Source organism: Calidifontibacillus erzurumensis (assembly GCF_013303125.1).
In the GTDB taxonomy this organism is placed as follows: domain Bacteria; phylum Bacillota; class Bacilli; order Bacillales; family Bacillaceae_J; genus Calidifontibacillus; species Calidifontibacillus erzurumensis.
Genome location: NZ_JABTTE010000019.1, coordinates 1 through 57,671, shown reverse-complemented (window position 1 = coordinate 57,671; position 57,671 = coordinate 1). Strand labels below are relative to the sequence as shown.

Annotated in this window: 52 protein-coding genes and 1 other RNA gene (1 of these 53 running past the window's edge); 39 read left to right on the top strand and 14 right to left on the bottom strand. The window is 35.2% G+C overall.

Features of this window, described 5'->3' with window-relative positions:
* The 3 genes in view from HR057_RS13005 to HR057_RS12995 are tightly spaced (each overlapping or abutting the next) and all read right to left on the bottom strand, a layout consistent with a single transcriptional unit that may run on beyond the window.
* On the bottom strand, positions 1–387 hold the 5' end (the start) of the coding sequence (locus tag HR057_RS13005) for a glycosyltransferase family 2 protein (RefSeq protein ID WP_173731878.1). Its footprint begins 477 nt before the window's first position; the window shows 387 of its 864 coding nt (coding positions 1–387); it begins with the start codon at positions 385–387; its stop codon lies off the left edge, out of view.
* Positions 368–1,030 (bottom strand): acetyltransferase, encoded by a 663-nt coding sequence (locus HR057_RS13000; protein ID WP_173731877.1) that lies wholly within the window; start codon positions 1,028–1,030, stop codon positions 368–370. The genes HR057_RS13005 and HR057_RS13000 overlap by 20 nt, the downstream gene beginning before the upstream one ends.
* Positions 1,027–2,145, bottom strand: a complete 1,119-nt coding sequence (locus HR057_RS12995) for a DegT/DnrJ/EryC1/StrS family aminotransferase (RefSeq protein ID WP_173731876.1) — start codon at positions 2,143–2,145, stop codon at positions 1,027–1,029. Before HR057_RS12995 ends, HR057_RS13000 begins: the two co-directional genes overlap by 4 nt.
* Positions 2,146–2,370: 225 nt before the next feature.
* Here HR057_RS12995 and HR057_RS12990 point away from each other — a divergent pair, with 225 nt between their 5' ends.
* Both HR057_RS12990 and HR057_RS12985 read left to right on the top strand, forming a co-directional pair.
* Positions 2,371–3,900, top strand: a complete 1,530-nt coding sequence (locus HR057_RS12990) for a glycosyltransferase (RefSeq protein WP_173731875.1) — start codon at positions 2,371–2,373, stop codon at positions 3,898–3,900.
* 184 nt (positions 3,901–4,084) lie between these two features.
* A complete protein-coding gene (locus HR057_RS12985; protein WP_173731874.1) occupies positions 4,085–4,726 on the top strand; it encodes a hypothetical protein in 642 nt (213 codons plus the stop codon).
* Positions 4,727–4,738: 12 nt separating this feature from the next.
* Here the strand turns inward: HR057_RS12985 and HR057_RS12980 are convergent, their stop codons facing one another.
* Entirely contained in the window at positions 4,739–4,972 is a 234-nt protein-coding gene (locus HR057_RS12980) for a hypothetical protein (protein ID WP_173731873.1), read from the bottom strand.
* Between the two features lie 173 nt (positions 4,973–5,145).
* Here HR057_RS12980 and HR057_RS12975 point away from each other — a divergent pair, with 173 nt between their 5' ends.
* The 7 genes from HR057_RS12975 to HR057_RS12945 all read left to right on the top strand — a co-directional run bounded on the left by HR057_RS12975 (position 5,146) and on the right by HR057_RS12945 (position 13,608).
* Positions 5,146–7,416, top strand: coding sequence for a DEAD/DEAH box helicase (locus HR057_RS12975; protein ID WP_173731872.1), 2,271 nt, complete (start codon positions 5,146–5,148; stop codon positions 7,414–7,416).
* Positions 7,417–7,487: 71 nt separating this feature from the next.
* Positions 7,488–8,762, top strand: coding sequence for a ribonuclease H-like domain-containing protein (locus tag HR057_RS12970; protein ID WP_173731871.1), 1,275 nt, complete (start codon positions 7,488–7,490; stop codon positions 8,760–8,762).
* A gap of 109 nt (positions 8,763–8,871) precedes the next feature.
* Positions 8,872–9,222 (top strand): CotD family spore coat protein, encoded by a 351-nt coding sequence (locus tag HR057_RS12965; protein WP_173731870.1) that lies wholly within the window; start codon positions 8,872–8,874, stop codon positions 9,220–9,222.
* Positions 9,223–9,423: 201 nt separating this feature from the next.
* Positions 9,424–9,738, top strand: coding sequence for a cell division regulator GpsB (gene gpsB / locus HR057_RS12960; RefSeq protein WP_173731869.1), 315 nt, complete (start codon positions 9,424–9,426; stop codon positions 9,736–9,738).
* A 179-nt stretch (positions 9,739–9,917) separates the two neighbouring features.
* On the top strand, positions 9,918–11,063 hold the full coding sequence (locus HR057_RS12955; protein WP_173731868.1) for a THUMP domain-containing class I SAM-dependent RNA methyltransferase: 1,146 nt from the start codon (positions 9,918–9,920) through the stop codon (positions 11,061–11,063).
* A 387-nt stretch (positions 11,064–11,450) separates the two neighbouring features.
* Positions 11,451–12,020 carry a VanZ family protein gene (locus tag HR057_RS12950; protein ID WP_173731867.1) on the top strand — a complete coding sequence of 190 codons (570 nt, stop codon included), beginning with the start codon at positions 11,451–11,453 and terminating at the stop codon, positions 12,018–12,020.
* A 61-nt stretch (positions 12,021–12,081) separates the two neighbouring features.
* Positions 12,082–13,608, top strand: coding sequence for a carboxypeptidase M32 (locus HR057_RS12945; RefSeq protein ID WP_173731894.1), 1,527 nt, complete (start codon positions 12,082–12,084; stop codon positions 13,606–13,608).
* A 96-nt stretch (positions 13,609–13,704) separates the two neighbouring features.
* Here HR057_RS12945 and HR057_RS12940 read toward each other — a convergent pair whose 3' ends face one another.
* From HR057_RS12940 to HR057_RS12930, 3 genes are read right to left on the bottom strand one after another with little or no spacing between them, the layout of a single operon-like run.
* Positions 13,705–15,360 (bottom strand): b(o/a)3-type cytochrome-c oxidase subunit 1, encoded by a 1,656-nt coding sequence (locus HR057_RS12940; RefSeq protein ID WP_173731866.1) that lies wholly within the window; start codon positions 15,358–15,360, stop codon positions 13,705–13,707.
* Entirely contained in the window at positions 15,360–15,839 is a 480-nt protein-coding gene (locus HR057_RS12935) for a cytochrome c oxidase subunit II (protein ID WP_173731865.1), read from the bottom strand. The genes HR057_RS12940 and HR057_RS12935 overlap by 1 nt, the downstream gene beginning before the upstream one ends.
* A gap of 31 nt (positions 15,840–15,870) precedes the next feature.
* The gene (locus HR057_RS12930; protein ID WP_173731864.1) at positions 15,871–16,014 is read right to left on the bottom strand and encodes a cytochrome c oxidase subunit 2A; all 144 of its coding nucleotides are present in this window, start codon (positions 16,012–16,014) and stop codon (positions 15,871–15,873) included.
* A gap of 336 nt (positions 16,015–16,350) precedes the next feature.
* On the opposite strand from HR057_RS12930, the gene HR057_RS12925 reads away from it, so the two are divergent.
* From HR057_RS12925 to ligD (HR057_RS17100), 4 genes are all read left to right on the top strand, one after another.
* Positions 16,351–16,932: a beta-class carbonic anhydrase gene (locus tag HR057_RS12925; protein WP_173731863.1), complete on the top strand. Its 582-nt coding sequence runs from the start codon at positions 16,351–16,353 to the stop codon at positions 16,930–16,932.
* A gap of 83 nt (positions 16,933–17,015) precedes the next feature.
* The gene (ku, locus tag HR057_RS12920; protein ID WP_173731862.1) at positions 17,016–17,882 is read left to right on the top strand and encodes a non-homologous end joining protein Ku; all 867 of its coding nucleotides are present in this window, start codon (positions 17,016–17,018) and stop codon (positions 17,880–17,882) included.
* A 10-nt stretch (positions 17,883–17,892) separates the two neighbouring features.
* A complete protein-coding gene (gene ligD / locus HR057_RS17105) occupies positions 17,893–18,864 on the top strand; it encodes a non-homologous end-joining DNA ligase (RefSeq protein WP_230474444.1) in 972 nt (323 codons plus the stop codon).
* Positions 18,831–19,760, top strand: coding sequence for a non-homologous end-joining DNA ligase (gene ligD, locus HR057_RS17100; RefSeq protein ID WP_230474443.1), 930 nt, complete (start codon positions 18,831–18,833; stop codon positions 19,758–19,760). Before ligD (HR057_RS17105) ends, ligD (HR057_RS17100) begins: the two co-directional genes overlap by 34 nt.
* A gap of 27 nt (positions 19,761–19,787) precedes the next feature.
* Here the strand turns inward: ligD (HR057_RS17100) and HR057_RS12910 are convergent, their stop codons facing one another.
* Positions 19,788–20,234 carry a chemotaxis protein CheX gene (locus HR057_RS12910; protein WP_329955883.1) on the bottom strand — a complete coding sequence of 149 codons (447 nt, stop codon included), beginning with the start codon at positions 20,232–20,234 and terminating at the stop codon, positions 19,788–19,790.
* A 328-nt stretch (positions 20,235–20,562) separates the two neighbouring features.
* Between HR057_RS12910 and HR057_RS12905 the strand changes: the two genes are divergently transcribed.
* The 4 genes from HR057_RS12905 (at position 20,563) to HR057_RS12890 (ending at position 27,186) form a co-directional block, all read left to right on the top strand.
* Positions 20,563–21,648, top strand: a complete 1,086-nt coding sequence (locus tag HR057_RS12905) for a type III polyketide synthase (RefSeq protein WP_173731861.1) — start codon at positions 20,563–20,565, stop codon at positions 21,646–21,648.
* A 10-nt stretch (positions 21,649–21,658) separates the two neighbouring features.
* Positions 21,659–22,219 carry an isoprenylcysteine carboxyl methyltransferase family protein gene (locus HR057_RS12900; protein ID WP_173731860.1) on the top strand — a complete coding sequence of 187 codons (561 nt, stop codon included), beginning with the start codon at positions 21,659–21,661 and terminating at the stop codon, positions 22,217–22,219.
* A gap of 541 nt (positions 22,220–22,760) precedes the next feature.
* Positions 22,761–26,507: a dynamin family protein gene (locus HR057_RS12895; RefSeq protein ID WP_173731859.1), complete on the top strand. Its 3,747-nt coding sequence runs from the start codon at positions 22,761–22,763 to the stop codon at positions 26,505–26,507.
* The gene (locus HR057_RS12890; protein ID WP_173731858.1) at positions 26,449–27,186 is read left to right on the top strand and encodes a CBS domain-containing protein; all 738 of its coding nucleotides are present in this window, start codon (positions 26,449–26,451) and stop codon (positions 27,184–27,186) included. The genes HR057_RS12895 and HR057_RS12890 overlap by 59 nt, the downstream gene beginning before the upstream one ends.
* 75 nt (positions 27,187–27,261) lie before the next feature.
* Here the strand turns inward: HR057_RS12890 and HR057_RS12885 are convergent, their stop codons facing one another.
* Positions 27,262–28,137: an NAD(P)-dependent oxidoreductase gene (locus HR057_RS12885; protein ID WP_173731857.1), complete on the bottom strand. Its 876-nt coding sequence runs from the start codon at positions 28,135–28,137 to the stop codon at positions 27,262–27,264.
* 468 nt (positions 28,138–28,605) lie between these two features.
* Here HR057_RS12885 and HR057_RS12880 point away from each other — a divergent pair, with 468 nt between their 5' ends.
* From HR057_RS12880 to ssrS, 5 genes are all read left to right on the top strand, one after another.
* Positions 28,606–28,866, top strand: a complete 261-nt coding sequence (locus tag HR057_RS12880; RefSeq protein WP_173731856.1) for a YpbS family protein — start codon at positions 28,606–28,608, stop codon at positions 28,864–28,866.
* 15 nt (positions 28,867–28,881) lie between these two features.
* On the top strand, positions 28,882–29,733 hold the full coding sequence (locus tag HR057_RS12875; protein ID WP_173731855.1) for a sulfurtransferase: 852 nt from the start codon (positions 28,882–28,884) through the stop codon (positions 29,731–29,733).
* Positions 29,734–30,015: 282 nt separating this feature from the next.
* Positions 30,016–32,466: an S-layer homology domain-containing protein gene (locus tag HR057_RS12870; protein ID WP_173731854.1), complete on the top strand. Its 2,451-nt coding sequence runs from the start codon at positions 30,016–30,018 to the stop codon at positions 32,464–32,466.
* 153 nt (positions 32,467–32,619) lie between these two features.
* Positions 32,620–32,763: a hypothetical protein gene (locus HR057_RS12865; RefSeq protein WP_173731831.1), complete on the top strand. Its 144-nt coding sequence runs from the start codon at positions 32,620–32,622 to the stop codon at positions 32,761–32,763.
* 58 nt (positions 32,764–32,821) lie between these two features.
* A non-coding RNA gene (gene ssrS, locus HR057_RS12860) (6S RNA) lies at positions 32,822–33,011 on the top strand.
* A 42-nt stretch (positions 33,012–33,053) separates the two neighbouring features.
* On the opposite strand, the gene HR057_RS12855 is transcribed toward ssrS, so the two are convergent.
* On the bottom strand, positions 33,054–33,185 hold the full coding sequence (locus tag HR057_RS12855) for a small, acid-soluble spore protein L (protein WP_173731853.1): 132 nt from the start codon (positions 33,183–33,185) through the stop codon (positions 33,054–33,056).
* Between the two features lie 246 nt (positions 33,186–33,431).
* On the opposite strand from HR057_RS12855, the gene HR057_RS12850 reads away from it, so the two are divergent.
* The 10 genes from HR057_RS12850 to HR057_RS12805 all read left to right on the top strand — a co-directional run bounded on the left by HR057_RS12850 (position 33,432) and on the right by HR057_RS12805 (position 45,852).
* Positions 33,432–34,658 (top strand): sensor histidine kinase, encoded by a 1,227-nt coding sequence (locus HR057_RS12850; RefSeq protein WP_173731852.1) that lies wholly within the window; start codon positions 33,432–33,434, stop codon positions 34,656–34,658.
* 14 nt (positions 34,659–34,672) lie between these two features.
* Positions 34,673–35,332 (top strand): response regulator transcription factor, encoded by a 660-nt coding sequence (locus HR057_RS12845; protein WP_173731851.1) that lies wholly within the window; start codon positions 34,673–34,675, stop codon positions 35,330–35,332.
* Positions 35,333–35,382: 50 nt separating this feature from the next.
* Positions 35,383–36,258 carry a GAF domain-containing protein gene (locus tag HR057_RS12840; RefSeq protein WP_173731850.1) on the top strand — a complete coding sequence of 292 codons (876 nt, stop codon included), beginning with the start codon at positions 35,383–35,385 and terminating at the stop codon, positions 36,256–36,258.
* Positions 36,259–36,436: 178 nt separating this feature from the next.
* The gene (locus tag HR057_RS12835; protein ID WP_173731849.1) at positions 36,437–37,735 is read left to right on the top strand and encodes a NarK family nitrate/nitrite MFS transporter; all 1,299 of its coding nucleotides are present in this window, start codon (positions 36,437–36,439) and stop codon (positions 37,733–37,735) included.
* A gap of 35 nt (positions 37,736–37,770) precedes the next feature.
* A complete protein-coding gene (locus HR057_RS12830; RefSeq protein ID WP_173731848.1) occupies positions 37,771–39,003 on the top strand; it encodes a nitrate/nitrite transporter in 1,233 nt (410 codons plus the stop codon).
* A 27-nt stretch (positions 39,004–39,030) separates the two neighbouring features.
* On the top strand, positions 39,031–42,717 hold the full coding sequence (locus tag HR057_RS12825) for a nitrate reductase subunit alpha (RefSeq protein WP_173731847.1): 3,687 nt from the start codon (positions 39,031–39,033) through the stop codon (positions 42,715–42,717).
* Positions 42,707–44,212 (top strand): nitrate reductase subunit beta, encoded by a 1,506-nt coding sequence (gene narH, locus HR057_RS12820; RefSeq protein WP_173731846.1) that lies wholly within the window; start codon positions 42,707–42,709, stop codon positions 44,210–44,212. Before HR057_RS12825 ends, narH begins: the two co-directional genes overlap by 11 nt.
* A complete protein-coding gene (gene narJ, locus HR057_RS12815; RefSeq protein WP_173731845.1) occupies positions 44,181–44,735 on the top strand; it encodes a nitrate reductase molybdenum cofactor assembly chaperone in 555 nt (184 codons plus the stop codon). Before narH ends, narJ begins: the two co-directional genes overlap by 32 nt.
* An 18-nt stretch (positions 44,736–44,753) precedes the next feature.
* Positions 44,754–45,443 carry a respiratory nitrate reductase subunit gamma gene (gene narI, locus HR057_RS12810; RefSeq protein ID WP_173731844.1) on the top strand — a complete coding sequence of 230 codons (690 nt, stop codon included), beginning with the start codon at positions 44,754–44,756 and terminating at the stop codon, positions 45,441–45,443.
* Positions 45,444–45,582: 139 nt separating this feature from the next.
* The gene (locus HR057_RS12805; RefSeq protein ID WP_173731843.1) at positions 45,583–45,852 is read left to right on the top strand and encodes a DUF6123 family protein; all 270 of its coding nucleotides are present in this window, start codon (positions 45,583–45,585) and stop codon (positions 45,850–45,852) included.
* Positions 45,853–46,014: 162 nt separating this feature from the next.
* Here HR057_RS12805 and ilvB read toward each other — a convergent pair whose 3' ends face one another.
* Both ilvB and HR057_RS12795 read right to left on the bottom strand, forming a co-directional pair.
* On the bottom strand, positions 46,015–47,718 hold the full coding sequence (gene ilvB / locus HR057_RS12800; protein WP_173731842.1) for a biosynthetic-type acetolactate synthase large subunit: 1,704 nt from the start codon (positions 47,716–47,718) through the stop codon (positions 46,015–46,017).
* A 94-nt stretch (positions 47,719–47,812) separates the two neighbouring features.
* A complete protein-coding gene (locus HR057_RS12795) occupies positions 47,813–48,736 on the bottom strand; it encodes a DMT family transporter (RefSeq protein ID WP_173731841.1) in 924 nt (307 codons plus the stop codon).
* Between the two features lie 176 nt (positions 48,737–48,912).
* On the opposite strand from HR057_RS12795, the gene HR057_RS12790 reads away from it, so the two are divergent.
* Positions 48,913–49,578 (top strand): ribonuclease H family protein, encoded by a 666-nt coding sequence (locus HR057_RS12790; RefSeq protein ID WP_173731840.1) that lies wholly within the window; start codon positions 48,913–48,915, stop codon positions 49,576–49,578.
* Positions 49,579–49,601: 23 nt separating this feature from the next.
* Positions 49,602–49,781 carry a zinc-finger domain-containing protein gene (locus HR057_RS12785; RefSeq protein ID WP_173731839.1) on the top strand — a complete coding sequence of 60 codons (180 nt, stop codon included), beginning with the start codon at positions 49,602–49,604 and terminating at the stop codon, positions 49,779–49,781.
* A gap of 42 nt (positions 49,782–49,823) precedes the next feature.
* On the opposite strand, the gene HR057_RS12780 is transcribed toward HR057_RS12785, so the two are convergent.
* Complete coding sequence (locus HR057_RS12780; RefSeq protein ID WP_173731838.1) at positions 49,824–50,072, bottom strand: DUF2564 family protein; 249 nt, start codon at positions 50,070–50,072, stop codon at positions 49,824–49,826.
* Positions 50,073–50,278: 206 nt separating this feature from the next.
* The gene (gene cspD / locus HR057_RS12775) at positions 50,279–50,479 is read right to left on the bottom strand and encodes a cold-shock protein CspD (protein WP_173731837.1); all 201 of its coding nucleotides are present in this window, start codon (positions 50,477–50,479) and stop codon (positions 50,279–50,281) included.
* Positions 50,480–50,703: 224 nt separating this feature from the next.
* On the opposite strand from cspD, the gene HR057_RS12770 reads away from it, so the two are divergent.
* The 5 genes from HR057_RS12770 (at position 50,704) to HR057_RS12750 (ending at position 57,598) form a co-directional block, all read left to right on the top strand.
* Positions 50,704–53,007 carry a YcdB/YcdC domain-containing protein gene (locus HR057_RS12770; protein WP_173731836.1) on the top strand — a complete coding sequence of 768 codons (2,304 nt, stop codon included), beginning with the start codon at positions 50,704–50,706 and terminating at the stop codon, positions 53,005–53,007.
* A 107-nt stretch (positions 53,008–53,114) separates the two neighbouring features.
* A complete protein-coding gene (locus HR057_RS12765) occupies positions 53,115–55,292 on the top strand; it encodes a type IA DNA topoisomerase (RefSeq protein WP_173731835.1) in 2,178 nt (725 codons plus the stop codon).
* Positions 55,293–55,378: 86 nt separating this feature from the next.
* The gene (locus HR057_RS12760; RefSeq protein WP_173731834.1) at positions 55,379–55,843 is read left to right on the top strand and encodes a MarR family winged helix-turn-helix transcriptional regulator; all 465 of its coding nucleotides are present in this window, start codon (positions 55,379–55,381) and stop codon (positions 55,841–55,843) included.
* A 68-nt stretch (positions 55,844–55,911) separates the two neighbouring features.
* On the top strand, positions 55,912–56,613 hold the full coding sequence (locus HR057_RS12755) for a pirin family protein (RefSeq protein WP_173731833.1): 702 nt from the start codon (positions 55,912–55,914) through the stop codon (positions 56,611–56,613).
* Positions 56,614–57,001: 388 nt separating this feature from the next.
* Positions 57,002–57,598 (top strand): cell wall hydrolase, encoded by a 597-nt coding sequence (locus tag HR057_RS12750; protein ID WP_173731832.1) that lies wholly within the window; start codon positions 57,002–57,004, stop codon positions 57,596–57,598.
* Positions 57,599–57,671: the final 73 nt, after the last annotated feature.

The following is a 57,671-nucleotide window of genomic DNA, read 5'->3' as shown; positions in this document are numbered from 1 at the left end:
GTCTCCTTTTTCATTAATCGTTTGGCGATAAGATGTAACGAGGGTAATGTTGTCGAATTCATTAAAAAAATAAATCATTTTTTCGATTTTTTCTCTATGAAATAAGTCATCATCCATTAAGTAATTAATATATTCTCCTGTTGCCAAATTAAAGCATTTATGCCAGTTTTCAAGAAATAAGTTTCTTTCGTTTTTATAATATTTTATAAAACAATATTTTTCTAAATATGGAACAATCATTTCTTTTACTTCGTCATTTGTACTATCATCACAAATAATTATTTCAATGTTAGGGTATGTTTGCTCTAATACACTATTTAATGCGAGTTTAAGAGTATGGGGTCGGTTGAAAGCAGGAATGACAACACTAACTAACGGTTTTCCCATCCGTATCCCAACTTTCTAAGTACTTTTTAAACCTTGCTGGCACACCAGCATACAATGTATGTCCAGGTACATCTTCTTTAACAAAAGCGCCTCCTCCAATGACTGCCCACGGACCGATCGTAATTTTTTCGCGTATAGAGCTTCCGATGCCTACGTAAGCTCCTTCCATAATCGTAACATTTCCTGCTAAATTGACACCTGGGGAAATTGTAACGAAATTCTCAATTCGATCATCATGGCTTATGTTAACTCGACGGTTGATGATAACAAAATCTTTTATAATAACATTCGTTGTTATAATTGTTCCTTCACAAATGATTGTTCCAATGCCGATTTGATTTCTTTTTGAAATGTAAACAGAGGGATGTACTAATGGATCAGAAAATTCAAACCCATAATGTTTCGTTTTTTCAACAAATCGTTTTTTTAATTGTGGGCTGCCAACTCCAGCACATACAACTTTTACTTTATTCTGTAAATGAAGGATGTCTGGTAGATCTCCTAGAACTGGAATATCATCAATCACTTTTCCTTTAAATTCAGGCCGTTCATCTAGAAATCCTACAACCTCAATCCCGATTTGTTCACATAAATGAAGAACCTCCCGACCATGGCCACCGCAACCCCAAATAACAACTTTCATTTGAATGAAACCAACCTTCCTACAATTTTACGAACATCTTCTTCTGTCATTTCTTCCCATAAAGGTAAACTAATGATCTGTTTAGCAATTTGATTCGTTGCAGTCAAAGATGTTTGAGGATATTTACTAAAAAGCGGCTGCAGGTGGCAAGGAGGAGAAAAATACGTGCGTGCTTCGATTTGGTCGTTTTTAAGGAAAGTTATAATATCATGATTGTGTATATTTTTCGGACAAGTAAGCGGCATAAATTGATGAGGTATATCTCCTTCCGTTTTTTGTAACGTCCAGCCTTTTGAAAGTAAATCGTTTTGATGAAGCTGTTCTACATACCAAGAATAAATCTGCTTTCTCTTTTTTATTTTTTCCTCGAAAACATCTAAAGTAGATAAAGCGATCGCAGCTGTATACTCAGAAATTTTACCGTTCAAACCTAGAAGATTTGACGTTCTATCAGAGGAAAATCCAAAATTTTCAGCTTGTCGAATTTTAGTAATGAACTCTCGATTTCCACTATAGACTAAACCGCCTTCCCCGACACCGAATGATTTTGTTGCGTGAAAACTATAGACGACGAAACCGGGAAAACTCTTTCCAAAATGTCCTTGTTTTCCTCTCACACCAAAGCTTGCTGCTGCATCTATGACAACCGGAATATCTGATTTATGGAGTTGTTGATAAAAGGTAAGATCAAGATAAGTGCCAAAAGTAGCATACGGGATAACTACAGCAACATCATTACCTAATTTTTTTATCGTATCTTCTAGTAGCTCTTCATTCATACACCAATCGTTGGGACGAATATCAATAAAAAAAGGCTCCAATCCGCACCATAAGGCAGCAAGTGGTGTTGCAGCGAACGTAAAACTTGGCATTAAAGCATATTTTCCTTTTGGATTTTTGCATGCTGATATCGCCAATATTAAGCCAATTGTAGCGTTACTAACTGTTGCAGCATCGCCAATATTATCAAAATATTCTTCTAAAACTCGTTTTTCAAACCGTTTATTGAGCGGGCCAAAATTGCTATACATTCTTGATGTTTCGATCTCTTCTAAATAAGGTAGTAATGCTTCTTTTTTTACTAAGTTTGGCCGTAAAAATGGAATTTTTTTCATGATATAATAAAACGCCAACTCCTCTCATTATTAATGAAATCAGTAAAAGTTCAATAATAAATTTTCAAAACTCTGCCTATATAACTTATTCTTCATTCATGGCTAAGGTTACATTTGGCAAACTGCTTCCTATAGATAAAAATATTGAACTGTTTGAAGGCAGTAACATATTTATTCAATTCTCATATTTATAGAATGAGTTTTTGAAAGAGAGGGTCGAACGTGATGATTGCAAATCTAATACCATTGTTGACAGCACATATATTTATATCCAAATTAAAATCGTATGATGGAATTAAAGAGATGATTGAAAGACTTTATGAAAAAGGAATTATTGTGAAATTATACGGTCCGAAAGATCAATTAATAGATGCGCTGCCAAAGAAACCTCGTGTTTATGTATCGATTGGAAGCGACTGGAAAGAGTTTGAAAGTTTAAAAAGTCTGCCGCTTCATGAGAGGAAACGTTGGCTTCATTTTGAATCTCCAGAGGATGTACAACCGTTTAATTTATTTTATTGTTGGCTGAAAGTAACAGATCCACTTCCTGAAAATCGTACGATTCCTGAGACAAAATTTACTTCAGATACACCGCTAGTATCTGTTTTTACTGCAAGCTATCGATCAAAAGATAAAATTTTACGCCCTTATCGTTCTTTATTAAATCAAACATATCCGAATTGGGAATGGGTGATCGTCGACGATTCTGGTGACGACGATGAGACTTATAAAAACTTTTTGCGAACGCTTGATGATCCACGTGTTCGAAGATATCGACAAGATTCGCGCAATGGGTATATTGGATCAATCAAACGTTATGCAGCTGGACTTTGCACAGGGGAAATTTTAGTTGAAGTTGATCATGATGATGAATTAATGCCGGATTGTCTAGAAAAAATTGTAAATGCATTTAAAGAGCATCCGGAATGCGGTTTTGCATATGGGGATTGTACGGAAGTTTATGCTGAAAACAACTTTGCGCATTGGTATGGGTGGGATTGCGGGTATGGATACAGCGTTCATTACCGAGTATGGATTCATAAAATGAATCGTTGGCAAAATGTCCAAAGACATACAACGATTAATGGCAACACCCTTCGCCATTTAGTTGGACTTCCAAACCATCCCCGTGCTTGGACGAGAGATTGTTACCATTTGGTCGGTGGGCACAGGGAAGAACTTTTAGTTGGAGACGATTATGATCTGCTGATTCGAACATTCCTCTGTACAAAATATGTCGCCATCCCTGAATTGCTTTATATACAATATCGCAATAAAGGGGGAGACAACTCTACGTTTCAAAGAAATAGGCAAATACAAATTCTTGTCAATGAATTAAAAAATTATTATCACAATAGAATATACGGAAAGATAAAAGGACTAGGAATGCCAGAGCTAGTTCCTTATAATCGCGTATGGCTTACCGATCCAGACGATCCTGCCCGTAAGACAGCCCATGTAATCAATGAAAATCCTTCAAAAGTTTCGATTCTTTTTCCTCTTCCATATTCCGCGTCAAATGTTGATTATACACAATTATACAAAACACTAGAAAAAGGTTTGAAGACAAACTTTAATGACATAGAAGTTGTCGTCGTCGGAAATGTTCCTTATTTTGTCGAACAATATGCAGCAAAAGCTCCTACGGGAGCTATTCGTTGGTGGCCGATGGAGCGGGATGATACTCTTGAATGTTGTATTGAATACGCCAAGTATTGTACTTCATGTAAAGAGAAAATTGTTGTTATGCCTTAGGGCGCCAATTTTAAATAATTGGCGTCTGCTCTGCGTAAATGTTGAAATGGAATGAACATTCAGGAAAGAAAAATATCAGCTCGGTTTCAAATGGACAATCAACCATTTTTCCTTGCTGCCTTAACAGAAAAGGACATGTAGGAATAGGATAAAATAGATTGAAATAGTGGGAGTCGTGGTTGAAATGGTTGATCTGAAAGAAAGGCTATTGAAAGAAAGTGCATGGGAGAGGCCTTTTCTTTTTTATATGAAAAATGGAAAATTGTTAAAATGCAGAGGAATTGATAAACGAAAAACATTTGTGACAATCTTTTTTGTTCTTAATAAAAAAGAAACAGAACAATCTGGTTGCATTACGTTGGAACCATTAGTGCCTGTGAAATATTGTAAACATACAATCCTTAAAACAACGGATTGCAAAGTAACAGTTCGTAAAGATAGTATTTTGGGCATACAATGTTTGCCTGATCCGAAAATAGCTGATGTAGTCATTGAACATCATCAATATAAGGAAAAATTAGTTGGAAAGTTTGCCATACCGAAAGGATTTTCAGAAACAATTGTTTGGAAATCAAATGATGATCATATGATTTATAATCTATTGGAATTAGTATATGACGAAGGTGATAAGGAATATTTGGAGGCAAATGTCCAATTGAAAAATGGAGTAACGAAAACATATAAACTATTGAAACAAGTACCTACCGGCATCAATATTACAGATGGAAAATCCGTTTCGATTATTAAAAGGGGTGCTAGTAAAAAAGCATCTGGAAGATTTACAGTTGAATATACGAGCGAAGCGATTACCATGGTACAATTATGACTTAGCACCGGTTTATTCACCGGTGCTTTCAAGTCTTTCCTCTTCTTCTTTTATATGAACAAGTAAATTTTTTCTAATGTAATATTGAAAATGATCGATAGGAAATACACCGCGGCTTTTCGAATTTTGCATTTGTACAACAACACTTTCCGGCGATACCTCTAATATTTTTAAACGATTAGCTTTATTTAAATTTGGTATAAAGTTGTCTTTAATTTCAAATTCCATATTATTATGTAATTGCATTACACAATCCTCCCGTTGCAGGTCTATTTACTATAATATGTTTATTAATAGATTATCCAATTATTTTTAAAAATATCCAATATATGGTACTTTGATTTGAAAACGAAATTTTCATTTACTATTCGAACGTTTATTCTCTAAAATAGAGATTGAAATGAATGGGAGTGAATGACATGTATGTACGAAAAAATCTTCAACAGATCATCGAGCAATTTCACAATGATGAACGGTTCTCTAAAAACATCGTTCATTGGCATACGATTCCCGAAAGGCAAGCAAAAACTGTCCCTTTTCCTGAATCAATAGATTCTAGACTTCAAGAAGCTTTAGAGAATAGGGGAATTCAGAAACTTTATACACACCAAAGAGAAGCATATGAAATGACTAGAAAAAATAAACATTTTGTTGCTGTAACACCGACGGCATCAGGTAAATCGCTTTGTTATAATCTGCCTGTACTTCAACAAATCATTACTGAGCCAGATAGCAGAGCGTTATATTTATTTCCTACAAAAGCACTTGCCTATGATCAGAAAAGTGAATTAACTGAATTGATCGATGTGCTTGGTATAAATATTAATAGCTATACATATGACGGAGATACACCTGCAAACATCCGTCAAAAAGTTCGTCAAGCAGGACAAATTGTTATAACGAATCCAGATATGCTCCATTCTGCAATATTACCTCATCACACAAAATGGGTGTCGCTTTTTGAAAATTTAAAGTATATCATCATTGATGAACTCCATATTTATAGAGGTGTTTTTGGAAGCCATGTCGCTAATGTTATCCGTCGATTGAAAAGAATTTGTAATTTTTATGGTAGTAAACCATTATTCATGTGTACATCAGCAACGATCGCGAACCCGAAAGAACTTGCGGAAAAATTAATTGGTGAAAAAGTGGAATTGATCGATAACAATGGTGCGCCTGCTGGAAAAAAACATTTTGTTTTTTATAATCCTCCAGTTGTCAATAAACCATTAAATATTAGAAGAAGTGCGACATTGGAAGTTCGAAATATCGCTAGTGAATTTTTAAAAAATAAAATTCAGACGATCGTTTTTGCTCGTAGTCGTGTGCGTGTTGAAATTCTATTAACATATTTGCAAGGGCTTATTGAAAAAGAATTGGGTCCAAAATCAATCCGTGGTTATCGTGGAGGTTATTTGCCAAAACAAAGGCGTGAAATTGAACATGGATTGCGCAATGGAGAAATATATGGTGTCGTTAGCACGAATGCGCTTGAATTAGGAGTTGATATTGGACAGCTGCAGGTTTGTATCATGACTGGTTATCCGGGGACAATCGCAAGTGCATGGCAGCAAGCAGGTCGTGCTGGTAGAAGACAAGGGGAAGCACTCGTGATTTTGGTCGCTTCTTCGACACCTCTTGACCAATATGTCGTTCAGCATCCAGAATACTTTTTTGAACGAAGTCCGGAAATTGCACGGATCAATCCTAATAATTTAATTATCCTTGTTGATCATTTAAAATGTGCCGCGTTTGAACTTCCATTTAAAAAAGGAGAAACGTTTGACGGAGTTGAACTCGAAGAAATTCTCGAATTTTTAACGGAGGAACAAGTACTCCATTTCAATAACGGCAAATGGTATTGGATGAATCAATCATTTCCAGCTCATAATATAAGTTTGCGTTCAGCATCACAAGAAAATGTTGTCATTATCGATCAAACTGACATAGCACATGTGAAAGTAATCGGAGAAATGGATCGTTTCAGTGCGATGACGCTTCTACATGAAGAGGCGATTTACTTGCATGAAGGAGTTCAATATCAGGTTGAGAAGTTGGATTGGGAAGAAAAAAAAGCATTTGTCCGTGAAGTTGATGTCGATTATTTTACTGATGCGAATTTAGCTGTTCAATTGCAAGTCCTTGATGTTGAAAAAGAGCGGAAAATGGAAATGGCTTCAATCGGCTTTGGGGAAGTATCGGTTCGGGCGATGGCAACAATTTTTAAAAAAATCAAGTTTGATACCCATGAAAATATTGGATCCGGTCCAATTCATTTGCCAGAAGAAGAGTTACATACGAATGCAGCTTGGATTTGTTTAGATGAGACAATTAAAAATTCAATTAGTGAACAAAAACTGGAGCAAGGACTTGTTGGCATTGCAAATCTTTTGCGCCACATCGCACCATTACATGTCATGTGCGATCCGTCCGACCTTCATGTAGTGCCACAAATTAAATCTGTACACTTAGAAAAACCGACAATCTTTCTATATGATCGGTATCCTGGCGGTATTGGTTTAAGTGAAAAGGTGTACGAGCTCATGGAAAAATTGCTTGAGGAAGCCAAAGAGATTCTAGCCAACTGCTCTTGTGAATCCGGTTGTCCATCATGCGTTGGTATGGATGTTATAGGGGAAGATACAAAAAATGTGACTGAAAAACTGTTGAAACTTTACAATAACTAAGCTTTGTAGATATCAACTTTTATAAAAAGCCTCAACTTATTACAGCGAGTTTTTAAAGCAAGGTGTATGAAATGACATTAAAAAATAAATTGAATCGATTTAAAAAACATATAGTTTCTAATGACCGGTCATCAAAAGAACAAGAAAAGCAAATGGATGATCAAACTATGTATCAAATCGACATTCCATATTTGGAAGAATGGAATGCTTTTGAAACAAAGCCCTTTTATTTTGACCATCAATTTTCTCTTATTCGTAAAGTTTCTTACCCATTGGATTACTTACATGGTTTGCATCGCTTTCGGGAGTTTTACGATGTAATCGAACTTTGGGAAGAAATGGCGATTGATCATCCATTGGCTTTTTCAGACGGGGAGCCTTCTAAGATGGTTTTCTTTGATACAGAAACAACAGGACTTGGTGGGGTTGGCAACATGATTTTTCTCATCGGTTACGCGAAAATTTTTGATGATCATGTCAGCGTAACACAGCATTTTTTACCAAATCCAAGTTGCGAGGTCGCCTTGTACCAGGGTTTTTTGACAGATGTCGGTGATTATCAAGCAATGAAACTTACGACCTATAATGGCAAATCGTTCGATTGGCCGCAAATTCAAACAAGACATACGCTCATTCGCGATGCAGTTCCTAAGTTACCTGCATTTGGTCATTTTGATTTGTTGCATGCGGCAAGACGGTTATGGAAACATAAGCTCCCATCGGTGCGCCTATCAATCGTTGAAAAAGAAGTATTAAACATTAACCGCATCAATGATGTTCATGGGTCTTTGGCTCCTCTCCTTTATTTTGATTTTTTAAAGGATCAAAATCCTAAAGGGATAAAAGGTGTATTTATTCATAATGAGATAGACGTGTTGTCTTTAATAAGCTTATATATTCATATTTCAAAAAAATTGTTAAATAAGTCGTTACTGAAACCAACAAATGAAGAAAAATATGAAATCGCCCGTTGGTTCGAATCACTCGGGCAAATAAAATTTGCTGAACATCTTTATGAAGAGCTTGTCTATCAAGACCATGTTCGTGACAATCAATTGTTTAAATCTCTTGCAAGCATCTATAAAAAGCAAAAACACTATGATAAGGCAGCAGAAATTTGGACAAAGTTGGTAGAAAATCAATTATATGCAGATGAAGAAGCGGCAACAGAGCTTTCTAAGTTGTATGAACATCATTGGAAAGATTTTGAAAGGGCGCTATACTATGCAAAAATTGCTTATCAAACATGGAAGGAAAAAAAGCGGATAAGGAAAACAGTAATAGTTAAGGACAAAGCAGCCTATCAAAAAAGAATAGCAAGACTTGAAGAAAAAATAAAAGGTTAAAAGAAAAGGGCGGCTAAAGGCTAAAAATTAGGTATATCCATTAGTACATGTACCCTTTGAATTTCATAATTTATTAGTGAACCTACTAGAAGAAAGGAGAATTGAAGATATGTATTTCCCTAGGCCAAAGATGTTAAGCCCTATTGTTCATCCGACAAAATGCTGCGATGTCCATGAAACAGAAGTATACCAAGTGCCGCATATCCATCCGACCCATACGACTGTCCATCATCATAAATTATTTGAACATGTGCATACATGTCCAAATACTGTTTCACATGTTTCAAATGTTGCTCATCAACATATTAACTGCTGTCCAGGACCGATGCCTTACCTAGGAGGGGGACCTGGAATGGCTCCTGGTATGATGGCACCTGGAATGGCTCCAGAAATGGGGATGATGTCTCCAGGAATGGCTCCTGGAATGGGAATGATGTGTCAACGCCCGTATTCATATTAAATTACTGACTTGCCGCTTTTAATTAGCGGCAAGTTAATACTTAAAAAAACATCTAACAGCACCGCCTCATTTACCGACTCAACTAGCAAGACAGACAATTGAAATTTGTTCTTGTATAAGGCGCTTCCATTGACAATTAATATATATTTTGGAAAAATAGAAGATAATAATATGTGGGGTATTGTGTAGAGGTGAATTTGTATGCTTTCCGATAAAGTGAAACTGACTGCCAAAGAAATATTGGAAAAAGATTTTAAAACTTCCATTAAAGGTTATAACAAGGATGAAGTTGATCAATTCCTTGATTTAATCATAAAAGATTACGAAACTTTTCATCAAGAAATCGAAAAGCTTCAGCAAGAAAATTTACGCTTAAGAAAACAGCTCGAAAATATACAAAATAAAGGGATGGAACCAGGAGCAACAAACATTGGCACCGGTAATACAAACTATGATATCTTAAAGCGGCTGTCAAATTTAGAAAAGCATGTGTTTGGCAGAAAGTTATTTGACTAATAGAATTTTAATTTTATACATATACTTTTTATTTAGGTATATAAAAGGAAATAATTAGTAATAGTAAGCTTTAAGCCTTTCTCATTTTTTGTTAGAGGAGGCTTTTTTCTTGGATTTCTAAATATGAAAAATTCATGGCATTTTATAATGAAGTAAGTTTATTGCATAGGAGTTTGAGCATGAATAAGATTACGTTAATAGCAACGGCTGCAATGGGAATTGAGGCATTAGTTGCAAAAGAAGTTAGAGATTTAGGTTATGAAAATGTCGTTGTAGATAATGGAAAAGTTACCTTTGAAGGGGATTTGTCAGCAATTTGCCGAGCTAATTTGTGGCTTCGAACAGCAGACCGAGTAAAAATAAAAGTCGGTGAATTTAAGGCAACAACCTTTGATGAACTGTTCGAAAAAACAAAAGCATTGCCGTGGGAACAATTTTTACATGAAGACGCACAATTTCCAGTGACAGGAAAGTCTGTTAAATCAAAACTATTTAGCGTGTCAGACTGTCAAGCAATTGTTAAAAAAGCAATTGTAGAAAGATTAAAAAAAATTTATCGACGTATTACTTGGTTTGAAGAAAAGGGACCGTTATACAAAATTGAAGTTGCTTTATTAAAAGATGTTGCAACGTTAACTATAGATACAAGTGGCATCGGTTTACATAAGCGAGGATACCGTGCTTACCAAGGTGAAGCACCTCTTAAAGAAACGTTAGCAGCAGCTCTTGTGCTATTAACAAACTGGAGTCCTGACCGTCCTTTTGTTGATCCATTTTGCGGCTCAGGAACTATACCGATTGAGGCAGCATTAATTGGACAAAATATCGCTCCAGGTTTTAACAGAGAATTTGTCTCACAAACATGGCATTGGCTTGATCAAAAATTTTGGGATGAAGCTTATCAAGAGGCAGAAGATTTAGCTAAATATGATCAACCTCTTGATATTACCGGTTCTGATATAAATCATAAAATGGTGGAAATTGCAAAAAAGAATGCTTTAGAAGCGGGACTTGGGGATGCTATTTGCTTTAAGCAGATGCAAGTAAAAGATTTTACGACGAAAAAAAATTACGGTGTAATTGTTGGGAATCCACCATATGGAGAACGTATAGGAGAAAAAAAAGAAGTTGAAAAAATGTATGAAGAAATGGGAAAAGTATTCGAGCCGTACGACACTTGGTCCGTATATATGTTAACGTCTCATCCTGATTTCGAAAAATTTTATGGGAAACAAGCCACAAAAAAAAGAAAGTTGTTCAATGGCTTTATACAAACGAATTATTTTCAATATTGGGGAAAACGCCCTCCTCGTAATAATTGTTGAGTGTTTTGGTCGAACAAGTAAATTTTAAAAAAGTATAAAAACAACAAGAATATCATGTGATAAATAATAAAACTGGCATTCCCTATAGGGTAATGCCAGTTCTTTATCATCATATAGTTAAAACGAAAAAACATAGATTATTTTAATCTAAACATATTTACATACGTATAAGCAAGAAAAGAAAAAAAGAAAAAAGATATTATCATGCCTATAATCGTAATGGCAATATCTTTGAAAATTAAAAGTAGGAAAGTGTTCATTGCAAGACCTCCGAGCATCCTTTTTAACAGTATTAACACTTTTATTAAAATTCATACCTATGATCAAAAAAACAATAAAAATTCGGTCGAAATTTTAAACGAATAATATTTAAAAGGGATGTCTATAGTGGAAGTGACGAACGTAATGGGTAGGTTAAAGATGAAAAAATTGTCCAATATTTTTCTGCCAATCATTTTATGGATGGCGATGATCTTTATTTTTTCAGATCAGCCTTATGATAGGCAAAATATAAAACCGGAATTAGAGATAGTTATTGATCATTTTAAAGAGGATGTTCATCCAACTGTTCTTTCTTTTTTATTATCGAAAATTACAATTTCTTATGCTGGAAAAGAAATCAATGTAAATACAGTTAGTGAAGCAGGCTTGATTGAATTTTTGATCCGTAAATTTAGTCATTTTTTCGCTTTTTTTGTTTTAGGTTTGTTAATATATCGGGGGTTTGTTTTATTCTTTCATTCAAGAAAACTTACCTATTTTATGGTATCTTTTATAATAGTTTCCATTTATGCAGCAACCGATGAATATCATCAAATGTATACTGAAAACAGAACGCCGCTTGTACAAGATGTCTTTTTAGATATGGCAGGGGGTCTTGCTGGAATTTTTTTTGCATTATTTTTTTATAAAAAAAGAGCTGAAGTTAAGAATAAAGTGACGCTGTCTTCTAAATAATTCCTACGAGCAATTAGGATGGAAATGAATGAAAAGTTTTATGAAAAAGGAAGTGTTACGCATGGAACAATCTTTAAAAAAAATTGAAGTTGAATTTTTAGAGTACTTAAAAAAGATGGCAGCATACAATGAAGCATTGTCGTTAATATTTTGGGATATGCGCACAGGTGCTCCTAAAAAAGGAATTGATCAGCGTTCAGAAGTAGTTGGCATTCTTTCACAAGAAGTCTTTCAAATGTCAATTTCAGAAAAAATGGCAGATTTTATTCAGGCATTAGAAAATGTGGATGGACTTTCTGAAATCACGAAAAAATCAGTTTTAGAATGTAAAAAAGAGTATGAGCGCAATACAAAAATTCCTAAAGAAGAATATAAAGAATATGTAATTTTACAGTCTAAAGCTGAATCTGTATGGGAGGAAGCAAAGGAAAAATCTGATTTTGAAATGTTTCGGCCATATTTGGAGAAACTTGTAGAATTCAATAAAAAATTCATCGGTTATTGGAGTTCCATCCAAAGCGCAACAAATGTAGGAAATAAATATGATCTACTTTTAGATATATATGAACCAGGTATTACTGTAAAACTTTTAGACGAAACGTTTGCAAAATTGCGTAAAAATATTGTACCACTAGTTCACAAAATTACTGAATCACCAAGTAAACCGAAAACTGACTTTTTATTTAAGCAATTTCCAAAAGAGAAACAAAGGGCTTTCAGTTTGCACGTATTAAAACATATGGGATATGATTTTGATGCTGGCAGGCTTGATGAGACCGTCCATCCATTTGCGATTACGTTAAACCGTGGCGATGTCAGGGTTACTACAAAATACGATGAATCTGACTTTAGAACAGCCGTATTTGGCACGATTCATGAGGGAGGCCATGCCCTTTATGAACAAAATATTTCGGAAGATCTCGTTGGAACACCGCTTTGTGATGGCACATCTATGGGAATCCATGAATCACAGTCATTGTTTTGGGAGAATTTTGTAGCAAGAGATTATCATTTTTGGGTTTACTTTTTTGATATTTTAAAGTCATATTCTACCGAACAATTTAGGGACGTTTCTATTTCAGATTTTTATCGAGGCATTAATGAAGCAAAGCCTTCCTTAATTAGAATCGAAGCTGATGAATTAACATATCCGCTTCATGTAATCGTCCGATATGAAATTGAAAAAGGGTTGTTTAACGATGAAATACATGTTAAAGATTTACCTGCTATCTGGAATGAAAAGATGGAAGAGTATTTAGGTGTTACTCCAAAAAATGATGGGGAAGGAGTATTGCAAGATGTTCATTGGGCTGGCGGTAGTTTCGGTTATTTTCCATCATATGCCCTAGGATACATTTATGCAGCACAATTTCGGGCAACAATGAGGAAGGAACTCACGAATTACGATGAGTTGTTGAAAACAGGAAATTTACTTCCAATCAAAGGATGGTTAAACAACAATATCCATCAATATGGTAAATTAAAGAAACCACTTGAAATTCTTAACGATGTAACAGGTGAAGGTTTAAACGCTGATTATTTAATTCAATATTTAGAAGAAAAATACAGAATGATCTATAATTTATAAAAAATAATCCCCTTGACCTAAATCAAGGGGATTGTCATTTTGGTTAGGATAGGGTATAATTTCCATTATTGTTTTGTAAAAACAATTGGTTTTTTATTAACGACCAATTACATTTGTAAAACCAGGTGATCCTGGAGGTGCGTTCTGAATCATATCAATAAATGGTACTGTGTATGCGAATAATACTAATACGAAAGTGATAGCCACCCAAAGTTTGAAGTTCTCAAACACAGCAGGTACTTTTTCAGCATTCGCATGAACTTCTCCAATAGGGAATTCTTCTTCACCTTTTGGAGCAAAGAACGCAAGGTTAAAGAAAATAATAACCATTAAAACAGCACCTAAGAATAGGATTGAACCGCCAACTGCTTGAGCAATTTGGTATGGAATCCAAGCAAGTGTATCTTCATTGCCTGCATATGTTGAGAATGCTGAACGGCGTGGTGCTCCAAATAAACCGGCAGCATGCATTGATGCAGACATAAAGAACATACCAATTGTCCATAACCAAGTTTGAGCAAGAGCTACTTTATTCATTGTTGGTGTTAACTTACGGCCGGTGATAGAAGGTACTAGCCAGAATGTTACACCAAAGAATGTCATTGCACATGCAGATGCTACAGTTAAATGGAAGTGTCCAGTAATCCAAATTGTGTTGTGTACAACTTGGTCTAATTGGTGAGATGCGTTAACGATACCGCCAGCTCCACCAGGAATGAATAACAACATACCCATAAACGGTGCTAAGAAGCGAGCATCTTTCCAAGGTAGTTTTTTCCACCAACCGAAAAGACCTGTTGCGCCTAATTCACGGCCACGCAATTCAAATGTAGCAAACATTGAAAATGCTGTCATCAATGACGGAATAACAACTAAATATGTCAATACAACTTGCAAGTATTTCCAGAACGGATCAATTCCAGGTTCGAGCAATTGATGGTGAAATCCTACTGGAATTGAGAATAGGATAAACAATACAAATGATAAACGAGCTAATGCATCACTGAAAATTTTTCCGCCAATAACTTTTGGAATAATTACATACCATGCCATATAAGCAGGTAATAGCCAGAAATATACAAGCGGATGTCCGAAATACCAGAATAATGTACGGCTAATCAAAATATCAATTGTTGGAACAAGTCCTAAAGACCAAGGAATAATTTGTACTAAAACTGTAGTTGCTAATCCAAGGCAAGCAACTAACCAAAGGATCATTGTACAAACACCCATAAAGCTTAAGAGAGGTGTAGTTTGACCTGGATTATCTTTTTTCCAACGAGCATGGCGATGGAATACTACAAAACCTTCAACCCAGCTACCTACAACAACAAGAGTAAGACCGATGTAATGTAGTGGGTGAGCCATCATTGGTGCATACATTGTATAAAGAACTGAAGCTTCACCTAATAATACGAAAATAGCTGCTGTAATAGTACCAATTGTCATCATCCAATAGCCGATCCAGCCCCAGCGGCGTTCGCCATCTGTATAGGATCCAGCTGCTTTACTTTGTGTTGCTAATATAAAACCTATAATAAAGAAAGTAGTTAATACAAGACCTAAAAGAACACCATGAACAGTAAGTACTTGATAATAGTTAATGCCAGCTGGCAATTGTAATTTACCTGTACGGACGAACACTTGCAGTAAACCTGCTAAAGCTCCAACTAATAATGCAGTAAATGCAACATATAGGTGAGCCATTACGAGTTTAGCATCTTTTGAGTTAATACTAGCAATACCTTTCATTATTCAACCACCTCCACAGTAGCAAACATTAAGTGGTGACCTAATCCACAATATTCATTACATACAATTGTATATTTACCTGGTTTATTGAATGTAGTTTTAACAGTATTGATATAACCAGGCTCTAACATCATGTTTGCATTTGTACCTGCAACTTCGAAGCCGTGGATTACGTCAGTTGTTGTACCAATAAAATTGACAGTTGAACCAACAGGAATTTGAATAACTTTTTCTGGACCAACATCATAGTTAAATGCTGAAGCAACAACAACTAATTCATAATCTTTGTCGCCAACTTGCTTTAATCCAGGTTGGTTGAATGGTTCTGTTTCATATACCTTTGCTGGATCAACAGTCACTAAACAGCTTGGTGGTTGATTACCCATATAAAATGCACTAACTCCAATTGTAACGGTGAACACCAGCAAAGAAGCTATACCAAATAATAGCCAAATTTTTTCATACTTATGAATGTGCATAAAGCCCTATGCTCCTTTCTAATCAATACATTTATTGTCGGTCTAAGAATAGATTAAATGCACTAAACCAAGTAATAAGAATAATTAGTCCTAGGATGCCGACGCTTGCTAGTGTTCCTTTTAATGAGCTGCTGTCTTCCACTTCTGTTTTTTGATGGAATTCAGGTTTTGCCATTTTTTCACTTCCCTTCCTTTATAAATTGATGATGATTGAAGAATGAATATAAAAACTTTCATTATGCTTATATATTACAAAAGAAACAAATCGAATCCATCACAATTTTACACTTTTCACAAAATGTTCATAAGTGATATAAAAACTATGCAAATAGTGAAAACTGTAAACCCCTTATGAATAAAGGGATTTTGTATGAAAAAGTTGTGAACATATTGTGAAAACGGTTTTAGTCAAATCGTTAATGATAAGTAAATTGTAGAAATATATGTTATTTTGTAGAATTTTAGTAAGGAATGAAATGGGTTCAATGAAACCAACATAAGGAGGATTTTCATGAGTCGGTTAGGTGAAATTTTGGAACATAATAAGCAATTTGTTCATAATCAAGAATATGAACAGTTTCGAACAACGAAATATCCTGACAAACATATGGTGATTTTAACTTGTATGGATACACGCTTAACCGATTTATTGCCAAAAGCAATGAATGTTAGACATGGTGATGCAAAAATTATTAAAAATGCTGGGGCGATTGTATCACATCCGTTTGGAAGTATTATGAGAAGTATTCTTGTTGCTGTATATTCTTTAGGTGCAAAAGAAGTTTTTGTTGTTGGTCACCATGACTGCGGTATGACTGACTTATGTTCTCATGAAATTTTAGATGAGGCAATTTTGAATGGAATTTCGGAAGAAACAATTGATATTCTCCGCCATTCTGGCATTGACATTGATGAATGGTTAAAAGGGTTCTCAAACGTTGCTGATAGTGTTGCACAATCTGTCAGCAGAATTCGCCATCATCCGCTCTTTCCAAAAGATGTGGCTGTCCACGGTTTAATTATTCATCCCGAAACTGGGAAATTAGATGTTGTTGTAAATGGATATGAAGTTATTGAAAGTACGATTACATAACGAAGCTTAAAGACATTCTTTTCATAGAATGTCTTTTTTTTACGCATATTATGATTGAAAAAGTAACCGAAAGGGGGCATTTCATGCAAACAATATGGAAAGGGACAATTAGTTTTGGGTTAGTTAATATCCCAATCAATCTTTTTGCAGCAACTGAAAATAAGGATATTAGTTTTCGTTCGCTTCATAAAGAATGCAACAGCCCGATTAAATATGAAAAAGTTTGCCCAGTTTGCGATCGGGAAGTAACGAATGATGAAATCATTAAGGGTTATGAATATGAACCGGGAAAATTTGTTGTCATTTCTAGTGAAGAGTTAAAAGAAATAGCACCGGAAAGCAATCGAACAATTGAAATTATTGATTTTGTAAAGCTTGACGAAATTGATCCGATTTATTTCGATAAATCCTATTTTCTCGGTCCTCAGGAAAATGGTTTAAAATCGTATTATCTTTTAAAACAAGCGATGGAACAAACGGGAAAAATTGGTCTTGCGAAAATAACAATCCGTTCAAAAGAAAGTTTAGCTATCGTTAGAGTATATCAATCAGCCCTTTTGCTCGAAACGATATTTTTTCCGGATGAAGTGCGCAATGTCGAACATGTACCTGGTTTAGAACCAAAATTGAAATTGGACGAAAAAGAATTAAATATGGCGATACAGCTAATTGAACAGCTGACAACTCAGTTTGAACCAGAGAAATATACAAATGATTATCGTTCAACATTAATGGAGCTAATTGAATCAAAAGTTACAGGGAAAGAAATTACTGTTCCAAAAGAGTGGCCAAAAACAAATGTTGTTGATTTAATGGCAGCTTTGCAAGCAAGTATTGATCAAACAAGACCATTGAAACAAGTAGAAAATAATGAAGGAAAGGAAATGATGAAGAAGAAAAAAAAGCTTTCCGTCCGTCCTAAGAAGGACAAGCTAAAAGAGGTACGTTAGGAGGAAGGGATTGAAAAATATTTATTTGAAACCAATGGTGCCTACATTAGTAGATACTATCCCATCGGGTGCAGAATGGATATATGAACCAAAGTATGACGGTTTCCGTGCATTATTATATATTTTTGAAGACCAGGTTGAACTCATTAGCCGAAACTTGAAAAATCTATCGACTGTTTTTCCAGAAATTATTTCTTATGTACAGAACTTGCTCCCAGGATTACAAACCTATCTCCCTTTTGTTTTGGACGGGGAAATTGTTATTTTAGAATCCCAATATAGAGCTAGCTTTGAAAAAATTCAAGAGCGGGGGAGAATGAAAAATAAAAAGAAAATTTCCCAATTCATAAATGTTTTTCCTGCAGACTTTATTGCTTTTGATTTGTTAATGGTATCTGGAAGACGATTGAATCATATGCCTTTGATGGGAAGAAAAGAAGAATTGGCATCTATTTTCTTTACGATTTTAGAAAATTCTCAAGTACAAAAGAGGCATACCACTCATTTGAAACTAATCGAAACGTTTGATGATAATGAATTGCTGTGGTCAAAAATTGTCAGCGAAAATGGCGAGGGAATTGTCGCAAAACGTGTAACGAGCAAATGGATTGAAGGAGCAAGAACAACCAATTGGTTAAAAATTAAAAACTGGAAACGAGCTAATTTTTTTATACTATCATTAGAAAAGCAAAACAGTTATTTTCATGTCGGCTTAATAAAAGGGGATTCAATCGTTCATGCAGGACTTTTTTTTCATGGACTAAACGAAGAGGAAAGGAATGCCCTAACGGAAATTATTAAAAAAAATGCGATGAAAGAAGACGCTAAATTTATTTATCTAAAACCTAGTATTTGTGTAGAGCTTCTATTTATTGATTGGTATAAAGCTGAAATTAGGCAACCGCGCTTTTCAAGATTTCGTTTTGATATCAAATGGGAGGATTGTACATGGGAAGAGGCACAGAAACGGTCCATGAAATAGTCATAGATCGTGTTGCGATTCAGCTAACCAATCTATCGAAAATCCTCTGGCCGAAAAAAAAGATTCGAAAAATTGATTTTTTACAATATTTGATGACTGTGTCCCCTTTCATGTTACCATTTTTAAGAAATCGTTTACTAACAACGATCCGTTATCCGAACGGGATTAACGAAGAAAAGTTTTATCAAAAAAATTCTCCTCCATATGCTCCGTCTTTTATTACTACAAAATATGAAGATGGAACGAACTATATCATTTGTCAAAATGAAGCAACTTTAATATGGCTTGGGAACCAATCTGCAATTGAATACCATATTCCTTTTTCAACAATAGACACAAAAAAACCGACAGAAATTGTTTTTGATCTTGATCCGCCATCAAGGTCTGAATTTAAAATGGCGGTAGAAGCTGCTCTAATGTTAAAAGAATCATTTGATCGTCTGAGGTTGATTTCATTCGTTAAAACATCTGGAAATAAAGGATTGCAAATTTATATTCCATTGCCCAAAGATGTTTTTTCTTTCGAAGATACAAGGATTTTTACATCATTTATGGCGCAATATTTAGTTGAAAAAGAGCCTCGTTGGTTTACGATGGAACGTTTAAAATCGAAAAGAGGCAATCGTTTATATGTGGACTATGTTCAACACGCAGAGGGAAAAACAATTATTGCTCCGTATTCAGTCAGGGGAAATGAAGAAGCGTTAGTCGCAACTCCATTAGAATGGAATGAGGTAAATGAACATCTTCATCCAGAGGATTTTTCAATCGAAACATTGAGCCAACGGTTAAAAGAAAAAGGTTGTCCATTTAAGAAAAAATATTTTGATGCAGAACAAAAACAGCCTTTTCAAACTGTTTTGGATCATTTAAAGGTTGAGGCTGGCAAGACATAAAAGCCAGCCTTCTATTCCAATGAAAAATTAATTTTCCAACATTAATACAATACCGATTTCGCCTTTTCCTATAATATCTACACCAACACGAAACGCCAGATCGGAATTATGCATAATTGAACCGTCCATAACAACGGTTGGAGGGGTAATATCGATGTCAATACCTTTTCCGGCTAAAATTGTACAAAGATTCCCTGCCAGCATATTGCCAAGCTCTCCAGTAAACGATTGGAGCATTTCTCCATCTAAATGCATTCCAAACATCTCTTCTCCGATGCCGCAAAAAGTTTTCGCCCGGCTTTTTATAACTAAACTTCCACGGATCGATCCAATCATTCCTATGAGAACACCTATTTCAGATTTTAATAGTGGTTCTTTAAATAGGGAAGGTTTTCCGACAACTATAGGAATGGGAATAACATTTTTAACAGATTCAATTGTTCCATTTAGAACATGAGTAATTTTTTCTCCCACCGACAGACAAACCACTCCTAAATTGATTTAGTAGTACGATAACTTTACTAGGTATATAATACCACGAAATTTGTCTTATGGAATTAATATTAACATATTTTTTTACAAAAGAGGATATAAAATTACAATAATTGACACAAGTAATGAGATAACAAATCGGGTAAAATAAAGTTGCACAACAAACCTTCAAAACGTCGGTATTGATAAATTTTTCCTATTACCTTCCTAACATTAGGAAGGTTTTTTTGTTTTGTAAATTAAATTGGATGATATCTAAAATAATGGAAATAATATCGATAAATGGCTATTCATAAAGGAGGAACATTTATTGGCAAAAATTGCATCAATAGGTCTTTGCACCCCTCCATACCGAATCACACAAGAAAAAACGATAGAAATTGTTCGTGAGCTTTTTCGAGATTCTTTTAATGAAATAGAACGCTTGTTAAAAGTATTTGAAAATGGTCAAATTAAAGAGCGTTATTTTACTGTACCGTTAGATTGGTTTATAAAAGACCATTCTTTTATGGAGAAAAACGATCTTTTTATTGAAAAAGCAGTTCAGTTTGGAAAAGCTGCAATTCGGTCTTGTCTCGAAGACCCTGTTTGTTTGAGAGAGCGGGTTCCCTATGAAGAAATTGATGCCATTTTTTTTATTACTTCCAGCGGTATTTCGACACCAACCATTGATGCGAAAATTATGAACGAACTTCCGTTTCACGAACATTGTAAAAGAATACCGATCTGGGGATTAGGATGTGCAGGCGGTGCGAGTGGGTTGTCTAGAGCTTTTGAATATTGCAAAGCATATCCAAAAGCAAAAGTACTCGTTCTTTCTGTTGAACTTTGCAGTTTAACATTTCAGAAAAACGATATGTCAAAGAGCAACCTTGTCGGAACTTCTCTATTTGCTGATGGCATTGCTTGCGCATTAGTTTGCGGTGATGAAGTTGACCTTAATAAAGAAGATCATCGATTTTTACCAAAAATTAAAGCAACTCAATCTACGTTAATGCCCAACTCAGAAGATATTATGGGATGGAAAATAAGGAACGAGGGGTTTTACGTCATTTTTTCAAAAGATATCCCATCAATCATCCGTAAATGGCTCGGTCCAAATGTTAACAAATTTTTAGAGAAACAACATGTAAGAATTGAGCAAATCGAGCATTTTGTTGCTCATCCGGGAGGAAGAAAAGTATTAGAAGCATATGTAGATGCTTTACAATTAGATGTAGATAAAATCAAGATTCCTCTTAAAGTTTTAGAAAACTATGGGAACATGTCCTCTGCGACTATTTTTTATGTTTTAAAACAGTTTTTGGAGAAGAATTGCAAAAAGGGTGAATATGGATTATTAACTGCTTTAGGTCCCGGTTTTAGTTCAGAATTGTTATTATTAAAATGGGAATAGGTGGTCAAATATGTTTTTTAGTTGTTTTATAGCTCTAATCATATTGCAAAGAATCGTAGAGCTTGGCATTGCAAAGAAAAACGAAAAATGGATGAAGGCACGTGGTGGGTATGAAGTGGGGAAGGAACACTATAAATATATCGTCCTAGTTCATATCCTATTTTTTGTTACCCTTATTATTGAAGTATTTCTTTTTGAAAAACAGCTTTCTCCGCTATGGGTGATATTTTTATTTATTTTTTCTATAGCTCAAGTGATACGAGTATGGAGCATCATGTCTTTAGGTAGGTTTTGGAATACAAAAATTATAGTCGTTCCAAATACAAATATTATCGAAAAAGGGCCATATAAGTGGGTTCGGCACCCAAATTATTTAGTCGTTTTGATTGAATTGTTAGTTCTTCCTTTAATATTTGACGCATTTTGGACTGCAATCATCTTTACGATATTAAATATTGTTGTTTTAAAGCATCGCATTCAATTAGAAGAACAAGAACTAATGAAAGGTACAAATTACGGAATAATATTTCAAAATCGGTACCGTTTTGTGCCATCAAGAAATCGACCGTAGTTTAAGCATTCTTTTGAAAAAGATGCAAACGATTTCAAAAAAGTATTGAAAATCTTTATCAATGGTGTTATGATAAAAGCATAAAAAGAGTGAAAATAATTATCACTATCGGTGTCTAATTAACTGCGGGATGGTGTTGAGGATGGTATTGGCCTTTATTTCTGTTACGGTTATTGCTTGTAGTTCTTTAACGTATTATATATTGCATAATATTGATCCAAGCACACGCTCTTAATTATGTTTTACATAGAAATTGAAGGAAAGAAAGTTTAGGCATACAAGCTAATGAATTGCAGCTTTGTATGCTTTTTTTGATTTTAAATAAATTTTTGAAACATCAGCTCTTAAAATGGCTCCAAACGAAAAATTCCTTTAGATGCCTCCTATTTTTAAATAATAATTTCCAATCCTTGCTTATTTTTCTTATGACATTTTTTAGTGTTTATAAATAAAAACAATTGAGCATTTGTTCAACAATTGGTAACATAGGTTAAAAAGGTTCAAAATTTTGTCATAATTATGTGAGGGATAGAAGTCAGCTATGTTAGAAATGAATCGTTTAACAGCAATTTATATGGAATTAGATGCAAAAGGAGACCTAGTCAATGCCGAAAAGGTGAAACAGCTTATTGATAAGCTTCGAAACAACGAATTTACGATTGCTTTTTGCGGCCATTTTTCAGCTGGAAAATCAACGATGATGAATCAGTTGATGGGTAAGGATGTATTACCTTCCAGCCCAATTCCAACGAGTGCAAACCTCGTGAAAATAAAAAAAGGAAAAAGTTATGCAAGAGTTTATTATAAGAATGCCGATCCTGTTGAATTTCCAGCACCTTATGACTATGAAGTCGTCAAAAATTTTGCCAAAGATGGAGAAACGATTGAATCTATTGAAATAAGTGATGAAGATATTAAGCTGCCTGAGGGGGTAGCAATCATGGATACACCCGGCATTGATTCAACGGATGATGCACACCGAATTGCTACAGAATCAGCTCTACATTTAGCAGACGTTGTTTTTTATGTAATGGACTACAACCATGTTCAGTCCGAACTTAATTTTTCGTTTACAAAAACATTAAAAGACCGGGGCAAGCCTGTCTACTTAATTATAAATATGATCGATAAACATAATGAGGCAGAGCTTAGTTTTCATTCATATAAATCAAGCGTAGTAGAAGCGTTTAAAACTTGGGGTGTCAACATTGATGGCATCTTTTATACATCTTTAAAAGATTTTAGCCATCCGGAAAATGAATATGCAAAGCTTGAACAATTTTTAATTAGCATACTTTCAAAGAAAGATGAACTCCTTTTAAATAGTGTTATGCAAGCAGCAAAACAGCTCATTGAGGACCATTTACAATTTTTTGATGACACAAATGAAGAAGTACGCAAAAACTACGAAGCTGAGCTTGAACATTTATCGGAACAAGAAAAGAAACTTCTTCTTGAGGAGCTGGCAAGTCTAGAAGAAACTCGCAAAAATTATATTGATAAGAAAATTAATTTAAAAGATGAGTTTGAAAACGGACTTAAAAAAATACTTGATAATGCATATTTAATGCCGGCTGCCACAAGGGATTTAGCGCATTCTTATGTGGAAGCTGCACAACCGGATTTCAAAGTAGGCTTTTTATTTGCCAAGAAGAAAACGGAAGAAGAACGGAAAGCCCGTTTACAAGCATTCTATGAAAGCTTTAAAAAGCAAGTAGAATCGCAGCTTGATTGGCATTTAAAAGATTTTGCGGTTAAATTTTTCAAACAAAATAAAGTGGATCATGAAAATTTCATACAAACCATTTATGAAGAATTGACAGTTTCATTCCAGCCCGATTTGTTGCAAAGTCTTGTCAAAAAAAGCGCAGGAGTTACAGGAGAGTATATTTTAAATTATACGAATGATGTTTCCAATGAATTAAAGAGGCTCTATAAAAACCGTGCGTTAGATATCTTTGTTGAAGGAAAAAAGCTTTTTGATCCAATCATTGACACAGAATTAAATGTTGTCGAGGATAAATTAGAGAGTTACCGTCAATATAAAGGAGCAGTTGATGGCTTAAAAGCATTGAATGAAAAAAGAAAACAAGTTGAATTGAAGTTATTGGGATTACTAACGGAACCATTATTGAAAGACGTTTTAGACAAAACAGATCGCTTGCTGAAAGAATGGAACGAATGTTTCTTAAATGTTGAAATTAAACAAATGGAAATGAAAGTATCTGATAAGGAAACTGTGAAAAGTGAACAATTGCAGGTATCTGTCATTCAAGAAGTTGATGCAAAAGTAGAAAGCACGTTTGGAAATGTTTTAAATGCAGACGACTTTAATGTTAAAAATCGTTTGGAAAAAACGGTAACAAAATTAAATAAAGCGCTTGGCTTATTACAAGGAATCAAAGGCATTCATACGCTTGCCCATGATATGGCAGAAAAAGCAATACGGTTATCTAATCAACGTTTTACAGTTGCGTTGTTTGGGGCTTTTAGTGCAGGAAAATCATCGTTTGCTAATGCTTTAATTGGTGAAAAGTTACTGCCAGTGTCTCCTAATCCGACGACAGCAACAATTAATAAAATTTTACCGGCAAATGAAGATTATCCGCATGGCACCGTTCTTGTAAAAATAAAAACGGAAGAGCAAATTTTTAGAGATGTTGAGCAATCATTAGCGTTGTTTCAAAAGAAATGTCATTCAATGGATGAAGCATTAACGATTATTCAATCCCTTTCTTATGATGGGAACGATCCAAAAGAAAAACCTCATTATTCGTTTTTGAAAGCTGTTCAAATTGGATATGATTTTATTAAAAATCATTTAGGTGAACTGTTAACTGTTGATTTAAAAGGTTTTGAAGAATATGTTGCCAAAGAGGAAAAATCTTGTTTTGTAGAGTGGATTGAACTTTACTATGACTGTCCATTAACAGCACAGGGAATTACTCTTGTGGATACACCGGGGGCTGATTCAATTAATGCAAGACATACAGGTGTAGCTTTCGAATATATTAAAAACGCTGATGCAATCTTGTTCGTTACTTATTACAACCATGCCTTTTCAAAAGCGGACCGTGAATTTTTAATTCAGCTTGGCCGAGTGAAAGAAGCTTTTGAACTTGACAAAATGTTCTTCATTGTAAATGCGGCCGACTTAGCTAAATCGGAAGAAGAGTTAAAACTTGTTGTTGATTATGTAGGCGATGAGCTGAAAAAATTTGGCATACGTTTTCCAAGGATTTATCCGCTATCAAGTAAATTGGCGTTGGAAGAAAAACTGGCAGGTTCCAACTACGATGGAATGAATGCATCCAGAATTGCGGCATTTGAACATGCATTCCATTCATTTATCATGAACGATCTTCTAGAAATATCTATTCAATCTGCTCATGAGGATATAAAGCGTTCAGTTGCAGCGCTCGACAACATGATTGCAGCAGCAAAAGAAAGCGATGAGATTAAGCAATTGAAAAAAATGAAAGCTGAACAAGCTAAATCACAAATAATAGAGCAGCTTGAAACTAAAGAATTCATTGTTGAGGAAAGGTCGTTAATCCAAGAAATTGAGGAATTACTATTTTATGTTTCCCAGCGTAGTTTCTTCCGCTTTAACGATTTTTATAACGAAGCATTTAACCCATCTTCGCTTCGTGACGATGGCCGTGATTTAAAGAAAGCTGTTCAAGGTTGTTTAGAAGAGTTGCTTGGGAATATCGGATTTGACCTTTCTCAAGAAATGCGTGCTACTTCACTGAGAGTGGAAAATCATATTAACAAATTACTAAAAGATGTTCATGGACAAATAGAAAAAATGATTGCAGGGATTCATCCGATTTCCTTATTGCCGCCAAGAACCCGTCATTTTGATACGATGGAGTTCGACAATGCATTTGCAGGAGTAAAAAGGGAACCGTTTCAAGCTTCTTTATCAACTTTTAAAAATCCAAAGTCTTTCTTTGAACAAGGTGGAAAGCAAAAACTAAAGGAACAGCTTGAACAATTAGTTAAATCTCCTGTCCAATCTTACGTTGAAAAAGAGAAGACACATTTTATAGACGTTTACCGTCAACTCCTTCTTGAACATATGCAAGAAATGATCAAAGAAATCATCGAAGAAGTGAACGATTATTTTGAAGGATATTTAGCGGCACTATCTGAAACTATTGATATTGAAAAATTAGAAGATGTAAAAATCAACATTGAAACGATTATAAAAGGGGAAGGAGAAAATGAATTCAACGAAGAAAGAGGATTACACAAAGTCGGAGCGGTTTTTAGCGGCATTTAACATCATTTCAAGTGAAATTGAGAAAATGGTTGAGGCCCGCGGTCATATACCGTTTTACAGGCTAGTTGATATGGCAAAAAAGAAAAACGGATTAATTATGACTTATAAAGATGATTTGAAAGAATTGTCTGAACTTAGAAATGCGATTGTCCATGGACGGCATTTTCCTGCATACACGATAGCAGAGCCGCATCTTTCAGTTGTTGAATTAGCTGAAAAAATTGCTGAAGAATTAACGAAGCCGAAAACGATCATACCGTTTTTTGAGTGTGAAGTAAAAACATTTCAAAAAACAGATCATTTAAGAGAAGTGTTAAAAGTTATTAAACAACACGGGTATTCCCAGTTTCCTGTGTACGATCAAGATCGATTTGTCGGTCTTTTGACAAATCAGGGGATCACGATGTGGATTGCTCAAAATTTTGATAAAAATTCGATGGGTAATTGTTTGGACGCATATTTATCAGACGTTCTATCATTTGAAAAAATAAAAAAGAATTACATTTTTATGAGTAAAAATAAGAATATTTATGATGTCCGGGAAAAATTTCTCAATCATTTTGATCTATATGCAACAAGACTCGAGGCTGTACTAATTACTGAAAATGGGCGCCCTGATGAAAAACTGCTTGGTTTAGCAACGCCGTTTGATATGGTCCGAATACCTTTCTTGACCTAAACAATTATTAACCGTTTGGTATGAAAAATATAAAAAGCCAACATCTCTGCTACATAGCAGAAATGTTGGCTTTTTTTAATTGGATAGCTTTTTATTCAATAACAAGTAAAGAGCGGACATATCTTGTTCACCGAGATTTTCTTCGATTGCTTCTTTTAAAATTTCCGTAATTTGGGATCCGATCGGTAGTTGCATGTTAACACTAGCAGCCATTTCCTCAGCAAGCTTCATGTCTTTATGTAAAAGTTTAATTGCAAATCCTGCTTCATATTCATTTTTAGCAATGAAATTGTTGTAATGGCGGTCATATATACGACTTTGGGCATAGCTGTTATTTAAAATATTAAATAATAAATCTAAATCGACTCCCATCTTTTTACCTAAATTCACTGCTTCGCTTACAGCTTGTGTATGAATAGCAACCATTAAATTGTTAATTAATTTTACAACTGAACCACTGCCGGTTTCACCGATATGATAAATATTTTTTCCCATTACTTGAAATAGAGGGAGAACTTTTTCAAAGACTTCTTTTTCTCCGCCCACCATGATTGTGAGAGTACCATCTTCAGCTCCAAAATTCCCTCCGCTGATTGGCGCATCGAGAAAATCAATGCCCTTTTCTTTTGCTGCCTCAGCAATTTTTTTATTTAAACCCGGTGCAACTGTACTATGATCGACTAAAATAAGCCCTTTATGACCGTTATTGATTAAACCGTCTTCACTAAAATATACTTGTTCTACATCAATTGGCAATGGCAGACATGTGAATATTACATCAAGAGTTCTCGCCATTTCAGCTATAGTTAAACCAATCTTGCCTCCTGAAGCGGCAAAAAGTTCTTCTTTTCCTTTGCTGCGGTTTTTACCTACAACCTCGTAATTTGCTTTTACTAAATTTTTTGCCATCGGAAGACCCATATTTCCAAGCCCTATGAAACCAACTTTCATGTCCACATCTCCTTTTAAAAAAATAGTTCGAAATTTGCTTCTTATTGGGCTAAATGTTCCCATATATTTATTTTCTCTTAATCTTATAAGAATCCTCTAGATTTTTTGAAGGAAGTTTTAATAAATGTGTTGAATATAGTTTTAGTTAGTTAAGTTTTTCTTTTTTATTTATGTTTTCAAATCATTTTTTGATGAACGACCCAGCTTTCTTTATGCAAAATCTTTAATAAAAAATAGGAATAGATGACGATTCAATTTGCTTAAATTTGGGATATTTGGTATATGGCCATATTTTTGAAAAGTTGAAAGTAAAAGGCTTCATTTTCAAATTTCTTCTGTTTAAATGGATTTATATCTTTGGGAATTATTGGCTAGTGACTTGTTTATTGATCAATGGTTCAAAATATTTGTTAAATCATTTAAAATATTTACTTAGGGAAAGGAATTCAAACAAAGGGGAGACGAACGGTGAGTGTACATCATGCGATTAGTAAACATTCTGAAAAGCAGCATGCCATTGTAAAAAAATTTTTGGAGTTAGACCAAAAAAGGGAAGCATATATTGAAAAAGCGATTGAATTATGTAAAAAAGGCTTGCCTTTTTCAACTGAAGATATTAATGCAGTGACTAAAGAAATGAATGAGTTAAGATCGACAGGGATTGTTAATTCATTACCTGAGAGAAAATACGTGACTGTCGAAATGGTTAAAGAATATGTTGAAAAATAATTGGGAGTGGGGCATATGAAAAATATCGTTACAGTAGATTGGCTGCATGAACGTCTTGAGGATCCTTCAGTATGTGTGATAGATTGTCGATTTGAACTTGGTAACCCGGGGAAAGGACTTTCTTTATACATAAAAGATCATATTAACGGGGCTTTTTACTTCGATTTGGAAAAAGATATGTCTAAACCGCGTGAAAAACACGGTGGAAGACATCCACTCCCAGTATTAGAGCGCTTTATCGATAAGCTTAGTGCTGCTGGAATTGATGCTCATACGAAAGTAGTAGCTTATGATGATCAAGGTGGAATGATGGCCGCTCGGTTTTGGTGGTTATTGAAATATTTAGGTCATGAAAATGTTTATGTTCTAGATGGAGGTTACAGTAAATGGGTGGAAAAAGGGTATCCTATCTCTGAAGAAATTCCTTCTCCTTCTAGAAAACAGTTTCAAGTAAACATTCGTCCTGAACTTTTATGTAATGTTGACGAGGTCAAAAATATCATTGCAACAAAAAGTGGCTACCTTTTTGATTCGCGAGCAGAAGAACGATATACAGGACAAAAAGAAACGATTGATCATAAGGCAGGCCATATTCCAGGAGCTTTCAATTATTTTTGGAAAGATTGTATTAATGAGAAAAATGAATGGAAAAGTATTGATCAATTGAGGGAAAGATTTCAGGCATTTAAGCAAGATGATCAAATTATCGTGTATTGCGGTTCAGGTGTATCAGCTTGTCCAAATATAATTGCTCTTGATGAGCTGGGATATAATAATGTAAAGCTGTATTTAGGAAGCTGGAGCGATTGGATTAGTTATGAGGACAATCCAATTGCTGTAGGTCCACAACACTCGGAAATAAAATAAAAGGAATTCAAGCTCTTATCCTTATGATAAGAGTTTTTTTTTTGAATATTTTTAAAAGGGCAATTCACCTTGTTTTGGAAGAAAATTGGCGTTGATAACATTCTAGAAAAGTATTTAAATAAAATATTGTAAGGCATCTATAATAATATGGAATTTAGTTACTATTGCAAAGTAGTATTGAAGATGTTTTACTAGAATAGTAAATTGTTTATGAATTCACTTGTGAATTGAAAAAAAGAAACAAATGACACTTCATAAATCACTTTTAGGAGGAATACATTAATGTCTAATAATACAAAAAGATTTAACAAGTTTGTAGCAACGGCAACAGGTGCAGCGGTTGTCGCAACAATGGCAGCACCTGCAGCGAACGCAGCTTGGACTAACACTCCGGACTGGTTAACTGATTCTTTACAAGATCTTGTAAACTACGGTGTGATTGATGCTGATTCAACAGTAAGTGCTACAGGCGAAGTTACACGCGGTGAAGTTGCTCTATACTTTGCAAGAGCATTGAAATTAGATATGGAAAACGTTGAAAATCCAAATTTTGCGGATGTTCCAACTACACATAAATATTATAATGCTATTGCTGCACTAGCAAATGCAGGAAAAATGAATGGTACGGAAAAAGGTTTCGAACCAGACCGTGTTATTAATCGTGCTGAAATGGCATCTTTAATCGTAAAAGCTTTCGGTTATGAATATGGTAATGGTAATAACTTGCCATTTACTGACCTAAAAGGTGCAGAATGGGCAAAAAATGCAATTGCTGGTCTAACAGATGCCGGCATTAAACTAGGTGTAAGTGAAACAAAATTTGCACCATTATCAAAGTTAACTCGTCAAGATACAGCAGCTTTCCTTTGGAAAGTAATGAAAGATCAAGGTATTGATTTTTCAAAGGTTGGTGCATTAACGATTAATGAAGTTCATGCAGTGAATCCAACTTCTATTAAACTTGTCGGTACTGCTCTAGATCAATTAAAAGCTGACCAATTACAGATAGAAGGAAATAAAGTTGTATCTGTTACAGCAAATGAAAATAAGAACGAAGCCATTGTAGTTTTTGAAAAACCTTTTGTTTCTGGTCAAGAACAATTAATTAAGTTCATTGAAAAAGTTGAAGGTGAATCTGACAAAGTAACAGAATTCAAGTTCACTTTCACGCTTGATATCGAAACTATTGAAGCTACAACTGTTCGTGTTGATGATCATACCGATAAGCAATACCTGGGCTTCACTATTAACGATGGACAATCCATTAACGTGAATTATCTAAAAGATTCAGGCTATACAGTTGAATTTCAAGCAACGAAAAATGTGTTTGAAGATGCATCAACAGGTGAGTTAAAAGAAGAGGCATTAAAAATTAATGAAAAATTTTCCTATAAAGTTGTCATTAAGAAAGACAAGGTTGTAGTTGAATCTCAATTAACTGAAGTAGAAGTCCTTGACTTTTCAACTTTCTTAACTTCCATTAATGAGGTAACTGTATCTCAAGGAGACGTTGTTGTGGATAGCAGCAAAGTTACAGTTGAAGACGGTGCGGTTAAAGTTCAAGCAGTTAAGGCGACAGCATTAAATGGTGTGACCATTAACAATCCAACGGTAACATATACGTCTTCAAATCCTGCTGTTGCAACAGTAAATGCACTAACTGGAGAGGTTACTCCAATTAAACCTGGTACTGTTACTATTACAATTACTGCAGATGATGCGAAGAAAGAAATTCCATTAACAGTTGTTACTGGAGCACGTGAAGCTTCTAAAGTAGTTGCTACGACAAATAATGTAAAATTGCTCGCTTCAAAAGCTCAAACGGTTGATTTACAAGTTGTTGACCAATACGGAGATGAATTTGAAGGTACACTTTCTGTAGTTTCTAAAGATAACGATATTGCAACTGGAAATGGAGACAGTGCGATCGTTGATGGCAAAGCTACAGCAACAATTACAGCTATTGCAAAAGGGAATACAACTATTGAAGTTAAAGCTGGAGACAAAGTTTTATCAACTATTCCTGTTGCAGTGTCTGATGATAGTACTGTTGCTTCAAGAAAAATAGAAACAGTTCAAGCTTCTGCTGATTATAAACTAGATATTGTACAAGGTTCGAATGATAAAGCTCTTCAACTAGTATGGAACCAATACAATGCTGGTGGTTTCTTAATTGGACCTGAAACAGATTTTGCAAAATATACAGTTGAATCTTCAGATAATACGATTGTAAAAGTTGCTGCCGATGTAAATGGTGTAATTACAGTTTCAGCATTAAAAGAAGGTACAGCAAATGTAGTTATTAAAGAAGGTACTGTAACGAGAGAGACAGTTAAAATTACGGTTGTTGATACGACACCTACTATTACTGAAATTAACTTTGAAAAAGTTGAGGATTTGACAACCGAGGGTGCTTTCACTCAACCAGTTCTAAAACCAGAAGGAATTAAACTTTCTTCTTCTGATTACAATGCAGAAATTACAAAAGATGGGACAATTTTTGTAGACGTTGACAACAATGATGTTTATGAACAAGCTAATGACATCACATTAGGCCAAATTTCAGCACTATACTCTGGTGTAGCTAATGATATCGCTAATTTAGGAGTAAACGCTGGTTCTATTCAAGGTACGCTTGCTTCTGGAGCAAAAGGTACAATTGTCGTTAAAGTAACAAGAAATAAAGAAGCTGCAGCATTTGCGACTTCAACAATTAAAGTAAATGTAAAATAAAATTGAAACATTGCTTTTCAAAGAGGGCTAATGAAAAAAGCCCTCTTTTTTCATTAATATTATGTTAAAGTTTTTCTGTTATGACAGTGAATAATTTCCATCTATAGAATCCAACGAACACTCCTATACTAAAATTAAAGGAGGTATCCAACGTTGGGAAGATCAAAAAACGCAAATCCAAATGCAATGAGAAATAACAACGCAAAACGGATGGAAGAGCGGTCGCGGATTGCGAAATTCGCTTCCTATGCTGAACAAGAAGTTGATAAATTAGAAAGCGGACAAATAAAAAAATAATTACAAAAAATGGATATACTCCATAATTGCCAAATCAAAAGAAGTCCGTTATAATAAAGATACCCTACGATGTTAGTGACTCCATTTGTGTCTAAAACCGATGCTAAATATAAGGGAGTCCTATATCTTAACCCGGACGTCAAGCCTCATTGGAATGATTAGGAGGAAGATGAAAAGGTTAATGCGGACACCCACCTGCGAGAGCGGGTTTTTTTGACATAAAAGAGCACGGCATTTGTGGGACTTGAATATGTAAAAATGAAACCTCGGCTAAAATTGGCCGAGGTTTTTTATATTTTTGTGTTATCTTTCTGTGCTTTTTGTTCTAATTGAGATTTTGGGTTTGGTGAAACCCCTTCCTCTGCATGTCCTTGTTTATTCACAGGGTTCACAGCCTTGCCACGGTTATTTTCTTTTGCCAATTGTCATCCCTCCAAAATAAATGCTTCATATGTTCATTACCTTCCATATTTTTTACAAAGATAAAGGATTTTATGAACAAATTTTGAACAAAAAATTTAAACAAATTTTGAATAAAATTGTTTGACAATAAAAAATCCAACAAGTAATTGTAAAATTTAATTGTAAAATCAATTCCCACGGTATGGATGTTATTGATGTTATCAATTATGTAGAAGAGTATATTGGATAATTCAGGGTGGATGAAGATGAACAAATATTTAAATCTCTCGTTAATAAAGTTTTTGTTAAAAAATGGAATTTTAAGTATATCAATTTCCTTGCTTATTGTATATACGTTTTTTTATAAACGAGGTGAAACGATTATTAGCATTGAATTTATATTATTGTTTTTATTAGTTCTTGTTATCATCACTCTGTTTTTCATTATCATTTATAGGCAAGGAAAATCGCTTAATTCGCAGAAAGAACAGTTGGCTACAATTCTTGATAAAAGTACGCAAAATATTTTAATTCTAGATGAAAAACGAATGATCGTGAATTTGAATCATACCGCAAAACAATTATTGAAAGTGAAAAAAGGAGAGAAAGTCAACTTTTGCGATATTTGTTCCACCTATCCAGGTATTGAGAAAATTTGTGATATATCTACATGTTTCCTTCACACAAATAATGGCGCCAATCCAGTTGAAATCCATTTGAAGACTGCTGAAAATGAGATACTCCCTGTAATTGTGACAACTTCAACTTATCCAACCCCAGAAGGGAAGGAAGGTATCATTTTATCGTTTCACACTGTTAGTGAAAAACGAAAGGAAGAACATAATGAAATTGCAAAACTGCTTACACATTCTATTTTTCAAGCACAAGAAAAAGAACGGAAATTAATCTCAAGAGAATTGCATGACGGAATTGGCCAGTCTTTATATTCAATTTTAATTCAAACCGATATTATTCAGTCACATGTTGAAACAGGAAATATGGTCGGTTTTTACGATGCCATAGAAAAATTACAACATGATATTCGCAAGACAATTGAAGATATACGCCACTTATCAAGCGAATTAAGGCCGTCGTCGCTCGATGATTTAGGCTTGTTGGAAACGTTGAAAACGTATATCCACGACTTTGGTAATCGCTTTGGTATACAAATTAATTTTTCCCATAAAGGTTCTAAAGAGCGATTGCCTTCCACGATCGAAACCGCATTATACAGAATTACCCAAGAAGCATTAACAAATGCAGCAAAATATGCCTGTACGAAACGAATTGATCTTGAAATCGATCAAAGAGAAAAAATGGTCTATTTACATATAAAAGACTTTGGAAAAGGATTTGATTTGTCAAGCAAAATTAGTAGAGGAGTCGGCCTCTATAGTATGGAAGAAAGGGCATCGATCTTAGGAGGAAAATTTCAGATTGAATCAGCTCCTCAAAAAGGAACTGTTATCAAGGTCAATATACCGATAGCTTGAGAGGTGAGAGAAGGATGAATCGTATTAAAGTACTATTAGTTGATGATCATGCGGTTGTCCGTGATGGAATCCATTATTTGCTTAATTCCCAGCCGGACATGGAAGTAGTTGGTGAAGCAGCTGAGGGGAATGAAGCGATTGCCAAAGCGATTGAAACAAAACCGGATGTTATCATCATGGATTTAAGTATGCCTAACGGAAGAGATGGGTTATCAACGACAAGTGAAGTCTTGCAAATATTGCCTGAAACGAAAGTGTTAATTTTATCTATGTATGATGATAATCAATATTTATTCCGAGCTTTAAAAGCAGGGGCATCAGGGTATATATTAAAATCTTCATTAGGTAAAGAATTGTTAGGGGCTATTCGCCAAGTATATAACGGTCAGGCTTATCTTCATCCAGGTGCACAAAAGAAAATAATAGAACGCTTTTTAAATGGAAAAATTGATGAAGAGGAAGATTCCTATGATTTATTGACTGAAAGAGAAAAAGAAATTTTAAGCCTAGTCGCCAAAGGATATACGAATAAAGAAGTAGGAGATTTATTAAATATTAGTTCGAGAACGGTGGAAACCCATAAAGCTAATATTATGGAAAAATTAGAATTAACAACAAGGAAAGATTTGATACGGTTTGCGGTCAAAAGAGGATTATTGGAATTTAATGATTAACCGAACTCTATTGCTAATGAAAAACGAATTTATTTATAAAGGTGATTCCTTTGATACTGGACATTAAACTACAAAAAAAGAAAATACGGGAGCTTTTAAAATCAATCGCAATAAAATTTTACAGTGATTTTGTAGGAATGGCTTTATATGACCCAATAAATTTTGAATTTCGCTGGAGAATTGCAATTGGCTCTTTAAATGACCGTTATAAAGGAATTGTTGTACGTAGAGGAAAAGGAGTTTGTGGCAATGTATTAAAAACAAAACGAGAATATATTATCCATTCATTTCCGTTTGATATTGAAGACGATCCGCTTAATTATCCGATCATGGTTGTTGAAGATTTGAAATCCGCAATGGCCATTCCATTATTTTTCGAAATGGAATCAATGGGCGTATTGTTAGTCGGGCATCGATCGGAACGAATCTATCAGATTGATGAGGTAGAAGAATTAAAAAAAGATTCTAGTGAAATCATTCAAATATATAATGAAATGATGAAAACACAAGATTTTAAAACGAATCAAGAAAAAGATTCGTATTTGTTAGCATATTTATTAAATGAAAAATATGAAAAAAAGCGTCGCCTTAAAATCGAAGTACTAGATCAACGGATTGCTAACATTTCAATGGATGCACAAATTACGATCATACAAGTTTTTGAAATTTTATTTGGAATGGTCCATTTCTCGAGTAGAGATAATCCTTTATTAATAATATTTGAAAGAAAGAACGATCAACAGCTTTCCATTCATGTAGTTATTGAGTACCAGCTCCAAATGACTGGTCCACAATTTTCCCTCCTTGCTGAAAAAGTCGGTAATGTGAATGGAAATTTAGAAATATATAGTGAACTAAATAAAGTACATCTAATTATCAATTTACCGATTGGTTTGTTAAATATTGAACACCCATGGAATTTATAAAAGCCTTTTTAATTGGGATGACAATTGATCATCTTAATTGAAAAGGCTTATTTTTTCGTATTTCTTTTCCCTATAATACGTAGTTTTCCCGATATGAATTGCGTATTTTCCACAATTACTGCTTTTGCCACCATCTCCTATACTAATTAATAAGTCAAGGCAAAAGGAGGATAAATACATGCAGCTAGCAAGAATTAGAGAATGGGACCCAGAGAACGAAAGGTTTTGGGAATTGGAAGGAAAAAAACATGCAAATAGAAATTTATGGATATCTGTACCTGCCTTATTTTTGGCGTTTGCTGTATGGCAAATTTGGTCAGTTGTGGCGGTAAAGCTGAATGATGTAGGCTTCCAATTTACAAACAGTGAATTATTTACTTTGGCAGCTTTGCCGGGGCTTGTGGGAGCAACATTCCGCATCTTTTTCACTTTTTTGCCGGGATTAGTTGGCGGGAAGAATTTTACAGTTATTAGTACTGCTGCTTTATTAATACCTGCAGTTGGGATCGGGCTTGCCGTGCAAAATCCGGATACATCATTTATGACAATGGCGATTTTAGCAGCCCTTTGTGGAATTGGTGGAGGAAACTTTTCTTCTTCGATGGCTAATATTAGTTTCTTTTTCCCAAAAAAGTTGAAAGGGACTGCTAATGGTATCAATGCTGGATTAGGAAATTTAGGTGTTAGTGCAGTTCAATTTATAACCCCAATTGTTATTGCAGGTGGGATTTTTGGCGGTATTGCCGGAGCTCCACAAGTATTGCCGGATGGTAGTGAAATTTGGATTCAAAATGCTGCATTTATTTGGGTAATTCCAATTATTATCGTAACAATTTTAGCAATGTTTGGGATGGATAATTTGCCAAATGCGAAACAATCATTTAAAGAGCAGTCAATCATCTTTAAAAATAAACATACTTGGATTATGACTTGGCTCTATACGATGTGTTTCGGTTCATTTATCGGTTATGCCGCAGCGTTCCCGTTATTAATTCAATCAGAATTTCCAGAAATGAATGCAGTTGGTTTAGCATTTTTAGGGCCGCTTGTAGGGGCTTGCGTGAGGCCGATTGGTGGATGGATTTCTGATAAATTGGGAGGCGCCTTTGTAACATTTTGGGACATTATCGTCATGATCATAGCTACTTGTGGCGTTATTTATTTCTTAAATAGTCATCAATTTGTAGGCTTTTTAACAATGTTCATCATTCTATTTTTTACAACGGGCATCGCCAACGGTTCAACATTCCGGATGATCCCGATCATTTTTGAACCAAAACAAGCGGCACCAGTGTTAGGATTTACAGCTGCAATTGCTGCCTATGGGGCTTTCCTCATTCCAAAGATTTTTGGATGGTCTCTTTCAACGACCGGATCTGCAAACCTCGCATTGTATATTTTCATCGTCTACTACGTTATTAGTTTAGTAATTTGTTGGTACTACTATTTCAGAAAAAATGCGGAAGTAAAATGTTAGTTTTAAAACTTTTAAATTTTTAAGGAGGGAAACACATGGCAGGAATAAAGGGATTTTTAAAAAGCGGCCATGCACCGACATTGTTTTCATCATTCTTATATTTTGATATAAGCTTTATGATTTGGGTATTACTTGGTGCAACATCTACATTTATTGTTGCGGATTTCGATTTGACACCTGCACAAAAAGGTTTAATGGTAGGTATTCCAGTGTTAGGAGGTGCGCTCCTTCGCATTCCAATGGGGTTACTAGCAGACCGTTATGGCGGGAAGAAAATGGGAATTATCGGAATGTTGTTAACGATGATTCCGCTCTTATGGGGTTGGCTATATGGGCAACATTTAAATGAAATTTTTGCCTTTGGCTTCTTGCTTGGTATTGCCGGTGCAAGCTTTGCAGTCGCATTGCCGCTTGCTAGCCGTTGGTATCCGAAAGAACACCAAGGTTTGGCCATGGGCATTGCTGGGGCAGGAAACAGCGGCACCGTATTTGCTTCGATGTTTGCTCCACGACTTGCAGAAACGTATGGTTGGCACGGAGTTTTTGGTTTAGCGTTAATTCCTTTATTAATTGCCTTTATCATATTCGTCATTTTCGCAAAAGATAGCCCAAATGCACCGAAACCACAATCAATCGGTAGTTATTTGTCTATTGTTAAATATAAAGAGACATGGATCTTTAGTTTTTTCTACAGTTTGACGTTTGGTGGTTTTGTTGGCTTAACAAGTTATTTAGCGCTCTTTTTCGTAGATCAATATGGGGTAAGCAAAGTTACGGCGGGTGATTTCGTTACGTTGATTGTATTTGCGGGAAGTTTTGTTCGACCAATTGGTGGTTATTTAGCTGATCGCTTTGGTGGTGTCGGTTTACTTTTAAGATTATTTGCAGCAGCTGTTGTTGTAATTAGTATTATTGGGTTTTTACCATCATCCGTTTATGTCGCATTGTCGCTATTTGTAGTGACGTTATTAATATTTGGTATTGGAAATGGTGCCCTGTTCCAAGTAATTCCAACTCGATTTCCAAAAGAAGTTGGCATCATGACTGGATTTGTTGGCGCGGCAGGTGGTCTTGGAGGATTTTTCTTGCCAAATATTCTGGGTACTTTCAAAGATATCACTGGAAGTTATGCTTTTGGTTTTTGGTGGATTGCTGCAACGTATCTTGTAGCATTCGTTATTTTATACATGCTTAGAAAAGCGTGGGAAAAGACTGAAACAGAAACTGAAAATACGAGCATCGTGACAAAACGGGAAGCAGCAATGTAACTTACTCTGAATGATGGGAGGATATTCATGGGTACAAAAACTGGAAATTTATTTAGGAAACTAAAATTTTTTCGCCCTATTGAATCGTATTCTGAAAATTGGAGTCAGCTAACCGAAGGGAACCGGGAATGGGAAAAAATTTACCGTGACCGTTGGCAGCATGATAAAGTAGTTAGAACCACCCATGGGGTTAATTGTACTGGTTCTTGCAGTTGGAAAGTTTTCGTTAAAGACGGAATCATTACTTGGGAAAATCAGCAAACAGATTATCCAAGTTGTGGTCCGGATATGCCGGAATTTGAACCGCGAGGCTGTCCGCGAGGAGCCAGTTTTTCTTGGTATGTTTATAGCCCTTTACGAGTGAAATACCCATATGTACGGGGAGAATTGCTCAAGCTTTACCGTGAAGAATTAGCTAAAGTGAACGATCCTGTTAAGGCCTGGGAAAATATTGTCGAAAATCAAGAAAAAGCAGCCTGCTACAAAGCTGCTCGTGGGAAAGGAGGATTTGTAAGGGCGTCTTGGGAAGAAGTGAATGAGCTTATTTCTGCGTCTCTCCTATATACCATAAAAAAATATGGTCCTGATCGAATTGCAGGTTTTACGCCAATTCCTGCCATGTCAATGGTTAGTTATGCGTCCGGTGCACGTTTTTTATCAATGCTCGGCGCACCGATGCTAAGCTTTTATGATTGGTATGCCGATTTACCTCCAGCTTCCCCGCAAATTTGGGGTGAACAGACCGATGTGCCTGAAAGCAGCGATTGGTATAATGCCGGCTATATTATCATGTGGGGATCGAACGTGCCGATGACTCGGACTCCTGATGCCCACTTTATGACAGAAGTACGTTATAAAGGAACAAAGATTGTTTCGATCAGTCCCGATTATGCTGAAAATGTAAAATTTGCTGATGATTGGCTCGCTGTAAATCCGGGACAGGATGCTGCACTTGCACAAGCAATGACTCATGTTATTTTAAAAGAATTTTATGTGGACCAAAAGACAGAATATTTTTGGAAATATTCCAAGTACTATACTGATTTACCATATTTAATCACATTGAAAAAAAATGGTGACAGCTTTGTTTCAGATCGATTTTTAGTTGCTAGTGATCTAGGTTTGCCTTTGACCCATGCGGAATGGAAGCCGATCGTCATTGACGAAACAACAAATCAAATGGTTGTGCCTAATGGAAGTATTGGACATCGTTGGGGAGATAAAGGCAAATGGAATTTAAAGCATGAAGATCACAATGGACAAAAATATGATCCAAGATTAACACTTCTAGGTCAAGAAGACGTTGTGATTCCAGTTGATTTTCCGCACTTTTCAGAGGACGGCAGACGATTAATTACAAGAAATGTGCCTGTAAGAAAAATTTCAAGAAACGGCGAGGACTTATACGTAGCTACAGTATTTGATTTGCTGCTTGCCCATTATGGCATTGACCGAGGATTAGGTGGCAATTATCCCAAGAGTTACAATGACGTTGATGCTTATACACCAAAATGGCAAGAGCAATATACCGGAGTGAACAAAGACCTTGTTATTAAAATTGCCCGTGAATTTGCTGAAAATGCCGTCAAAACGAGAGGAAAATCAATGGTTATCATGGGGGCAGGCATTAATCATTGGTTTAATGGAGATACGATTTACCGATCAATTCTCAATCTTGTGTTATTAACAGGTTCTCAAGGTGTAAATGGTGGTGGCTGGGCTCATTATGTTGGGCAGGAAAAGTGCCGCGTTCCAGAAGGTTGGGGAACGATAGCTTTTGGACGCGACTGGTCAATGCCTCCGAGGCTGCAAAATGCGACTTCCTTTTATTATTTCGCAACGGATCAGTGGCGGTATGAAGAGCTTCCGATGAGTAAGCTCGTCTCACCTACGGTGAAAAAAGCAAGGTATGAACATTCAGCAGATTACAATGTGTTGGCTGTCCGTTTAGGTTGGCTGCCATCTTATCCGCAGTTTAACAAAAATTCGCTCGATTTATTCAATGAGGCTAAAAAATTTGGAGCAAAAACAAAAGAAGAAGCAGTTTCTTTTGTTGTTGACCAACTTAAAAAAGGAAATATTGAATTTGCCATTGAAGACCCGGACAATCCGGTTAATTTTCCTCGAGCTTTATTTGTTTGGCGGTCAAACTTGATTTCAAGTTCTGGCAAAGGACATGAGTATTTTTTAAAACATCTGCTTGGTACATCAAATGGCCTCCTTTCAGAAGATAATAAAGCATTAAAACCAAGTGAGATTAAATGGCATGAAAAAGGTGCGGAAGGCAAACTTGACCTACTCGTAAGCATTGATTTTCGTATGGCGGGGAATGCGCTTCATTCAGATATTGTTTTACCAGCTGCAACATGGTACGAAAAACATGATATAAGCAGCACGGACATGCACCCATTCGTTCATCCATTCAACCCAGCGATAAATCCGCCATGGGAAGCAAAAACAGATTGGGATATTTTTAAATCACTTGCCGCAACGTTTACGAATATGGCCAAAACGTATTTGCCTTATCCTGTTTTAGATTTGGTAGCTACTCCATTGCTACATGATTCTCCAGATGAAATTGCCCAGCCATTTGGAAAAGTTCGGGACTGGAAAAAAGGAGAAGTAGAAGCAATCCCAGGGAAAACAATGCCGAAGTTAACATTTGTTGAACGAGATTTTACGAAAATTTATGACAGATTTATCACGCTTGGACCACTCGTGGAAAAAAATCCGGTAGGAGCCCATGGCATATCATTTTCGGTGAAAGAACAATATGAAGAGTTAAAACAATTAAACGGTATTATTGTCACTTCAGAATATACAAAAGGATTGCCAAGTATTGAAACAGGACAAAAAGCTGCTGAGGCAATGCTTGCCATCTCAAGTGCAACAAATGGAAAAGTTGCAATGAAAGCTTGGGAAGCTGAAGAAGCTAAAACCGGTCTAGTACTAAAAGATATTTCCGAAGAGCGAGCTGGAGAACGCCATACTTTTCTAGATTTAGCCGTTCAGCCGCGTGAAGTTATCCCAACTCCAATATTTAGTGGTTCAAATCATGGGGGTCGAAGATACTCCCCGTTTACGACAATGATTGAACGATTAGTTCCATTTCGGACATTGACAGGCAGGCAGCACTTTTATATCGATCATGAAATTTTGCTGGAATATGGTGAATCATTTCCTATATATAAACCAACATTGCCGAAAATGGTTTTTGCAAAGCAGGACAACGTTCCGGCAAGTAGTGAAAAAGAAATTACATTGCGTTATTTAACACCGCATGGAAAATGGAATATACACAGCATGTATCAAGATAATTTAATGATGTTAACTTTATTCCGCGGTGGACCAAACGTGTGGATGAACAATATAGACGCCGAAGAAATCGGTATCAAAGACAATGATTGGGTTGAAGTGTATAACAGAAATGGTGTTGTAACCGCAAGGGCTGTCGTCAGCCATCGGATGCCGAGAGGCACTTTATACATGTACCATGCCCAAGATAAACATATTAATACATCTGGATCTAATATTACCCGCGAGAGGGGCGGCACACATAATAGCCCGACGAAAATTCATGTCAAACCAACACAAATTATCGGTGGATATGCTCAATTAAGTTATGGATTCAATTACTATGGACCCATTGGCAATCAGCGCGATATTTATGTTTCGGTACGTAAGATGAAAGAGGTGCATTGGCTTGAAGATTAAAGCACAAGTGGCAATGGTCATGAATTTAGATAAATGTATCGGCTGTCATACTTGCAGTGTAACTTGCAAAACTACCTGGACTAACCGTCCAGGTGCCGAATACATCTGGTTTAATAATGTTGAAACAAAGCCAGGTGTCGGCTATCCAAAAAAATGGGAAAATCAAGACAAGTATAAAGGCGGTTGGGAATTAAAAAATGGTAGGTTAGAGTTAAAATCAGGCAATAAATTAAGCAAACTAGCGTTGGGTCGAATATTTTACAACCCGGACTTGCCAACAATTGATGAATATTATGAGCCGTGGACTTACAATTATGAAAATTTAATTCACTCCTATAAAAAGAAACACCAGCCAGTAGCCAGGCCGAAATCATTAATTACAGGAGAAAATATCAATTTAGAGTGGGGACCAAACTGGGAAGATGACTTAGCGGGTGCCCATATAACTGGTTATGAAGATCCTAATTTTATTAAAATGCAAGAAAAGATTAAGTTAGAGTTTGAACAGGCATTTATGATGTATTTGCCACGAATTTGCGAGCATTGTTTAAATCCAGCTTGTGTAGCATCTTGTCCATCTGGTGCGATGTATAAACGAGACGAGGACGGCATTGTTTTAGTTGATCAGAAGCAATGTCGAGGTTGGCGCTATTGTATGTCAGGATGTCCTTATAAAAAAGTGTATTTTAATTGGGAAACACAAAAAGCTGAAAAATGTACATTTTGTTTTCCGAGAATTGAAGCGGGTATGCCGACTATTTGCTCTGAGACATGTACAGGGAGAATTCGCTATATAGGTGTTCTTTTATATGATGCAGATCGAGTAAAAGAAGTTGCTTCAATGCCGAATGAAAAAGATTTGTACGAAGCTCAGCTAGGATTATTTTTAGATCCGTATGATACGGCTATTATTGCACAAGCGAAAAAAGACGGAGTTCGTGATGATTGGATCGAAGCAGCGCAAAAATCACCGATTTACAAGCTTGCCATAAAATATAAAGTTGCCCTCCCTCTACACCCGGAATACCGAACTTTGCCGATGGTTTGGTATATTCCACCTCTTAGTCCGTTTATCAATGTGTTAGAAAGAGATAATGGGCAGGCAAGATTAGATGAAATGTTTCCAACGATTCAACAAATGACGATTCCAATGGAGTATTTAGCAAATTTGTTAACAGCTGGAGACACGAAAGTTGTTACAAACGCCATTCTGCGATTAATCGCATTAAGACATTACATGAGATCAAAAACAATCGACAATGAACCAAACGAAGCGGTCATTAGTGAAATAGGAATGACTGCTGACATTGTCGAAGAAATGTATCGCTTGCTTGCGATTGCAAAATACGAAGATCGTTTTGTAATACCTTCTGCCCATAAAGAAGAATTTACTAATTTATATTATGATCAAGGCCAAACTGGCTATTCATTTAGTTGCAATGGCTGTGAGGTAGGTGGCTATTATGGAGAAAACACCTATTTCCATAAATTATGATAACCAATTTGATCGTTCTGTCTTTCAATTTATAGCTTATCTCCTCCAGTATCCAGATAAAAAATGGCTTCAATGGAAAGAACTAGTGATGGAAGCACAACAATTTGCTGGTATGCTCATATACCCGGCATTAATGAAATTTCTCAATGAACTCGGGGATATAAGTTTAGAAGATTTAATGAAAAAGTACGTTGATACCTTTGACTTTAATAAAAATGCTGCTTTATATTTAACGTATCATTTAGCTGGTGATAATCGGGAGCGGGGCATACTCTTGCTAGAATTAAAAGATTTCTATCGGAAAACTGGATTCATTATGAATAATGAAGAGTTATCTGACTATTTGCCTGTTGTGTTAGAATTTTTGGCAATTGCACCAATTCGTGTTTGTTCTGAATTATTTAGTAAAGTAAAACCAGCTATTGAAATTATTTACGAAGAGCTTAAAAAAACAAGCAACTTATATGCTCATCTTATTCAAAGTATTTTAATCGCTGGTGAAATGTTGGAATCATGTGATTAATAAAAAGGGGGATATTGGATGGACCAATTCCTTTGGGTAATATTTCCGTATTTAATGGTAACGATCTTTATTGTCGGTCATATTTATCGATATAAAACAGAACAGTTGGAATGGACGGCGAAATCTAGTGAATTTTTTGAGAAAGGTTCTTTAAAATGGGGAAGCATGCTGTTTCACATTGGTGTCATTCTCGTTTTTTTCGGCCATGTTGTTGGATTGTTGATTCCAAAAGGTGTTTTCGAAAGGATTGGCATTAACGAACATTTTTATCATGCGGGAGCTGTTTATGGAGGGGGAGCAGCTGGTTTAATAACTTTGGCAGGGATTTTAATACTCTTTTCAAGGCGGATTGCATCAACTCGTGTTCGGGTAATCAGTGAATTTAGTGATTATTTAGTTACTGGTTTATTGTTATTAATTATTGCATTGGGTGTTTACAATACATTAGGCTATAATCTGTTTGTTGGGCATTTTGATTACCGAGAAACGATTGGTCCTTGGGTACGAGGATTTTTAATGCTAAATCCAGATCCGAGTTTAATGCTAGAAGTACCACTTTTTTTCAAGCTTCATATATTGTTATCATTTACATTGTTTGGAATATGGCCTTTTACAAGATTAGTGCATGTTTGGAGTGTACCCCTCGTATATTTTCGGAGAAGCTATATTTTGTACCGACGCAGGAATGTTAGGCAATCAGTATCATAAGTGTATGAGGATGGCTGTTTCTTTTATAGAATCAGCCATTTTAATTATTTCCGAGAAAAGGCAAAAGAAAATATAGCAGCAATGTAGATTTTTCGGTATGATAGGATTGGTTCATTTAAAAGGGAATGATGGGAGAGCTATGTGGTTCATTTCAACGAATGACTATTTAAATTACTTAAGATCAAAAGGTTTTTCTTTTTATGAAGAACACGTTGGATTTATAAAAATAGGAAAAATGTATACAGCTTTACCTGATTCACTTGTAAATATGGCGATTGAAATAACTTTAAAAGCCCAGTTGGAATTTGATGGGAGCTTTTTTATTGCAGTTTTAGAATTGTTAAAAGAACACAATGTTTCAAATAAACGAGCAGCGTATGATCTTATGAAAGAACATAATATATTGTAAAATGAAAGTACTAAGATAGAACATATTGAATGTACTACATAAAAAATTTCCTTTTCGTAAAATGAAAACATATAAAAACTAAGACGAAAATAAAGAGGAAGCGGCGAAAAGTTTTGTCACCGCTTGCCTCTATTTGTTATTTGATGAAATATCTTTTGGAAATTATCGAGACAGAATAACTTCACTATTGCTTGCTCCAGGAGGCACCATCGGGTAAACATTTTCCTCTTCCATAACATCAAATTCTAGCAAGGTTGGTCCGTGATGTTTGAATCCTTCTTGAATTATTTTTTCTGCTTCTTCTGCAGTTTTTGCTTTTAATCCAACAATACCATAAGCTTCTGCAAGCTTGATAAAATTAGGCGAAGATATTTTAACAGAAGAGTAACGACGGTTGTAAAATAATTCCTGCCATTGGCGGACCATTCCTAAATAGCCGTTATTTAAAATAATAATTTTGATCGGCAGTTTATACTTAAAAGCGGTAATCAGTTCTTGCAAGTTCATTTGAAAGCTACCATCTCCGGTTATACAAATGATTTGTTTTCCATCGGCTGCCACTGCTGCACCAATTGCGGCAGGGAATCCATATCCCATCGTTCCCAATCCCCCTGACGATAGAAATGTCCGTGGTTTAATAAACTTGTAATGATGCGCTGTAAAAATTTGATGTTGTCCAACGTCTGTGACAACGATTGCATCATCATTGGAATATTGATCTACATAGCGCAAAACTTCTTGAGGTTTTAGAACGCTATGAACTTTATCAAAGCGGGGAACAGTTTTCTTGAAATTCGTAACTTCTTCAACCCATTTTGCACAATTTTTCATAATCTTTGTTGGATTCAGCTGCTTATCCAATTCGGTTAGAAAGGATTTCACATCAGCTACAATTGGGATATCAATAGGAACGATTTTATTAATTTCTGAAGGATCAATATCAACTTGAATTTTCACCGATTTTGGTGAAAAGCCGCTTATTTTTCCAGTGACGCGATCACTAAAACGAACTCCTAAACATAACAGAACATCGCAGTTATGGACAGCTTTATTTGCAGCAAACGTCCCGTGCATGCCCAGCATCCCTAAATGAAGGGGATTTGTACTGCTTAACCCACCGATACCCATTAACGTTGTAACGACTGGTATTCTCGTTTTCTCTATAAATTTGTGTAACAAATCTGACGTACCAGAAATAATACATCCACCACCGATTAATATGATCGGCTTTTTTGCTTCTGACAACACGTTTACAACATGATTTACAACATGTTCACTCACAGCTTTTTTTACGGTTTGTTTGCGGAATTCCAAAATATTGACTTTTCTTTTGGTTAACTTATCAACCTTTGTTCTCAAAGTATTCACTGGAACCTCCACAACAACAGGTCCAGGTCTGTCGCTTTCGGCAATGATCCGTGCCTTTTCAATTGCTTCTGGGAAGCTTTCTGCTTTGTCAACTCTTATATAGTATTTTGTTATTGGTATCATCAAACCGCTAATATCAACTTCTTGAAATGAATCTTTACCAATTTTATCGCGCTCAATTTGGCAAGCAATGACTACTAGTGGTACTGAATCACTATAGGCTGTTGCTATTCCAGTTACTGCGTTTGCAGCCGCCGGTCCGGCACCGATCAGAGCAAATCCAGCTTTGCCTACTGCTCTTGCATACCCATCAGCCGCATGGACAGCAGCTTGTTCATGCTTCATTTGAATAAAGGTTAGCTCTTTGTGTTCAGTCATTTTATCAAAAATAGGCAATAGAACTTCTCCGTGACAGCCAAAAAGCTTATGACCTCCCTGATTTGCAATCGTAGTTAAGAGCAAATCTGCTCCACATACGTTCTGCCTTGTACCATCCATGAACAATACATCCCCTTGTAAGTTTGACTAGAAAATATTTTTTAACAATTTTAAATTAACTGACAAGGGTTGTATGTGATAATTGTCATACTTTTCACAAACTTGTATTTGAATGCTTCAAATGACGTCTTAATGTTTTTTCAGGCAATTCAGCTAAGATCATGCCGAAAAATATGAGCAGGCAACCGATGAGTGCTTTAGGACCGAGCCGTTCCCCTGCCCAGAAAAAGGCTGTGATCGCTGCAAATACTGGCTCCATTGCAAATATTAAAGCAACCCTGGTCGGTGTTGTGAACTTTTGAAAGTTTGTTTGTGTTAAAAAAGCAACAGCTGTTGCAAAGAAAGAGCAAATAAAAAGTGCAAGTACTACATGGAAATTTCCCATTACCGTTTGATCAAAAAGAAGCAGCCAATTTTCAAACAAAATTGCTGCGATGCCGCTTAAAAAAGCAACCGTAACGATTTGGATAATTGTTAAAAGTAACGTGGAATAAAATGGTGAATATTTTCCGGTTACTAAAATATGAGCAGCAAAAGATATCGCACAAAGAAAAACTAAAATATCACCTTTATTTAATGCAAAATGGTCTCCTAAAGTTAATAAATATAAACCAATTAAAGCAATAAAAACGCCAATCATTGCAAATCCTTTTAGTTTTTCTTTAAAAAATAAAAATCCGAATAAAGGCACCAAAACAACACTTAAACCAGTGATAAAACCGGCTTTCGAGGAAGTGGTAAATAATAACCCAAAAGTTTGAAGTGCATATGCTGTAAATAACCAAAAACCCATAATGATACCTGCAAGTATTAACTTTTTGTCCACCTTGGAAAGTATTTTTCGATGAAACAGCAACAACCATAAAATTAGAAATAAGCCAGCCAGACTAAAACGAATGGCATTGAACGAAAACGGTTCAAGCAATGTAATAGCATTTTGCACGAGGACGAAAGTAGCTCCCCAAATAAAAGCAACACATAAAAGGCTCGCATCTGCAAGTAATTGCTTTTTGTTCATTTAAAAATCTCCTCTCTAAATTCAAACACGCAAGTATTGCCAAATTTTTTAAATCGAAAAATTATAAATGTTATTCTATCATAATTGATAAAAAGCAATAATTAAAATAGAAATGTTTGAAAAAAAGCAGATTATGTTAAAATAAGCGTAAACTCTAAGCGAAAGGAAATGATGAAGTGAAAGTTTCGATCCACTGGACATACAAACATCCAAAAGGAAGGCAAGTTAAACTAATTTCGGATCCTCTTCCGGCAAGTGAAGCGCTTTTTCTTGCTGAAGATTTTGAACGGACCGGACGAACGAAAGAAATAATGTTTTACGATCTAACAGATCAAGGTTGGACAAAAAAAGAATTGCAGCAATATTTAAAAGGGATTGAAACTGAACCTCATGATATTGTAGCTTTTTTTGACGGAGGCTATGATTTAGCAACAAAAAAAGCTGGATTAGGTATTGTTATTTACTATGTGCAAAATAATAAACGATATCGAATTCGAAAAAACAGTGTCGTTGAGGAAATTAATTCTAATAATGAAGCGGAATATGCTGCTTTATGGCTCGTCATTCAAGAACTTGAAAATCTCGGGGTCCATCATATTGGTGTAACGTTTAAAGGAGATTCGCAAGTAGTCTTAAATCAATTAAGCGGCGAATGGCCAGTTTATGAAGCCGAATTTAATCGTTGGATTGACCGGATTGAAGGAAAAATAAAAAGTTTAGGAATTAAACCTATTTATGAACCGGTTTCGCGAAAATTAAATAAAGAAGCAGATCAACTTGCCTTACAAGCATTAAAAGGTATTGAAATTAACAGCAGGATTGAATTACAAATTGAAGAATAAATTTTTATAATGGAGGTGATTGATTGGATCGAAAACAGGTTATAGAAAAAGTAGGATATTTATTAGACACATATTGCAATGGGTGTTTTTTGGCTCAATATCACCGAAAGGAATTTGGGAAAAAGTATGCGCAAAGCTTTTGCATCCATAAATGTACGGTTGGGTGTGAACTTAAAAGTTACGGAAAAAAGCTGATTAGATAATTCGTAAAGAATTCTAATCAGCTTTAAAATTTTATTATTTAATTAGCGTTTTGCTTCTTTCAGTTGTTCTTCACAATTATTTAGCAAAGTTTGTTGCTTATTTAAAAATTCATCGTCGACACCAGTAGCATTCTGTAAGGCCTTTTGTAGTTGACTTTTTGCATCATTAACGGCATCAGTAGCTGCTTGAAGTTGGCCAGGTTCCATGCTCATTGTTGCCTGTCCGACCATTTTTTGGGCTGCTTGTACGGAAAGTTCAACTTGTTTAAGATCATTAAATGGTTCACCCATCAATATTCCTCCTTGGCAATAAACTGTTCAAAAAATAGAATTTGTATATTGCCAAATTTTCATACATGGTTTGTTTTTTAGGCAACTGTTTCTTGAAGATAAAATCTGATGAAAGGAGGGCAAAAACAAGAAAAGACTACCCAACGGGCAGTCTCTTCATTTATCGGTTTATTCATTATAATCGTAAGGTTACGTGAAGATGAACGTTATGCTTTTACTACGTTAGCTGCTTGAGGACCTCGAGCACCTTCTACGATTTCGAAAGTAACTTCTTGACCTTCTTCCAACGTTTTGAAACCTTCTGCTTGGATTGCTGAGTAGTGAACGAATACATCGTCTCCGCCTTCTACTTCAATGAATCCAAAACCTTTTTCTGCATTAAACCATTTTACTCTACCATTTTGCATATTTCTTAATCCTCCTAAAATTCCTGCACGAAAGTGCTCGAAAATATATCAACCAACATTTTGTTAAGTTGATTATTCATAATATAGCATTAATGAACGAAGAAAACAAGTGGAAAAAATATTTATTAAAAAAATAACAATAATTTTCCTACTGATGAAACTTTCGCCAAAAGAAAACGACTAAAATATTAAAATAGAAACTTTTGACTAAGGAGGGTTCAAGGATGAAGAAAAAAGCAATTTTATTAAGTTGTATGTTAGTCTTGCCGCAAATCGCTGCAGGGTCATTTATTGGAGCAGAAACACAAGCAGTGAAATATGCTCCTGAATATGCTGCAATTGATGCTGTAACTGTAAAAGACAATCCAATGCCCAATCAAGCGATTTCAGCGAAAATTACAAAAGATCAGGCAATCGAAATTGCTAAAAATTTTATTACAATTCCTAAGGAATATTCTCAACTATCAATTAGCTATCAAAGCAATTGGTATCCAAGTAATCGAAATGTATGGCATATCAACTGGAATAAAGAATCTGAAACAGGTTATGGAAATATTTATGTGTCCGTTGACGCGGATAATGGCACCGTCATTTCGATGGGACGCTGGGATGATACATATAATCAACCAGCCTCATATCCGCCAAAATATAATTGGGAAAGTGCTAAAAAAATTGCTGAACAATTTTTAGAACAAAAAGTTCCTCAAAAAGCAAATGCTGTTGAGTTAGATACAAGCAATGTTGCAAATCAAAAACCTCCATTGGATGGACATGCAGCTTATTATTACCAATTTTTACGTGTTGAAAATGGAATCCCGTTTTTAGATCAATTCATTTCAATAACTGTTAATGGAAACGGGGAAGTTACTAGTTATGAATATCGTTGGAATGATGATATTAGTGTTCCAGATCCAAAAGGGATGATGTCACAGACCGATGCTGAGAAAAAAATAAAAGACAGTATAGAAATGCAATTAAAATATTTTACAATTTATAGATATCATTTGGCGGCTAATAACCAGAAAACGGTGAAACTAGCTTATGACAACCGCTTTACGTACCCATATATTGATGCAAAAAATGGCGGGTGGCTTGATTACAGCGGCAAGCCGGTACAAATAAAGAAATTTTCAACAAAACTTGAACCGCTTTTTGCAGAAAAGAAGGCATCTACACTTCCAGCTAAAAAAGAAATTACTCAAGATGAAGCCATTTCAATTGCGAAAAAGCATTTTGACATCCCGGATGGAGCCGTCCTAGAAAATGTTTTTTATAGTGATGCTAATCAATATCAAAATTTTCCAGTATGGAATATAAGTTGGGTTGTTAAAGAACAGCCAAATATTTGGATTAATGTAGGTATAAATGGGTATACAGGACAAATTGTTAATTTTAGCAAAGATGATCCAACACGTTATCAACCATATGCAGAAAATCAATCTATTAAACAAGTAATCAACTATGAAGAGGCTCTAGAAAAAGCGAAAAAGACTTTGGAAACTTTTGCACCAGATTTATTAAACGAACTTACTTTTGATCCTTATAGAAATCCTAAACCAGAAAAGCCTGAGAATATGAGGGAATTTTATTTTACATTCCATCGTCTTGCAAATGGTATTCTTGTTGAAGACCAGTTCGTAAATGTGGCAATTTCAACAGAAACAGGAGAAATTATTCAATACAATCAAAATTGGAATCCAGATGCTAAGTTTCCAGATGCAAAAAATGTAATTTCACCAGAAAAGGGGAAAGAAGTCTATTTAAGCAATTACAATATTGTTCCTAGATATCTTTACATTGAAAATGTAGATTATTCAACAGGTAGACCGATCGTATCCAAACCTGAGGTCAAGCTTGTATACCATTTAGTTATGAAGCCATTGGATCAAGCTGTCTATCTAGATGCGGTTCAAGGAAAATGGGTTTCTATGGAAACAGGAGATCCAATTCGTGACAAAGTTGAAGCGAAAGATATTAAAGGACATCCAGCAGAAAAAGCACTTCAACTTTTAATTGACTACAATGCAATTGATGTGGACCAAGCAGGCTATGTAAAACCAGATGAACTGATTTCTAGAGGAGAAATGGTGAAAATGCTCATGCTTGTGACAAACCCTGATCCATATTTCTATAAGATGAATTATGGAGCTGATCGAGCAGCAACTTTTGCAGATGTTCCAAGTAATTCACCATATTTTTCCTATATTGAATCAGCTGTACAACAAGGCTTTATTGACAAAGGGAAAGATGAATTTAAACCAGATGAACTAGTTACAAGAGAAGAACTTGCCGAAATGATCGTCAAAGCAATGAGATTAGATCAAATTGCACAGGTGTCAAATTTGTTTAATGTAACTTTTAAAGATGGAGATAAAATTACGAAAAAAGGACATGCAGCAATTGTTCATCATTTAGGAATTATGCCAGCTGTAAACAATCAATTCCAGCCAACTGAAAAAGTAACCCGTGCATCAGCAGCACAAGCATTTTATAAATTTTTACAAGAACGTGGAAAATATACGAAATAAAATAATTGCAAGCCACTAAGATTACATTTATATTTGCTTAGTGGCTTTCTTTTTTCTATTGTAATATAAAAGGGGCCGGTGTTTTGCATGAGAGGGTGAGAAAGAATTTGGGAAAAGTTTGTATTTTAACAGAAAAACCATCGGTCGCAAAAAACATTGCCGATGCACTAAAAATAAAAGGCAAGAAAGATGGTTATTATGAAGGAAATGACTATATTATAACATGGGCTTTTGGTCATCTTTTACAATTGTATGATGCTAAAGATTACGAACCTGAAATGAAAACTTGGAAGATGGAAAATTTTCCTTTTATTCCGGAAAAGTTTCGTTATAAAGTGAAAACAAATCCTAGTAATCGTAATCTTAAAGATGCTGGAGCAGAAAAACAATTAAAAACGATTTATAGTTTGTTTAAAAGATCGGATGTGGACGCTATAATTTCTGCTTGTGACTATGACAGGGAAGGGCAAATCATCGGTGACACGATCATATATCATTTAAAATTAAATAAGCCAATTTTTAGACTGTTATTGAATGAGTGGACCCCGGAAGAAGTGCTAAAAGGATTAAAAAATTTAAAACGAAATGATGAGTTAAAACCTCTTAGGGATGCTGGGATTAGCCGTCAATGGTCAGATTGGGTAATTGGTATCAATTTAACCTCCGTAGCAACGCTTAAATATCAAAAAGGGAAAGGGCAGGCATTGAATATCGGCCGCGTCCTCTTGCCAACATTAAAAATTGTTTATGATCGCGATCAAGAAATAAAAAATTTTGTACCGGAAAATTACTTTAAATTAACCGCAACATTCAAAACTTTAGCAAATGAACTATACCAAGGGGTATATATTGAGGAGAAGGAAGAAAAATTTAAAGATCCCTCTTATTTACAAACGATTCAACAAGCATTGCAAGGAAAACTAAGCAAAATAATTGATAAACAAATTGAACATAAAAAAGAATATCCGCCATTTTTATTTAATCTCACAAACTTGCAAGGGACGATTACAAGTAAATATAAAGGGTGGACATCTGATAAAGTTTTGAAGGTCGCCCAAAGTTTGTATGAAAAAAAGTATATTACATATCCTCGTACTGCGAGTGTTGTTCTAGAAGAAAGTTTAGTAGGCAAGGCTCAAAAAGTATTGGAAAATTTAAAAAAAGGACATCCATATGAAAATGAAATAACTTTTAAAAAATCAAAGAGAATTTTTGACAATTCGAAAGTTGAAAGCCATAGCGCAATTATTCCTACTTATTTAATTCCTAAATCGTTGACAAAAGATGAGGAAATTGTTTATGAGGCGATTAAAAATCGGTTCCTTGCTCAATTTATGCCGATTGCCGAACATGAGGAAACAAGAATATTAACTAAAGCGGAAGGAATACCTGGAGTATTTTATACACAAGGGAAAGTTCAAATGATCGAGGGCTGGAAAAAAATTGAGCAAATTGAATCAAAAGATAAAGTTTTGCCCTTTGTCAAGATCAATGATCCCGTTGAAATCGTTCACCACGAGTTAACAACTCATGTTACGAAGCCGCCAAAACACCATACAGAAAAAACGTTGCTTCGCGTCATGGAAACGTGTGGGAAAAATTTTCAGGATGAGGAAAGCGAGGAAATGTTATCCTCAATATTAAGCGGTTTTAGTATTGGCACACCTGCTACAAGAGCGGAAACAATTAAAAAATTGAAAGATATCGGTTATATCACCGTAAAAGATAAGAGCCTCCTATGTACAGAACTTGGAAAACGATTAGTCGAAACATTCCCAGTTCCTGAACTATTTGATCTTGAATTCACCGGCCGATTAGAAAAAACTCTTGCAGATATTGAAAAGCAAAAACATCGAAGAGAAGATTTCCTTGAAATTATTTTTGATTTTACAAAAAAAGCAGTTGAGAAAATAAAAACAGATAGAGATGTAACCATTCATGAAATTGATACAACAAAAAAAGAAAAAGAATCGTTTGGAAACTGCCCACTTTGTGGTTATGCAGTGATCGAAGGGCAAAAAGGTTACGGCTGCAGCAATTGGAAAAACGGTTGTAAATTTGTCATTTGGAAAAATGATAAGTTTTTGGCTGCACTAAAAAAGAAGCCGACAAAAACAATGGTGAAAGCACTGTTGAAAAATGGTATCGTTCATGTGAAAGGTTTAACCGGGAAAAATGGAAAAAAATTTGACGCATTTCTCAGATATGAAAAAAATCCGGAAAATGACTATTTCAGTTGGAAAATGGAATTTGCAAAACAAAAGGATTTGAAAGATGAAAGATAATATAAACAATTCCATTAGTTGACATCATAAATTTGATAGTTTATAATTATTTCGAATTCGAGATAATTGAGCAAGGAATGATAGCAATGGTGATAGATGATAATAATCGAATAGAAGAAGAGTTGTCTCTTAAATTATTCATTGTTTTAACTCGTGCTTTTCAATCAATTAGAAAATGTGTGGAAGAGGATATAAAATCAACCGGATTAAATCCAACCGAATTTGCAGTGCTTGAGTTAATATATAGTAAAGGCGATCAACCGATTCAAAAGATTGGTGAAAAAGTATTAATTGCAAGCAGCAGTATAACGTATGTGGTGGACAAATTAGAAAAGAAAAAATTATTAGAACGAAAGCCTTGTCCAAAAGATCGCCGTATCACATACGCTTCGATAACGGAAGCAGGAATTCGATTTATGGATGAAATTTTTCCGAAACACCGAGCTGCAATCCATGAAATTTGTAACGGGTTGGATTCGGAAGAAAAATGCAAATTAATTGAGCTGTTAAAAAAATTAGGATACTATGCAGAACAAAATTCAAATGCATAGTTTTTTTTACTCAATTATCTCGAATTAGTAATTTACTAATTAATGATAATAAAATAGGAGAGATGATAATGCTAAAAAAAATTAACAGCAGCAATATGGGTTCGAGTGATCTTGGCTGGTTAAAAAGTAAATTTCATTTTTCGTTTGCAGAATATTATAACCCGGATAATATCCAATTTGGGGTATTACGCGTCATTAATGATGATTTGATCCAACCGCAAACTGGTTTCGAAATGCATCCACATCGAGATATGGAAATAATCACTTATGTGATAAATGGTGAACTAACTCATGGAGATAGTATGGGAAATCGGAATACAATTACTCGTGGACATGTTCAATATATGAGTGCTGGAACTGGTGTGTTTCATAGTGAACATAATTTAGGGAATGACATTTTAAGATTGTTACAAATTTGGATTTATCCAAATAAATATGGTCTGACACCGAACTATGGAGATTATCGATTCAATTGGGAAGAACGAAAAAATAAGTGGTTCCACATGGTTTCTGGGATTGATGGGAATGCACCTGTAAAAATTCATCAAGATGTTAATATTTATTCACTCGATCTTGATGAAGGAAAAGAGATTAACTTTCCTGTAAAAACAGGAAGACAAGCATATCTGGTTCAAATCGAAGGAACCTCAATCATTAATAACATTGAGTTAACTGATCGGGATGCTATGGAAATTGTTGAAGAGGAATTAACCATTAATGCTGTGAAACAATCACATTTCTTAATAATCGAAATGAAAAAAACAACTTAGGATCAAAATTCTTCATTAATAACTAATTAATAAAATCATGGAAGGGTTCACATATAGATATGATTAATATGTAGAACTCTTTTTTTTTTTCAAAACATCCTCAAATCTTTAATTCCACCTGCTCCATTATTTTAAAAAAATTGGTATTTTCATCCTATTAATTTTATATTTCCATATATTTACAGATGGAAAGTCTTTCATCATTGACTATTAATATTTTAAATTCTATTATTGGTAATTTGTACTATTTATCTTTACGAAAGCACCGAGATTTAACTCTTTCAACATTCTTTGAAACTAAGTTCCATAAATTGGCTTCCCATTTCTCCTTTCTTTTCTGTTACCCTTTTAATGTGATTATCCATAGCATTAAGGAGGTTCATTACTTATGAAAGTGTTAAAAAAAATGCTATTGGTAATGATTCTTTCAATCTCATTTTTAGGATTAAATTCCCAAACTGATGCTGCCGCTTATGTTCATCAAGTGAAAACAGGGGATACCTATTGGAAAATTGCACGTAAATATGGGTTATCTGTTAATTATTTAAAAAGTATAAATAATAAAAGAAACAATGTTTTATACCCTGGTGAAAAATTAGTATTGCCGCATCGTCCTATTTCCGATGCTGATAAAGAACTGATGGCTCGTTTAGTTTCTGCAGAAGCAAAAGGTGAGCCATATGCGGGGAAAGTTGCTGTCGCAACTGTAGTAATAAATCGTCTTGATAGTGTAATATTCCCAAATACTGTGAGGGAAGTTGTCTATCAAAAAATAAAAGGCCATTATGCTTTTACTCCTGTTCAAAATGGAACGATATATCTTCCAGCCGATAAGGAGTCTATTAAAGCAGTAGAGGAAGCAATCGCTTATAGAGGAAAAGGAAACGGCTCCCTTTATTTTTATAATCCTCGAACTTCTACAAGCGATTGGGTCTTCTCCCGCGAGGTGACTGTTGTCATCGGAAATCACCGCTTTGCTAAATAAATGTGTTTAATAAATTTTTAAGGCAGCAAAACTGAAACCATATATTTAAAGGGCTGTCATTTAGGACAGCCCT

Excerpts from the sequence above, each read along its gene's own strand:
- HR057_RS13000 (WP_173731877.1), bottom strand. The coding sequence starts at position 1,030 with ATGAAAGTTGTTATTTGGGGTTGCGGTGGCCATGGTCGGGAGGTTCTT.
- HR057_RS12995 (WP_173731876.1), bottom strand. The coding sequence starts at position 2,145 with ATGAAAAAAATTCCATTTTTACGGCCAAACTTAGTAAAAAAAGAAGCA.
- HR057_RS12990 (WP_173731875.1), top strand. The coding sequence starts at position 2,371 with ATGATTGCAAATCTAATACCATTGTTGACAGCACATATATTTATATCC.
- HR057_RS12985 (WP_173731874.1), top strand. The coding sequence starts at position 4,085 with ATGGTTGATCTGAAAGAAAGGCTATTGAAAGAAAGTGCATGGGAGAGG.
- HR057_RS12980 (WP_173731873.1), bottom strand. The coding sequence starts at position 4,972 with ATGCAATTACATAATAATATGGAATTTGAAATTAAAGACAACTTTATA.
- HR057_RS12975 (WP_173731872.1), top strand. The coding sequence starts at position 5,146 with ATGTATGTACGAAAAAATCTTCAACAGATCATCGAGCAATTTCACAAT.
- HR057_RS12970 (WP_173731871.1), top strand. The coding sequence starts at position 7,488 with ATGACATTAAAAAATAAATTGAATCGATTTAAAAAACATATAGTTTCT.
- HR057_RS12965 (WP_173731870.1), top strand. The coding sequence starts at position 8,872 with ATGTATTTCCCTAGGCCAAAGATGTTAAGCCCTATTGTTCATCCGACA.
- gpsB (WP_173731869.1), top strand. The coding sequence starts at position 9,424 with ATGCTTTCCGATAAAGTGAAACTGACTGCCAAAGAAATATTGGAAAAA.
- HR057_RS12955 (WP_173731868.1), top strand. The coding sequence starts at position 9,918 with ATGAATAAGATTACGTTAATAGCAACGGCTGCAATGGGAATTGAGGCA.
- HR057_RS12945 (WP_173731894.1), top strand. The coding sequence starts at position 12,082 with ATGGAACAATCTTTAAAAAAAATTGAAGTTGAATTTTTAGAGTACTTA.
- HR057_RS12940 (WP_173731866.1), bottom strand. The coding sequence starts at position 15,360 with ATGAAAGGTATTGCTAGTATTAACTCAAAAGATGCTAAACTCGTAATG.
- HR057_RS12935 (WP_173731865.1), bottom strand. The coding sequence starts at position 15,839 with ATGCACATTCATAAGTATGAAAAAATTTGGCTATTATTTGGTATAGCT.
- HR057_RS12930 (WP_173731864.1), bottom strand. The coding sequence starts at position 16,014 with ATGGCAAAACCTGAATTCCATCAAAAAACAGAAGTGGAAGACAGCAGC.
- HR057_RS12925 (WP_173731863.1), top strand. The coding sequence starts at position 16,351 with ATGAGTCGGTTAGGTGAAATTTTGGAACATAATAAGCAATTTGTTCAT.
- ku (WP_173731862.1), top strand. The coding sequence starts at position 17,016 with ATGCAAACAATATGGAAAGGGACAATTAGTTTTGGGTTAGTTAATATC.
- ligD (WP_230474443.1), top strand. The coding sequence starts at position 18,831 with ATGGGAAGAGGCACAGAAACGGTCCATGAAATAGTCATAGATCGTGTT.
- HR057_RS12900 (WP_173731860.1), top strand. The coding sequence starts at position 21,659 with ATGTTTTTTAGTTGTTTTATAGCTCTAATCATATTGCAAAGAATCGTA.
- HR057_RS12895 (WP_173731859.1), top strand. The coding sequence starts at position 22,761 with ATGTTAGAAATGAATCGTTTAACAGCAATTTATATGGAATTAGATGCA.
- HR057_RS12890 (WP_173731858.1), top strand. The coding sequence starts at position 26,449 with ATGAATTCAACGAAGAAAGAGGATTACACAAAGTCGGAGCGGTTTTTA.
- HR057_RS12885 (WP_173731857.1), bottom strand. The coding sequence starts at position 28,137 with ATGAAAGTTGGTTTCATAGGGCTTGGAAATATGGGTCTTCCGATGGCA.
- HR057_RS12875 (WP_173731855.1), top strand. The coding sequence starts at position 28,882 with ATGAAAAATATCGTTACAGTAGATTGGCTGCATGAACGTCTTGAGGAT.
- HR057_RS12870 (WP_173731854.1), top strand. The coding sequence starts at position 30,016 with ATGTCTAATAATACAAAAAGATTTAACAAGTTTGTAGCAACGGCAACA.
- HR057_RS12850 (WP_173731852.1), top strand. The coding sequence starts at position 33,432 with ATGAACAAATATTTAAATCTCTCGTTAATAAAGTTTTTGTTAAAAAAT.
- HR057_RS12845 (WP_173731851.1), top strand. The coding sequence starts at position 34,673 with ATGAATCGTATTAAAGTACTATTAGTTGATGATCATGCGGTTGTCCGT.
- HR057_RS12835 (WP_173731849.1), top strand. The coding sequence starts at position 36,437 with ATGCAGCTAGCAAGAATTAGAGAATGGGACCCAGAGAACGAAAGGTTT.
- HR057_RS12830 (WP_173731848.1), top strand. The coding sequence starts at position 37,771 with ATGGCAGGAATAAAGGGATTTTTAAAAAGCGGCCATGCACCGACATTG.
- HR057_RS12825 (WP_173731847.1), top strand. The coding sequence starts at position 39,031 with ATGGGTACAAAAACTGGAAATTTATTTAGGAAACTAAAATTTTTTCGC.
- narJ (WP_173731845.1), top strand. The coding sequence starts at position 44,181 with ATGGAGAAAACACCTATTTCCATAAATTATGATAACCAATTTGATCGT.
- narI (WP_173731844.1), top strand. The coding sequence starts at position 44,754 with ATGGACCAATTCCTTTGGGTAATATTTCCGTATTTAATGGTAACGATC.
- HR057_RS12805 (WP_173731843.1), top strand. The coding sequence starts at position 45,583 with ATGTGGTTCATTTCAACGAATGACTATTTAAATTACTTAAGATCAAAA.
- ilvB (WP_173731842.1), bottom strand. The coding sequence starts at position 47,718 with ATGGATGGTACAAGGCAGAACGTATGTGGAGCAGATTTGCTCTTAACT.
- HR057_RS12795 (WP_173731841.1), bottom strand. The coding sequence starts at position 48,736 with ATGAACAAAAAGCAATTACTTGCAGATGCGAGCCTTTTATGTGTTGCT.
- HR057_RS12780 (WP_173731838.1), bottom strand. The coding sequence starts at position 50,072 with ATGGGTGAACCATTTAATGATCTTAAACAAGTTGAACTTTCCGTACAA.
- cspD (WP_173731837.1), bottom strand. The coding sequence starts at position 50,479 with ATGCAAAATGGTAGAGTAAAATGGTTTAATGCAGAAAAAGGTTTTGGA.
- HR057_RS12770 (WP_173731836.1), top strand. The coding sequence starts at position 50,704 with ATGAAGAAAAAAGCAATTTTATTAAGTTGTATGTTAGTCTTGCCGCAA.
- HR057_RS12760 (WP_173731834.1), top strand. The coding sequence starts at position 55,379 with ATGGTGATAGATGATAATAATCGAATAGAAGAAGAGTTGTCTCTTAAA.
- HR057_RS12755 (WP_173731833.1), top strand. The coding sequence starts at position 55,912 with ATGCTAAAAAAAATTAACAGCAGCAATATGGGTTCGAGTGATCTTGGC.
- HR057_RS12750 (WP_173731832.1), top strand. The coding sequence starts at position 57,002 with ATGAAAGTGTTAAAAAAAATGCTATTGGTAATGATTCTTTCAATCTCA.